50 protein-coding genes, 1 tRNA gene and 1 other RNA gene (1 of these 52 running past the window's edge) are annotated in these 54,899 nt (G+C 57.4%); 32 read left to right on the top strand and 20 right to left on the bottom strand.

Annotated elements, in window-relative coordinates; genetic code table 11:
- The first annotated feature begins 78 nt into the window (after positions 1–78).
- The 3 genes from C7H10_RS06120 to C7H10_RS06110 all read left to right on the top strand — a co-directional run bounded on the left by C7H10_RS06120 (position 79) and on the right by C7H10_RS06110 (position 2,822).
- Positions 79–1,344 carry a hypothetical protein gene (locus C7H10_RS06120; RefSeq protein WP_106694158.1) on the top strand — a complete coding sequence of 422 codons (1,266 nt, stop codon included), beginning with the start codon at positions 79–81 and terminating at the stop codon, positions 1,342–1,344.
- On the top strand, positions 1,341–2,345 hold the full coding sequence (locus C7H10_RS06115; protein ID WP_106694157.1) for a phage integrase: 1,005 nt from the start codon (positions 1,341–1,343) through the stop codon (positions 2,343–2,345). Before C7H10_RS06120 ends, C7H10_RS06115 begins: the two co-directional genes overlap by 4 nt.
- A gap of 108 nt (positions 2,346–2,453) precedes the next feature.
- The gene (locus C7H10_RS06110) at positions 2,454–2,822 is read left to right on the top strand and encodes a hypothetical protein (protein ID WP_106694156.1); all 369 of its coding nucleotides are present in this window, start codon (positions 2,454–2,456) and stop codon (positions 2,820–2,822) included.
- A 92-nt stretch (positions 2,823–2,914) separates the two neighbouring features.
- On the opposite strand, the gene ssrA is transcribed toward C7H10_RS06110, so the two are convergent.
- The 3 genes from ssrA to smpB form a co-directional block, all read right to left on the bottom strand.
- Positions 2,915–3,279: a transfer-messenger RNA gene (ssrA, locus tag C7H10_RS06105) on the bottom strand.
- 70 nt (positions 3,280–3,349) lie between these two features.
- Positions 3,350–4,768, bottom strand: coding sequence for a wax ester/triacylglycerol synthase family O-acyltransferase (locus C7H10_RS06100; RefSeq protein ID WP_106694155.1), 1,419 nt, complete (start codon positions 4,766–4,768; stop codon positions 3,350–3,352).
- Positions 4,769–4,906: 138 nt separating this feature from the next.
- On the bottom strand, positions 4,907–5,389 hold the full coding sequence (gene smpB, locus C7H10_RS06095; protein WP_058092531.1) for an SsrA-binding protein SmpB: 483 nt from the start codon (positions 5,387–5,389) through the stop codon (positions 4,907–4,909).
- 181 nt (positions 5,390–5,570) lie between these two features.
- On the opposite strand from smpB, the gene C7H10_RS06090 reads away from it, so the two are divergent.
- The 3 genes from C7H10_RS06090 to C7H10_RS06080 are packed head-to-tail and all read left to right on the top strand — an operon-like array spanning position 5,571 to position 7,949.
- A complete protein-coding gene (locus tag C7H10_RS06090) occupies positions 5,571–7,166 on the top strand; it encodes a sodium-dependent transporter (protein ID WP_106694154.1) in 1,596 nt (531 codons plus the stop codon).
- A 58-nt stretch (positions 7,167–7,224) separates the two neighbouring features.
- Positions 7,225–7,671, top strand: a complete 447-nt coding sequence (locus tag C7H10_RS06085; RefSeq protein ID WP_058092533.1) for a type II toxin-antitoxin system RatA family toxin — start codon at positions 7,225–7,227, stop codon at positions 7,669–7,671.
- On the top strand, positions 7,671–7,949 hold the full coding sequence (locus tag C7H10_RS06080; RefSeq protein WP_058092534.1) for an RnfH family protein: 279 nt from the start codon (positions 7,671–7,673) through the stop codon (positions 7,947–7,949). Before C7H10_RS06085 ends, C7H10_RS06080 begins: the two co-directional genes overlap by 1 nt.
- Before the next feature lie 4 nt (positions 7,950–7,953).
- Here the strand turns inward: C7H10_RS06080 and C7H10_RS06075 are convergent, their stop codons facing one another.
- Positions 7,954–8,286 (bottom strand): outer membrane protein assembly factor BamE, encoded by a 333-nt coding sequence (locus C7H10_RS06075; protein WP_058092535.1) that lies wholly within the window; start codon positions 8,284–8,286, stop codon positions 7,954–7,956.
- A 122-nt stretch (positions 8,287–8,408) separates the two neighbouring features.
- On the opposite strand from C7H10_RS06075, the gene fur reads away from it, so the two are divergent.
- Entirely contained in the window at positions 8,409–8,828 is a 420-nt protein-coding gene (gene fur / locus C7H10_RS06070; RefSeq protein WP_106694153.1) for a ferric iron uptake transcriptional regulator, read from the top strand.
- Positions 8,829–8,888: 60 nt separating this feature from the next.
- Here fur and recN read toward each other — a convergent pair whose 3' ends face one another.
- On the bottom strand, positions 8,889–10,568 hold the full coding sequence (recN, locus tag C7H10_RS06065) for a DNA repair protein RecN (RefSeq protein WP_106694152.1): 1,680 nt from the start codon (positions 10,566–10,568) through the stop codon (positions 8,889–8,891).
- A gap of 263 nt (positions 10,569–10,831) precedes the next feature.
- Here recN and grpE point away from each other — a divergent pair, with 263 nt between their 5' ends.
- The 7 genes from grpE to greA all read left to right on the top strand — a co-directional run bounded on the left by grpE (position 10,832) and on the right by greA (position 20,761).
- Positions 10,832–11,428 (top strand): nucleotide exchange factor GrpE, encoded by a 597-nt coding sequence (grpE, locus tag C7H10_RS06060; protein WP_061330645.1) that lies wholly within the window; start codon positions 10,832–10,834, stop codon positions 11,426–11,428.
- 92 nt (positions 11,429–11,520) lie between these two features.
- Entirely contained in the window at positions 11,521–13,446 is a 1,926-nt protein-coding gene (gene dnaK / locus C7H10_RS06055) for a molecular chaperone DnaK (protein ID WP_061330644.1), read from the top strand.
- Between the two features lie 78 nt (positions 13,447–13,524).
- Complete coding sequence (dnaJ, locus tag C7H10_RS06050; protein ID WP_058092540.1) at positions 13,525–14,649, top strand: molecular chaperone DnaJ; 1,125 nt, start codon at positions 13,525–13,527, stop codon at positions 14,647–14,649.
- Positions 14,650–14,660: 11 nt separating this feature from the next.
- On the top strand, positions 14,661–15,464 hold the full coding sequence (dapB, locus tag C7H10_RS06045) for a 4-hydroxy-tetrahydrodipicolinate reductase (RefSeq protein WP_106694151.1): 804 nt from the start codon (positions 14,661–14,663) through the stop codon (positions 15,462–15,464).
- A gap of 382 nt (positions 15,465–15,846) precedes the next feature.
- A complete protein-coding gene (gene carA, locus C7H10_RS06040) occupies positions 15,847–16,977 on the top strand; it encodes a glutamine-hydrolyzing carbamoyl-phosphate synthase small subunit (RefSeq protein WP_208622804.1) in 1,131 nt (376 codons plus the stop codon).
- A gap of 81 nt (positions 16,978–17,058) precedes the next feature.
- Entirely contained in the window at positions 17,059–20,277 is a 3,219-nt protein-coding gene (gene carB / locus C7H10_RS06035) for a carbamoyl-phosphate synthase large subunit (RefSeq protein ID WP_106694149.1), read from the top strand.
- A gap of 4 nt (positions 20,278–20,281) precedes the next feature.
- Positions 20,282–20,761 carry a transcription elongation factor GreA gene (gene greA, locus C7H10_RS06030; protein WP_082780474.1) on the top strand — a complete coding sequence of 160 codons (480 nt, stop codon included), beginning with the start codon at positions 20,282–20,284 and terminating at the stop codon, positions 20,759–20,761.
- A 114-nt stretch (positions 20,762–20,875) separates the two neighbouring features.
- On the opposite strand, the gene yhbY is transcribed toward greA, so the two are convergent.
- Positions 20,876–21,184, bottom strand: a complete 309-nt coding sequence (gene yhbY / locus C7H10_RS06025; RefSeq protein ID WP_106694148.1) for a ribosome assembly RNA-binding protein YhbY — start codon at positions 21,182–21,184, stop codon at positions 20,876–20,878.
- Between the two features lie 398 nt (positions 21,185–21,582).
- Here yhbY and ftsH point away from each other — a divergent pair, with 398 nt between their 5' ends.
- The 13 genes from ftsH to pnp all read left to right on the top strand — a co-directional run bounded on the left by ftsH (position 21,583) and on the right by pnp (position 36,197).
- Positions 21,583–23,520, top strand: coding sequence for an ATP-dependent zinc metalloprotease FtsH (ftsH, locus tag C7H10_RS06020; RefSeq protein ID WP_171039986.1), 1,938 nt, complete (start codon positions 21,583–21,585; stop codon positions 23,518–23,520).
- A 96-nt stretch (positions 23,521–23,616) separates the two neighbouring features.
- Complete coding sequence (folP, locus tag C7H10_RS06015; protein ID WP_106694147.1) at positions 23,617–24,447, top strand: dihydropteroate synthase; 831 nt, start codon at positions 23,617–23,619, stop codon at positions 24,445–24,447.
- On the top strand, positions 24,447–25,790 hold the full coding sequence (gene glmM / locus C7H10_RS06010; protein ID WP_106694146.1) for a phosphoglucosamine mutase: 1,344 nt from the start codon (positions 24,447–24,449) through the stop codon (positions 25,788–25,790). The genes folP and glmM overlap by 1 nt, the downstream gene beginning before the upstream one ends.
- Positions 25,791–25,874: 84 nt before the next feature.
- Complete coding sequence (gene tpiA, locus C7H10_RS06005) at positions 25,875–26,633, top strand: triose-phosphate isomerase (protein WP_106694145.1); 759 nt, start codon at positions 25,875–25,877, stop codon at positions 26,631–26,633.
- A gap of 24 nt (positions 26,634–26,657) precedes the next feature.
- A complete protein-coding gene (gene secG / locus C7H10_RS06000; protein WP_061330637.1) occupies positions 26,658–27,035 on the top strand; it encodes a preprotein translocase subunit SecG in 378 nt (125 codons plus the stop codon).
- A gap of 8 nt (positions 27,036–27,043) precedes the next feature.
- Positions 27,044–27,128 (top strand) — tRNA-Leu (locus C7H10_RS05995).
- Between the two features lie 315 nt (positions 27,129–27,443).
- Positions 27,444–27,905 carry a ribosome maturation factor RimP gene (rimP, locus tag C7H10_RS05990; RefSeq protein ID WP_058092549.1) on the top strand — a complete coding sequence of 154 codons (462 nt, stop codon included), beginning with the start codon at positions 27,444–27,446 and terminating at the stop codon, positions 27,903–27,905.
- A gap of 54 nt (positions 27,906–27,959) precedes the next feature.
- On the top strand, positions 27,960–29,453 hold the full coding sequence (nusA, locus tag C7H10_RS05985; RefSeq protein ID WP_106694144.1) for a transcription termination factor NusA: 1,494 nt from the start codon (positions 27,960–27,962) through the stop codon (positions 29,451–29,453).
- Positions 29,454–29,473: 20 nt separating this feature from the next.
- Positions 29,474–32,014 (top strand): translation initiation factor IF-2, encoded by a 2,541-nt coding sequence (gene infB, locus C7H10_RS05980; RefSeq protein ID WP_106694143.1) that lies wholly within the window; start codon positions 29,474–29,476, stop codon positions 32,012–32,014.
- Positions 32,014–32,445: a 30S ribosome-binding factor RbfA gene (gene rbfA / locus C7H10_RS05975; RefSeq protein ID WP_061330634.1), complete on the top strand. Its 432-nt coding sequence runs from the start codon at positions 32,014–32,016 to the stop codon at positions 32,443–32,445. The genes infB and rbfA overlap by 1 nt, the downstream gene beginning before the upstream one ends.
- Positions 32,442–33,365 carry a tRNA pseudouridine(55) synthase TruB gene (gene truB / locus C7H10_RS05970; RefSeq protein ID WP_106694142.1) on the top strand — a complete coding sequence of 308 codons (924 nt, stop codon included), beginning with the start codon at positions 32,442–32,444 and terminating at the stop codon, positions 33,363–33,365. Before rbfA ends, truB begins: the two co-directional genes overlap by 4 nt.
- Positions 33,366–33,443: 78 nt before the next feature.
- Positions 33,444–33,713, top strand: a complete 270-nt coding sequence (rpsO, locus tag C7H10_RS05965; protein ID WP_058092554.1) for a 30S ribosomal protein S15 — start codon at positions 33,444–33,446, stop codon at positions 33,711–33,713.
- A gap of 369 nt (positions 33,714–34,082) precedes the next feature.
- Positions 34,083–36,197 carry a polyribonucleotide nucleotidyltransferase gene (gene pnp, locus C7H10_RS05960; protein ID WP_227510053.1) on the top strand — a complete coding sequence of 705 codons (2,115 nt, stop codon included), beginning with the start codon at positions 34,083–34,085 and terminating at the stop codon, positions 36,195–36,197.
- Between the two features lie 254 nt (positions 36,198–36,451).
- Here the strand turns inward: pnp and C7H10_RS05950 are convergent, their stop codons facing one another.
- The 9 genes from C7H10_RS05950 to C7H10_RS05910 all read right to left on the bottom strand — a co-directional run bounded on the left by C7H10_RS05950 (position 36,452) and on the right by C7H10_RS05910 (position 45,907).
- Positions 36,452–37,342 carry an alpha/beta hydrolase gene (locus C7H10_RS05950; protein ID WP_106694141.1) on the bottom strand — a complete coding sequence of 297 codons (891 nt, stop codon included), beginning with the start codon at positions 37,340–37,342 and terminating at the stop codon, positions 36,452–36,454.
- A complete protein-coding gene (locus C7H10_RS05945) occupies positions 37,312–39,177 on the bottom strand; it encodes an Lnb N-terminal periplasmic domain-containing protein (RefSeq protein WP_106694140.1) in 1,866 nt (621 codons plus the stop codon). The genes C7H10_RS05950 and C7H10_RS05945 overlap by 31 nt, the downstream gene beginning before the upstream one ends.
- Before the next feature lie 82 nt (positions 39,178–39,259).
- Complete coding sequence (locus C7H10_RS05940; protein WP_061330628.1) at positions 39,260–39,724, bottom strand: DUF3015 domain-containing protein; 465 nt, start codon at positions 39,722–39,724, stop codon at positions 39,260–39,262.
- A 225-nt stretch (positions 39,725–39,949) separates the two neighbouring features.
- The gene (locus C7H10_RS05935; protein ID WP_106694139.1) at positions 39,950–40,651 is read right to left on the bottom strand and encodes an ABC transporter ATP-binding protein; all 702 of its coding nucleotides are present in this window, start codon (positions 40,649–40,651) and stop codon (positions 39,950–39,952) included.
- A 9-nt stretch (positions 40,652–40,660) separates the two neighbouring features.
- Positions 40,661–41,416 carry a high-affinity branched-chain amino acid ABC transporter ATP-binding protein LivG gene (livG, locus tag C7H10_RS05930; RefSeq protein ID WP_061330626.1) on the bottom strand — a complete coding sequence of 252 codons (756 nt, stop codon included), beginning with the start codon at positions 41,414–41,416 and terminating at the stop codon, positions 40,661–40,663.
- Between the two features lie 5 nt (positions 41,417–41,421).
- Entirely contained in the window at positions 41,422–42,693 is a 1,272-nt protein-coding gene (locus tag C7H10_RS05925) for a high-affinity branched-chain amino acid ABC transporter permease LivM (protein WP_058092563.1), read from the bottom strand.
- On the bottom strand, positions 42,693–43,616 hold the full coding sequence (livH, locus tag C7H10_RS05920; protein WP_106694138.1) for a high-affinity branched-chain amino acid ABC transporter permease LivH: 924 nt from the start codon (positions 43,614–43,616) through the stop codon (positions 42,693–42,695). The genes C7H10_RS05925 and livH overlap by 1 nt, the downstream gene beginning before the upstream one ends.
- Positions 43,617–43,775: 159 nt before the next feature.
- The gene (locus tag C7H10_RS05915; protein ID WP_106694137.1) at positions 43,776–44,888 is read right to left on the bottom strand and encodes a branched-chain amino acid ABC transporter substrate-binding protein; all 1,113 of its coding nucleotides are present in this window, start codon (positions 44,886–44,888) and stop codon (positions 43,776–43,778) included.
- Between the two features lie 161 nt (positions 44,889–45,049).
- Complete coding sequence (locus C7H10_RS05910) at positions 45,050–45,907, bottom strand: TPR end-of-group domain-containing protein (RefSeq protein WP_374786928.1); 858 nt, start codon at positions 45,905–45,907, stop codon at positions 45,050–45,052.
- A gap of 254 nt (positions 45,908–46,161) precedes the next feature.
- On the opposite strand from C7H10_RS05910, the gene C7H10_RS05905 reads away from it, so the two are divergent.
- Positions 46,162–46,656, top strand: coding sequence for a MarR family winged helix-turn-helix transcriptional regulator (locus C7H10_RS05905; RefSeq protein ID WP_106694135.1), 495 nt, complete (start codon positions 46,162–46,164; stop codon positions 46,654–46,656).
- A gap of 196 nt (positions 46,657–46,852) precedes the next feature.
- Here C7H10_RS05905 and lon read toward each other — a convergent pair whose 3' ends face one another.
- Entirely contained in the window at positions 46,853–49,303 is a 2,451-nt protein-coding gene (lon, locus tag C7H10_RS05900) for an endopeptidase La (RefSeq protein ID WP_061330621.1), read from the bottom strand.
- Positions 49,304–49,430: 127 nt separating this feature from the next.
- Between lon and C7H10_RS05895 the strand changes: the two genes are divergently transcribed.
- The 3 genes from C7H10_RS05895 (at position 49,431) to trxA (ending at position 50,865) form a co-directional block, all read left to right on the top strand.
- Positions 49,431–49,721: a BrnT family toxin gene (locus tag C7H10_RS05895; protein ID WP_106694134.1), complete on the top strand. Its 291-nt coding sequence runs from the start codon at positions 49,431–49,433 to the stop codon at positions 49,719–49,721.
- Positions 49,718–49,927, top strand: a complete 210-nt coding sequence (locus tag C7H10_RS05890) for a BrnA antitoxin family protein (RefSeq protein WP_061330619.1) — start codon at positions 49,718–49,720, stop codon at positions 49,925–49,927. Before C7H10_RS05895 ends, C7H10_RS05890 begins: the two co-directional genes overlap by 4 nt.
- 74 nt (positions 49,928–50,001) lie before the next feature.
- Positions 50,002–50,865 carry a thioredoxin gene (gene trxA, locus C7H10_RS05885; RefSeq protein ID WP_106694133.1) on the top strand — a complete coding sequence of 288 codons (864 nt, stop codon included), beginning with the start codon at positions 50,002–50,004 and terminating at the stop codon, positions 50,863–50,865.
- A 28-nt stretch (positions 50,866–50,893) separates the two neighbouring features.
- On the opposite strand, the gene modC is transcribed toward trxA, so the two are convergent.
- Genes modC through modA form a run of 3 tightly spaced genes read right to left on the bottom strand, consistent with a single transcriptional unit; the run spans position 50,894 to position 53,457 of the window.
- Positions 50,894–51,967 carry a molybdenum ABC transporter ATP-binding protein gene (gene modC, locus C7H10_RS05880; protein ID WP_106694132.1) on the bottom strand — a complete coding sequence of 358 codons (1,074 nt, stop codon included), beginning with the start codon at positions 51,965–51,967 and terminating at the stop codon, positions 50,894–50,896.
- On the bottom strand, positions 51,964–52,650 hold the full coding sequence (modB, locus tag C7H10_RS05875; RefSeq protein WP_106694131.1) for a molybdate ABC transporter permease subunit: 687 nt from the start codon (positions 52,648–52,650) through the stop codon (positions 51,964–51,966). The genes modC and modB overlap by 4 nt, the downstream gene beginning before the upstream one ends.
- Before the next feature lie 42 nt (positions 52,651–52,692).
- The gene (modA, locus tag C7H10_RS05870; protein ID WP_244178195.1) at positions 52,693–53,457 is read right to left on the bottom strand and encodes a molybdate ABC transporter substrate-binding protein; all 765 of its coding nucleotides are present in this window, start codon (positions 53,455–53,457) and stop codon (positions 52,693–52,695) included.
- A gap of 80 nt (positions 53,458–53,537) precedes the next feature.
- On the opposite strand from modA, the gene C7H10_RS05865 reads away from it, so the two are divergent.
- Positions 53,538–53,858 carry a hypothetical protein gene (locus C7H10_RS05865; RefSeq protein ID WP_106694129.1) on the top strand — a complete coding sequence of 107 codons (321 nt, stop codon included), beginning with the start codon at positions 53,538–53,540 and terminating at the stop codon, positions 53,856–53,858.
- 34 nt (positions 53,859–53,892) lie between these two features.
- Here the strand turns inward: C7H10_RS05865 and C7H10_RS05860 are convergent, their stop codons facing one another.
- Positions 53,893–54,899, bottom strand: the 3' portion of a protein-coding gene (locus C7H10_RS05860) for a KamA family radical SAM protein (protein WP_106694128.1). It continues 358 nt past the right edge of the window; 1,007 of the gene's 1,365 nt are visible here — the last part of the coding sequence; its start codon lies beyond the right edge, outside the window; its stop codon occupies positions 53,893–53,895.

Below are 54,899 nucleotides of genomic sequence, written 5' to 3'. Positions count from 1 at the left end.
AGAGACGTCCCTGTAACACGTCTCATAGAAAACGACGACAGTCGATTTAACACCACAGACATCCACAGAAGGCCACAGATGAAAATCAAAGACTTTGAAAGAATGGACATCCGAACCGGAGAAATCGGCAAAGGGGATCTGTTCATCGGCCCGGAAGGTCAGCAGGTCAACCTGCAGAACGTTAACGTACTCTGGACCGGCGTAGACACCGTCAGGCAACTGTTTGAGGGAAGACTCAAACCCGAACCCCTGGCCCAGATCGTCGAGGCCTACAACGAAAGCTACGACGCCACCATCACCGTCAAAGACATAGAGTTCAAAGTCCAGTCCGGCAGACGCGGTGGTTTCAAATACATCCTTCAAAACCGGGAATACGGCCTGACCATCCTTCTGCAGAACTTCTACGCCGAACCCGACAACCCCGGCACCCACGTTAAAATTGAAACCTCCCCCAGATGGCTCTATGAACGCTCCAGCCAGCAGATACACGACGAGTTGGCAGAGTGGGGCATGTTCTTCCTGACCGGCATCAAACCCGTTGGCATCGCCTTACATCTGGCTGTCGACTTCCAGGGCTGGGAGCCGCCCCAGGACTTTGCCAGCCACTTCGTTACCCGTGCCAAAACCATCAGCGTCCACAACGGCCTCAGTGACCTGGTGTTCAAAGGCCTGGACGGTGCCACCATCAACGGACGCGGTGAAACCTACACCTTTGGTAAAGCCAACAGCCTCCAGGTGTGCCTCTACGACAAGTCGAAAGAAATCGACGTCTCCGACAAACGCGCCTTCATGGAAAGCATCTGGGAATGCGCCGTGAACGAAGACACCTTCCCGGACACCTGTTACGACCCAGATAAACCCGTCTGGCGCCTGGAAATCCGCTTCCATCACCGGATCGTCAACGAGGTCTCTCAGGGCACACCGAACATGAAGCCCATCTACACCTACATGGACGCGGTTCCGCACCTGACGGGCCTTTGGCAATACGCCCTGAAAGCCAACCGCTATGAGGTCAAACGCGAATGGTGTCACCCCATCTGGACCAAACTGCGTGACGACATCGGCTTCGGCTACAGCGCCCCTGATCTGATGTACAAACGCGCAAAAAAGGAACCCGGTTGCGGCAACGAAAAGAACGTCTCCCTGGCCTTTGGCAATCTCCTGAGCATTTATGCGCGCAACCGATTTAACGCCAGACAGGCCTGGGATTGCCTCAAAAAGTCCGGACTCTGGGAGGACTTGTGTAATTACTACCGACGACGAGAAATCTACGAAAACGAACTCTTCCAGCTCGTCCAGGACGGACTCACGAAACGGCGACTACTGACTAAGGTGGCCGCATGATCAAAAAGCTACCATCGGGACGATGGCAAGTAGATATCCAACCAGGCGGAAGAGGCCAGAAGCGTGTCCGGAAATCCTTTGAGTCCAAAGCAGAAGCTCAAAGGTTTGAGCGTTGGGCATTAGGTCAATATGATGCAGGAACGTTAGTGCCCCACCTCAAGAAAGACCGCAGAACTCTGCTTGAGCTCATGAAAGCCTGGTATCTCGCCCACGGTAAATACCTCCGTGACGGTGAACGGCGTTATCGTCACTTGAAACGAATGACAGAAGCTTTCGGAAACCCTATCGCAGCAAAGCTCACAGCGAACGATTACCTGGTGTATCGAGCCCTTAGAATTGAGAAAGGAATATCCCCGAAAACCAGTAATAACGAACTTGGCTACCTCAATGCAGTCTTCAACGAACTGAACAGAACCGGTGAAATTAGCTATCAAAACCCGTTCCGTAACATCCGGCCGATCAGCATCCAAGAGCGTGAAATGGGGTACCTGGATCTCGATCAGATAAAAGCAATCTTTGCCGAACTCAGGGAGAAGACAACAAATCCCCATGCCCTGCTCGTCGCGCGTATATCTTTGGAAACTGGCGCCAGGTGGTCAGAAGCGGAAAGCCTCACCCTGGACAGAGTGAGACCTTATCGGGTCATCTACGATCAGACTAAATCCGGGAAAAAGCGCTCGATACCAATTTCTAAAGATCTCTACAAAACGACCAAGCGACACCTTGAAGAATGGGGTGCTTTCGGAACATCCACCATTTCAGCGTTCCGGCGTGCTGTCGATCGCTCTGGCGTTAAGCTGCCGCAGGGACAATGTGCCCATATTCTCCGGCATACGTTTGCTAGCCACTTCATGATGAATGGAGGTGACATCCTTACCCTGCAAAAGATTCTTGGTCATGCATCCATTTCTATGACAATGAAGTATGCGCACTTATCCCCCGCTCATCTTGAATGTGCCGTATCCCTGAATCCCGTAGCCGCCCATGATATTTTAATCTAAGTAATTGTAAAACTGAGTGAAATCGATGGGACATGTAGCCTGTATATCGATACTATTCGACCTGGTTGGTCCAGAAGGATCTGTCAATAAATCAATTTGGAAGCATGTATGTTTAAACCGATTCTTTTCGTTTTGGTTGTATCTCTTTTGGCCGGTTGCGCTTCAACCAGAAAGTGGGAAAGCTCTTACGAGGAATACAAAAACTCTGTTGAGATGCCTGAAATAGAGGTCCGCATGACGACAGATCATTTCCCGGGCATTGTTCGCACCACATGGCAGCATAATATTCAAGTTTTCGTTGACAATAGCTTGGCCCTTCAAACTCCTATTCATGAAGACTATTCCGGCTCGTTATTGTTTTTCTACGAGCAAGATCGGTTTGAGATGGAGTGCGTGAAGCCGAACTTTTACTCATTCTCAGAGTGCGAAGTTCAAGTAAACGGTCGACGTGCGGGCAAGGTTTCATTTGGCAATTAAAACGCGTTGACGCTTCGTTGACACATTGCGTCAAATACAGTGAGCTATAAACGAAAAAAGCCCCTAAAATCAGGGGCTTTTCTCTTGGAAGTTGGTGGAGACGGCGGGAATTGAACCCGCGTCCGCCAGCACTAGGCCTTGAGATCTACATGTTTAGTGTCCTTCTATTAATTTAACCTCTTGCGACCCGAAGGCCAGGGTGCGAGAGGCGAGCTCTTTAAATCTTAGCCTTTAGCCAGTGAGCTCTGGATAAAGGAGCATCCCGTAAGCGATGACGTCCTGAGATGTTGCTTCCGGGCTACGGGCGACCCGGTCAGGACGACTAGCAGCTTACGCTGCTAGTGCGTAGTTTTCGTCGTTTGCGACTATTGCGTTGCAGCTTTGGATTAACGAGATTGGCTGCCATCTCGACATGCACCCAAGGGTTCGCCACCAGCGTCGAAGCCATGTCGTCCCCTTATGATCAGTATATGTGTCCGGTTTGCCGGACTTCAAGGCTTGTTTGTCACTATTTGTACTTATCCTGTTCACGAGGCCTGTGCAATGTGCAGGCCATGGGCGTGAGACATGGCCGCGTCGTACAGGTGCTGGAAGCTGTCCCGGAAGTAATTCATCACTGCTTGCGGGTCGGCCTGGATGCCCTTGTCGACGGTGATGCCGAACTGCACGGTGTCGGCGTAACTGAATATGCTCATGCCAATGCCGATGTTGCCGCTCTGGGGCACCCAGAACATGGGTTGCACCAGTTTGCTGCCGGCCAGGTAAACCGGATGCCTCGGGCCGGGCACGTTGGTCAGTACTGCAGAGGCCTTATTGCTGAGTAGGTCCAGGGCCCGGCGCTCAAGAATATCCGGGCCCCGGCCAAACAGGTCCAACAGGCTGTAGGTTACCTGGGCCTGGTAGGACTGTTTGAGCCGGTTCATATTTTCCTGCACCTGGCGGAAACACATTAGTGGGTCATGCACTTCCACAGGCAGGCATACCAGAACCAGGCCAAACTGATTGCCCAATGATTCTATGGGTTGGTCCAGGGGCCGAAGGTTGAACGGCACCGCAACGCGAATACCGCAATCGGGTATGGTTTGCTTGTGTTCGGTAAAGTGCCGGCTCAGGGCGCCGGTGGCGGCGCACAGCAATACGTCGTTGACCGTTCCACCCAGGGTCCTGGCGCAGTGTTTTACGTCATCCAGGGCCAGGGGCTCCGCCCAGGCCACTTTCTTGCGGCCTACCAACTGGCTTTTCAGGCTGGTTTTCGGCTCAAACGGGGCCAGCCCGAGTTTCGCCAGGTCCATGGCGATGCCGCCGGCGGTCCGCGCCAGTTTCAGGGGGTAATTGGGCTCTTGCCGAACGGAATCCAGGAACAGTTGCGCCTGTTGCCAGCCAGCCTGGCTGCTGTCCACCAAGCGGTGCAAAAACCGGGTGGCAGCGTTGCCCTGGGGTTTGGGAATGGTGACTTTCTTGGCGATGCGCTCCAGTTTGGGTTCTGGTGTCCGGTCGGTGAGCGATAGCAGAACCCGAACCAGTGAAATGCCATCGGCAATGCAGTGGTGAATGCGGATCAGCAGGGCGCAGCCGCCGTTGAAGTTATCGATGTAGTGGATTTGCCAGAGTGGCCGGCGAAAGTCGAGCGCCGTGCTGTTGAAGTCGCTGGCCAGTTCCTGCAACTCTTTCTTGCTGGCTTGTCCTGGCAGTGCAATGCGGTGCAGGTGGTTGTCGAGATCAAAGTTGGGATCGTCTTCCCAGTAGCATTTGTCGCCCTTCTCAACCACCCGTTGGCGAAAGCGCCTGAATCTCAGAAATCGTTCTTCGAGTGTGCGTTTTAGCCGTTTGATCGGAATTGGTTGCTCGAACATCAGCACCGCGGAGATCATCATGGGGTTCTCCGGGGTGTCCATACGCAGCCAGGATCGGTCGACTGACGTCATTGCCGTCCGTTCAGATGACATAAGCCCTCCCTTTGCTGTTTGCCAACTAACAGGGGCTCCAGGTACTGCCTGTGGGGTCGGAGCGGGTGTGAACACCTGAGTATAGGAGGGATTCCGAGGCCGGGAAAGAGGCGGTAAAAGCGACAGTGCGAGCGAGGCTCAGGTGTTGGCCTCGCGCATGATTCTCTGTTTCTGGCGGTTCCAGTCACGCTCTTTTTCGGTGGCACGCTTGTCGAACAGCTTCTTGCCTTTCACCAGGGCAATTTCGCATTTCACTTTATTGCCTTTCCAGTACAGGGCGAGCGGTATGCAGGTATGCCCGGCCTGATTGACCTGGCCGATAATCTTGGCAATCTCCTTCGCGTGCAGCAGCAGTTTGCGGGTACGGGTGGGGTCGGCGATCACATGGGTGGAGGCGGTGTTGAGCGGCGTGATATGCGCGCCCAACAGCCAGGCTTCACCATTTTTCAGAAGTACGTAGGCGTCTACCAGCTGAGCCTTGCCGGCCCGCAGCGACTTCACTTCCCAGCCCAGCAGGGCAAGGCCGGCCTCAAAGCGTTCTTCAATATGATATTCGTGCTTTGCCTTCTTGTTCAGGGCAATGGTGTTGCTGGTTGGTCCGTTTGCTTTCTTCTTGCTCATGAATCCTGTCCGGGATCGGAAGAATGTGTGTGCCGGCCGGGTGACTGTTGGCCGGTAAATCGGGCATTGTAGCCCAGGACTGCCAGACGGGTCACGATTTCACCGCCGGGCTTGTAGATCCTGTCGTTCCGGGATGCCGCCTTCGGCTACAATGGGGCGCATTTGACTGTCAGGGATCGCCATGGCGAGCAAGTATCACACGTCCATCGGGTCATTTACCCGAAAATCCACGTTTTTCTGGGCCTCGGTGGGCGCAACCGTGGGCCTGGCCAATCTGTGGCAGTTTCCATACCTGGCCAGTATGCACGGTGGCGGGTTGTTCATTTTCCTGTATCTCGCCTGCCTGCTCCTGGTAACCCTGCCTCTGATGGTGACCGAGGCGGTTCTTGGGCGGCACTCACGCCATGGCATCGTGCTGGCGATGGACGGCATGGTGAAAGACGCAGGCTGTTCACCGCTGTGGCGCCTGGCGGGCCCGTTGAGTGTGCTTGCCGCGTTCCTGGTGTTGTCATTCACTGCGGTGTTCGGTGGCATCGTGCTGGCCTATGTCTTCTTTGGAGCGACAGACAGTTTCAGGGCAGCGACGCCCGAGGCGGCGACCGGTATCCTGACGGATCTGGTGTCCAGGCCGGGTGGGCATCGGGAGTTTATGGCCTGGCACGCGTTCTTCATGGTTCTCGTGGTGTGGGTATCTGCCCAGGGCGTTGTGAAGGGGTTGGAGCGATCGCTGCGATTTCTGGTGCCCGCAGCGTTGCTGCTGATGCTGGGGTTATTTGCCTTGTCGGCCAGTCATGGGCGGCTGGATTCGGGTATTGAACACATCCTGGCGCTGCGGCCAGACGACGTTGGTTTCAATAGCGTCAAGGCGGCCTTTTTTCACGCTTTCTATACCCTTGGCCTTGGGATGGGGGTGTGGGCGATCTTCGGCGCTTACAGCACGTCACATACCCGGTTGAAGCGGTCATTGCTGGCGGTGGTGTTGATGGACACTCTGGTGGCCATCCTGGCGGGGCTGATGATGTTCTCGGTGGCGCTGGATGGTGCCAGTCTTGATGGTGAGCGAGGCTTCGGGCTGTTGTTTGTCTCCCTGCCGGTCACGCTGGCCCAGTTGCCCCACAGTCAGTTGATCATTGCGGCGGTGTTCCTGCTGGTGCTCATGATCGTGTGGGCGACCGCCATATCGCTGTTGGAGCCTGTGGTGGGCTGGTTTCGTGAGTGGACTGGCGCACCCAGAGGGTGGTCTGCGGTTATTGCCGGTGTTGCCGTGTGGGCTGCCGGCCTGGGTTCGCTATTCTCCTTCAATCTCTGGGCGGACTACCGGTTTGCTGGTGCCACCCTGTTTCGATGGCTGGAGCTGACGACGGGCGGCATCCTGATTCCGCTGGTGGCCTTGCTGATTGCCACCTTTGCCGGTTGGTGCCTGACCCGGCGCTATGCCGCAAGGATTCTTGGTAACACCCCGGTGGCTATTCGCAAGATCTGGTATTGGGTCATGCGCCTTGTTCTGCCGGTTCTGGTGGCCTGGATTGGCATACAATACACAGTATTCTCGTTGTCAAACCTGTGTGATAACGGCAGCGCCGCCATTTGGTGCGCACAAGATGGCGCGCCGGAACAACCGATGCCTGCGACGGCAAACGATGACGGTGACGGTTTGCCTGCAAGCCCGCAAAGTGAGGGCCCGGGGCCAGAAGGTAACGCGTCTGGTCAGGGCGCAGAAAGCCAGCCGGCGGAAAACGCCCCCAACGGGGACGATATCCTTTATCATAGTGTGTAGTTGGCCTTCGCGGGCCAGTCGGCTCTTTTGTTGTAAAAACGCAGGAATCCCGGTTTTCATGGCGCATCAGATTGATAAGACGGCATTGGTCATGCACTCCGCAGAGCGCATGTTCCATCTGGTCAATGATATTGCACGGTATCCCGAGTTTCTGCCCTGGTGCGCCGGGGCAGAGGTGCACGAACAGACGGATGCAGAGATCATGGCGTCACTGGAGATTGCCAAGGGCGGTGTGCGCCATCGCCTGACCACGCGTAATCAGCTGTTGATGCCCGAGGCGATCGAGATGAGCCTGGTGGATGGACCGCTGAAAAATCTGCGGGGGCGGTGGCACTTCAAGGCGCTCAACGAGCAGGCCTGTAAGGTGATCCTGACCCTGGAGTTTGAGTTTTCGGGCTCACTGTCCCGAATGACTTTTGGTCCGGTGTTCAATCAGGCTGCCAATACCATGGTGGATGCGTTTTGCCGTCGGGCAGACCAGATTTATCAGGGAGGGACGGTTTGATGCAGGTAGAGGTAGCGTATGCCCGGCCAGACAAGCAGCAAATTGTGGCGATTGAAGTGCCTGAGGGAACCACGGCCATCGAGGCCGTGAAACTGTCTGGAATAACGGATATTTTCCCGGAAATCGATCCGGACGCAACGGATATGGGCGTGTTTGGCAAAGTCATTAAAGACCCCGCGGGCCATGAGCTGCGCGAGGGAGACCGGGTTGAACTATACCGACCGCTAAAGATAGATCCCAAGCAGGCCCGGCTGAACCGGGCCAAAAAGAAAGCCTGAACAATCAGTAAGCGGGCGTTTCTTCCAGCAGTCGTGCGTCGTAATGGCTGAACTCGTCGCCTTCGTAATAGACGATTATGCGCTGCTCCTGGATATCCCCACCCCGGCGCTGGAAGGTGTACACATAGTACTCGCGCGAGGGGTCCACCGGATTGAGCATCAGCGGCGACCCGAGAACCGCATGAACCTGACTGCGGGCCATGCCTTGCGAGAGGCTCTTGAGGTCGTCTTCGGTCACGATATTCCCCTGTTGCACGTTGATTTTGTAAACGCCAGGGAATGCGCAACCGGACAAGGATAAAATGCTAATAAGAACGATAGCGGTGAGCTTTTGCATCGCCGGGGGAAATCCTCTATCTTGAAATCGCCTGCATCAAGCAGGTGTGAAACGGGTAGTCCGTTGAACGGCGGCTTCATCATACCGGAAGCCGTAAGGCACACCAAAGAGTGAATAGTAACATGTCATCTGAAAACGCCGAATTACGAAAGGTCGGTTTGAAGGTTACTCTCCCGAGAGTCAAAATCTTCAATATTCTGGAGAACGCCGAAGAGCACCATCTGAGTGCTGAGGATGTTTACAAGAAGCTGCTGGATCAGGGAGATGACGTGGGGCTGGCAACCGTCTACCGGGTGCTGACTCAGTTCGAGGCCGCGGGCCTGGTGTTGCGCCATAACTTTGAGGGTGGCCACGCCGTCTTCGAAATGGCGGGCGATGATCACCATGACCACATGGTATGCACGCAAACCGGAGAAGTGATCGAGTTTGTGGATGAGATCATCGAAGAGCGCCAGCAGAAGATCGCCAGGGAGCACGGCTATGAGATTGTTGATCACAGCCTGATCCTCTACGTTAAGCCTTTGGGCTCTTCCAAGAAATAAGTCAAAAAAAAGGGGCCAGCAAGCGCCGGCCCCAACAGCTCTCCGAATCGAGAGGGGGATTCAGTGATGGGTCGCCTGACCCTTAACGAACATCTCCCTGGCGTGGGCAATGGTGTGCTCTGTCATGTCTACGCCGCCCAGCATTCTTGCCACTTCGCTGATTCTTCCCTGGTCATCCAGCGTTTCAATGCGTGAATACGTTGCGTCCTGTTCGGTGAATTTGCTGACGAACAGGTGCTGGTGGCACTGAGCTGCCACCTGGGGCAAATGAGTGACACACAGTACCTGACCGTTGCTGCCCAGAGACCGGAGCAAACGCCCAACTACCTCGGCTGTGCCGCCACCAATACCCACGTCCACTTCGTCAAACACGAGGGTGGGGGTAGTGGAGGTCTGGGCGACCACTACCTGAATGGCGAGGCTGATCCGAGACAGTTCGCCCCCGGAGGCAACCTTGGCCAGTGGGCGTGCGGGTTGTCCCGGGTTGGCGCTGACCAGGAACTCGACATCTTCCATACCGTGGGGGGCTGGTTCGTCATTGCTGTTGCGGCCCAGTTTGGTAACAAACTGGACGGCCGGCATGCTCAGCTGTGCAAGCTCCTGAGCAATTCGCTGATCCAGTTCCGCCGCTGCCTGCTCCCGCTTGGCCGTTAATTGCCCGGCCAGTTCATCAAACCGTTTGCGCAGGGATTGCTGCTCTGCCTCAAGCTGCTCGAGGCTGCCTTCGCCGCCATCCAGTTCTGCAAGTTCGTTCGACAGGCGTTGGTGCAGTTCCGGCAATTCCTCCGGTGTGATGCGGTGCTTTCGAGCCATCTGATAAATGGCGCTCAGGCGTTCCTCGACCTCGGCCAGCCGTGCGGGGTCTGCTTCGTAGTCTTCAACAAAGTGCCGCAGGTTGTCCCCGGCTTCTGAAATCTGGATCTGTGCTTCGGTCAGCATCTGTATGGTGTCAGCCAGTGCCGGCACATCCACTGGGAGTTGCTCCAGTTGCTGAAGTGCCTGACGCACCAGGTCGGCGGCACTGGTTTCGTCCTCAGTGCACAGCAGGGCAGCCTGATGGCTGCTATGCAGTACCGTGTCGGCCTGGCTCAGCTGCGCTTGTTCCTGTTCAAGCGCTTCCTGTTCGCCATCGCCCAGGGCGAGCCGGTCCAGCTCCTCCACCTGGTACCGGAGCAGTTGCAGTTTTGCCTCCGCCTCGTCGGCGTTCTGGCGCCGCTGTTCCAGTTTCTGGCTGGTTCTATGCCAGGCTTTCCAGGCATCCCGGGTTTGCTCTGCCAGGTCTTCGGCGCCGGAGAATTCGTCCAGCAGTTTCCGATGAGTGTCTTTTTGCAGCAGTGACTGATGTTGGTGCTGGCTGTGAATGTCCATCAGCAGGCCGCCAAGGTCCTTGAGCTGGGAGAGTGGGCAGGGCTGGCCATTAATAAACGCTTTTGAACGACCATCCTTGCTGATGGTCCGGCGTAGGATGCAGTCGTCTTTGTCATCCAGTTCGTGTTCTTCCAGCCATTGCCGGGCAATCGGAATACGTGAGATGTCGAAGCTGGCGGTGATATCCGCTCGTTTTGCGCCGTGGCGTACGGCACCGGCATCTGCTCGGCCGCCCATGGCCAGGCTGAGGGCATCCAGAACAATGGATTTGCCGGCGCCGGTTTCACCGGTCAGGGCCGTCATGCCTTTGCTGAAATGCAGGTCGACCCGTTCGGCGATGGCGTAGTTGGAGACCATAAGTTGTGTGAGCATGCCGATAACCTCCGCTCAGGATTGGAGACTCTCTGAAAATTGTCTGGATACTGTTGATCTATACAGTTGCTGTGAATATATACAGGCTTTTTCCTGTTTGCAAACAATCGAATCGTGAAAATCTGAAAGAATGCATCGTTTGAGGTTGAAACCTGAGGGGTGGGCCCCATATCCGTTCGCAAAGTCGTATTTTCCTGCCTGTGCAAGGCGGGGCTCATTTAGCCGCAGGCCCTCGGGCCCAGGGAAAGTCATCAGGAGTTGTCATGAGTGCTGACGATAAGCGCAACGAACAAGTAGACGAGCTGAACGAGGCAGTAAACGCCACAGAAGAGCAGGGCGAAGCAGAAACCGCCGGTGCTGAAGAAGGTTCCGAACTGGAATTGCTGAAGGCGCAGTTGCAGGAATACCAGGACCAGGCGCTGAGGGCCCAGGCTGAGATGCAGAATGTGCGTCGTCGAGCCGAAATTGATGTGGAAAAGGCCCACAAGTTCGCTCTGGAAAAGTTTGTGAAAGAGCTTCTTCCGGTGGCGGACAGCCTTGAAAAGGCAGTGGAAAGCACTGAAGGACATGAAAACGCCGGTGAGCTGGTTGGCTCCATTCGCGAAGGCGTGGAAATGACTTTGGGCCTGTTCATGAACGGCCTCAAGAAATTCAACGTTGAACAGGTGAACCCGGTGGGTGAACCGTTCGATCCGCAACAGCACGAGGCGATGTCTATGGTGCCCGCGCCAGATGCCGAGCCGAACAGCGTGGTTGCCGTGGTGCAGAAGGGCTACCTGCTGAACGGTCGCGTGGTTCGTCCCGCCATGGTGGTTGTGGCTAAGGCCGAAGATGCACCAAAAATCGACGAGCAGGCTTGAAAAGCCGATTAAAGCGCCAATATAGCGATTAAACAGCGACAGTCAGGGCAAACCTCCCTGGGACAGCATTCAGAAAGATTTGGAGTGATTCGATGAGCAAGATTATTGGTATCGACCTGGGAACCACCAACTCCTGTGTGGCCATCATGGATGGCGACAAGGTAAAGGTTATTGAAAACGCTGAGGGTGATCGTACTACTCCCTCCATTATCGCGTACACTGACGATAACGAGACCCTGGTTGGTCAGTCCGCCAAGCGCCAGGCGGTTACCAACCCCCATAACACCCTGTACGCCATCAAGCGTCTGATCGGTCGTCGTTTTGAGGACGACGTGGTTCAGAAAGACATCAAGATGGTGCCTTACAAGATCACCAAGGCCGATAACGGCGACGCCTGGGTTGAAGTGAAGGGCCAGAAGATGGCGCCACCCCAGATCTCTGCAGAAGTTCTGAAGAAAATGAAGAAGACTGCAGAAGACTACCTGGGCGAGAAGGTAACGGAAGCAGTGATTACCGTGCCGGCTTACTTCAATGACAGTCAGCGCCAGGCCACCAAAGACGCGGGCAAGATCGCCGGTCTGGAAGTGAAGCGGATCATCAACGAGCCGACCGCGGCTGCCCTGGCTTATGGCCTGGACAAGAAGAGCGGTGACCGCACAGTTGCTGTATACGATCTGGGTGGTGGTACTTTCGACCTCTCCATTATTGAAATTGCCGATGTCGACGGTGAGCATCAGTTCGAGGTTCTGGCCACCAACGGTGACACCTTCCTGGGTGGTGAAGACTTCGACCTGAAAGTCATTGAGTACCTGGCAGACCAGTTCAAGAAAGACAGTGGCATCGACCTGCGCGGCGATTCCCTGGCCATGCAGCGCCTGAAGGAAGCCGGTGAGAAAGCGAAGATCGAGCTGTCCAGCAGCCAGCAGACAGACGTGAACCTGCCGTACATCACTGCAGACGCGTCTGGGCCCAAGCACATGAACGTGAAGCTGACCCGCGCCAAGCTGGAAAGCCTGGTGGAAGATTTGGTTCAGCGCAGCCTGGAGCCCTGTAAAGTCGCCCTGCAGGACGCCGGCATGAAGGCGTCTGAAATCGACGAAGTTATCCTGGTGGGTGGTCAAACCCGTATGCCGCTGGTGCAGGAAAAGGTAAAAGAGTTCTTCGGCAAAGAAGCCCGTAAAGACGTGAACCCGGACGAAGCCGTTGCCATGGGTGCTGCCATCCAGGCGGCTGTTCTTTCCGGTGACGTAAAAGACGTGCTGCTGCTGGACGTAACCCCGCTGACTCTGGGCATTGAAACCATGGGTGGCGTGGCAACGCCGCTGATCGACAAGAACACCACCATCCCGACCAAGAAGTCGCAGACGTTCTCAACAGCGGATGACAACCAGACGGCCGTAACCATTCACGTGGTTCAAGGTGAGCGTAAGCAGGCTTCCCAGAACAAGTCGCTGGGCCGCTTTGACCTGGCGGATATTCCGCCGGCGCCGCGCGGTGTGCCGCAGATCGAAGTCACCTTCGATATCGATGCCAACGGTATCCTGAACGTGTCTGCCAAAGACAAGGCCACCGGTAAAGAACAGTCCATCGTTATCAAGGCCTCGTCTGGTCTGAACGACGACGAGATCGAGAAGATGGTTCGCGATGCCGAGGCCAACGCCGAGGAAGATCGCAAGTTCGAAGAGCTGGTTCAGGTCCGCAACCAGGGTGATGCCATGGTTCACGCCGTGCGCAAGACCCTGACCGAAGCCGGCGACAAGGTTTCTGACAGTGAAAAGGAGTCTATCGAGGCGGCCATCAAGGATCTGGAAGAAGCCTTGACCGGCTCTGACAAGGAAGCCATCGAAGCCAAGACTCAGAAACTGACCGAAGTGTCTTCCGAGCTGGCACAGAAGATGTACGCGGATCAGGCAGACCAGGCGCAGCAGGCTGGCGGGCAGGAAGGTGCCCAGTCTCAGGCGGCTGACGATGCGGTGGACGCCGAGTTCGAAGAAGTCAAAGACGACGACAAGAAGTAAATCCTAAGTACATCAGGTAGTTGGAAAACGCGGGGGTAACCCCCGCGTTTTCCGCGTTATAGCAACAGGGTTTTAAGCATGGCCAAGCGCGATTATTACGAAGTACTCGGGGTCTCCCGGGACGCGGACGAGAAGGACATAAAGCGGGCTTACCGAAAGCTTGCGATGAAATACCATCCGGACCGTAACCCGGACGACAAAGACGCCGAGAACAAGTTCAAGGAGGCCAGCGAAGCCTACGAAATTCTTGCCGATGGTAGCAAGCGTGCGGCCTACGACCAGTTTGGTCATGCCGGCGTGGATGGCCAGGCCGGCGGTGGCTTTGGCGGCGGTGGTGCCAGCTTCTCCGATATCTTTGGTGATGTATTCGGTGACATCTTCGGTGGCGGTGGCCGGGGCCGCAACACTCGCGGTTCCGACCTGCGCTACACCCTGGAAATCGATCTGGAAGAGGCCGTCAAAGGCAAAACCGTCAAGATCAACATTCCTGGCCACAAAGAGTGTGAAGCCTGCGATGGCAGTGGTGCTGAAAAAGGCTCCCGTCCTGAAACCTGTGGTACCTGCCAGGGTATGGGGCAGGTTCGCATGCAGCAGGGTTTCTTCACCGTGCAGCAGGCATGCCCGACCTGCCGGGGCTCCGGTCAGGTTATCAAGAATCCCTGTAAAGTGTGCCACGGCCAGGGCCGCGTGAGGCAGGAAAAAACCCTGTCTGTGAAAGTGCCACCCGGTGTGGATACCGGCGATCGCATTCGTCTCTCAGGTGAGGGCGAGATGGGCGTTGATGGCGGGCCGCCAGGCGACCTGTATGTGCAGATTGCCGTGCGCGAGCACTCCATCTTTACCCGTGATGGCCGTAATCTATACTGCGAAGTGCCTATCAGCATCGTGGACGCAGCCCTGGGTGGTGAACTGGAAGTGCCGACCCTGGATGGCCGGGTCAAACTCAAGATTCCACCAGAAACCCAGACCGGCAAACTCTTCCGCCTGCGCAACAAGGGAGTGAGTCCCGTTCGCGGTGGCCCTGCCGGCGATTTGCTGTGCCGCGTGATGGTGGAAACACCGGTCAACCTGACCAAGCGCCAGAAAGAGCTGCTGGAAGAGTTCCAGGAAACCCTGAGCGGCAACAACGGCACCCATCATGCTCCGAAGAAAACCTCCTGGTTTGAGGGTGTGAAAAGCTTCTTCGACGAAATGAAATTCTGAGGGCATAACAGATGCGGGTAGCAATCATCGGCGCCGCCGGGCGCATGGGCAAAGTACTGATCGAAGCCGTAGACGGCACCGAAGGCCTCGAACTCGGTGCTGCCATCGTCGAGCCAGGCAGCAGCCTGATTGGCGCCGACGCCGGCGAAATGACTGGCATCGGCAAAACCGGAATCAAAATGGCCGGCAGCCTCGACGACGTCAAAAACGACTTCGACGTACTGGTGGACTTCACCTTCCCGGACCTCACCCTGGAAAACGCAAAGTTCTGCAGCGCCAACGGCAAAATGATCGTCATCGGCACCACCGGCATGACCGCCGCCGAAAAAGAACAGTTGGCCCTGGCCGCCGAATCCACCCCAGTGGTCTTCGCACCCAACATGAGCGTTGGCGTCAACGTCGTCCTCAACCTCCTGCGCACCGCAGCGGCTACTTTGGGTGACGACTACGACGTAGAAATCATCGAGGCCCACCACCGCCACAAAAAAGACGCCCCCTCAGGCACCGCCCTGCGCATGGGCGAAGTCGTGGCTGACGCCCTCGGCCGCGACCTGAAAGAATGCGCTGTCTACGGCCGCGAAGGTTTCACCGGCGAGCGCACCCGCAAGGAAATCGGCTTCGAAACCATCCGCGCCGGCGACGTGGTGGGCGACCACACCGTTCTGTTCGCCACCGAAGGCGAGCGCATTGAAATCACCCACAAGGCGAGCAGCCGGATGACCTTCGCCAAAGGGGCGATGCGAGCTGCGCTCTGGCTGGAAGGGAAGGCCGCTGGACTGTATGACATGCAGGATGTCTTGAATCTGAAGGGCTGAATGTGCTCTCGAACAGTTGACCCCGAGCGAGAGAGTTCTGAGCGGCGGACTCTGAGGTAGGAGGGCTGGATCGCCTTCCCGAAAATCTCGGAGGCCATGGATGGCCGGAGCGAAGCGCACAGGGATGTGCTCGTAGCGTTTTTCGGGAAGGTGATCCAGCACTCCTGCCGGACAACCGCCTTACTCCCGGCAAGAATTCAACGTGGACAGAAAACGCCAAAACAGCTTACAATAAGGCGATTTGACTGCACCAAGCGTACCTTTGAAAAGTTTATAAGAAAGCGGGACCGGGTTTTTACCTTGTCTCGCTTTTTTGCAACCTGAATTTGCGCTTGCGTTCCTGTTCGTGACGAACTTACGCCACTCGATGAGGATACAAGCCTTGAGCACACCAGCAATCCTTGCACTCGCAGACGGAAGCCTCTTCTACGGCACCGCCATCGGCGCAGACGGAGAAACCAGCGGCGAGGTAGTGTTCAACACTGCCATGACCGGCTATCAGGAAATCCTGACCGACCCGTCCTACTCGCGCCAAATCGTCACCCTGACGTATCCCCACATTGGCAACACCGGTGTAAACGAAGAAGACGTAGAATCCGACCGCATCCACGCATCCGGCCTGATCATCCGCGATCTGCCCCTGGTCGCCAGCAGCTGGCGCAACCAGCAGAGCCTGGGCGAGTACCTGCGAAGCAACAACATTGTTGGCATTGCTGACATCGACACCCGCCGCCTGACCCGCATCCTGCGCGACAAAGGCTCCCAGAACGGTGCCATCATCGCTGGCGAGAACGCCACCGCCGAGCGCGCCCTGGAACTGGCGAAAGCCTTCCCAGGCCTCAAGGGCATGGATCTGGCTAAAGAAGTCACCAGCGAGAAATCCTATCAGTGGAGCCAGACCGAGTGGGATATCTCAGACGGATATGGTGACCAGGCCGCCGCCAAATTCAAGGTCGTTGCCTGGGACTACGGTGTGAAGTTCAACATCCTGCGCATGCTCGCCGCCCGTGGCTGCGACATCACCGTTGTGCCTGCGCAAACTCCGGCCTCGGAAGTGCTGGCCATGAATCCGGACGGCATCTTCCTGTCCAACGGCCCCGGCGACCCGGAGCCGTGCGACTACGCTATCAAAGCCATTCAGGACGTCCTGGAAACCGAAATTCCGGTGTTCGGTATCTGCCTGGGTCACCAGTTGCTGGCTCTGGCCAGTGGCGCCAAAACCATGAAAATGGGGCACGGCCACCACGGTGCTAACCATCCGGTGCAGGACATTGCCAAAGGCACCGTGATGATTACCAGCCAGAACCATGGGTTTGCGGTAGACGAAGCAACCCTGCCGGCTAATGTGGCGGTCACCCACAAGTCGCTGTTTGACGGCACTCTGCAGGGTATTCGCCGCACAGACAAGCCGGCCTACAGCTTCCAGGGTCACCCGGAAGCCAGCCCGGGCCCCCATGATGTGGCGCCCCTGTTCGACGAGTTTATCCAGCTGATGGAAGCGCGATCTGCCTGAGGGCAAGGCCATCACAGATAGCTCACTGGCGCATCGTACGCGCTGAAAGAATTCAAAAGTTGCTGACAGGTTTACCGAGACATGCCAAAACGTACAGACATCCAAAGCATCCTGATCCTGGGCGCAGGTCCCATTGTGATCGGGCAGGCGTGCGAATTCGATTACTCCGGGGCCCAGGCCTGCAAGGCGCTGCGCGAAGAGGGTTACCGGGTTATCCTGGTGAACTCTAACCCGGCCACCATCATGACCGACCCGGCCATGGCCGATGCCACCTACATCGAGCCCATCACCTGGAAGACGGTCGAAAAGATCATTGAGAAAGAAAAGCCGGACGCCCTGCTACCCACCATGGGTGGCCAGACCGCACTGAACTGTGCGTTGGATCTGGAAAAGCACGGCGTGCTGGAGAAGCACGGCGTCGAAATGATCGGTGCCAATGCCGACACCATCGACAAGGCCGAAGACCGTGACCGCTTCGATAAGGCCATGAGAAAGATCGGCCTGGAATGCCCGCGCGCGACCATCGTTCACTCCATGGCCGAAGCCTGGGCAGCGTCCGAAGACATTGGCTTTCCGTGTATCATCCGCCCGTCCTTCACCATGGGCGGCTCAGGCGGCGGTATTGCGTACAACAAGGATGAATTCGAGGAAATCTGTACTCGTGGTCTCGACTTGTCCCCGACCAACGAACTGTTGATCGACGAGTCTCTGATCGGCTGGAAAGAGTACGAGATGGAAGTTGTTCGCGACAGGAACGACAACTGCATCATCGTCTGCTCCATCGAAAACTTCGATGCCATGGGCGTGCATACCGGTGACTCCATCACCGTGGCACCGGCCCAGACCCTCACTGACAAGGAATACCAGATCATGCGGAACGCCTCGCTGGCGGTACTGCGTGAAATCGGTGTGGAAACCGGCGGTTCCAACGTGCAGTTCGGCATCAACCCGGACACCGGCCGCATGGTGGTGATCGAGATGAACCCGCGGGTGTCCCGTTCCTCGGCCCTGGCCTCCAAGGCCACCGGCTTCCCGATTGCCAAGGTAGCGGCCAAGCTGGCGATTGGTTATACCCTCGATGAGCTGCAGAATGAAATCACCGGTGGCGTGACTCCGGCCTCGTTCGAGCCGAGCATCGATTATGTGGTCACCAAGATTCCCCGGTTTACTTTCGAGAAATTCCCCCAGGCCGACGCTCGCCTGACCACCCAGATGAAGTCTGTGGGGGAAGTCATGGCTATTGGCCGCACCTTCCAGGAGTCCATGCAGAAAGCGCTACGCGGGCTGGAAGTAGGTTCTGAAGGTTTTGATGAGAAGCTGGACGACCTGGATTCCGAGAATTCCCGGGAAACCCTGACCCGCGAACTCAACGTGCCGGGCGCTGACCGCGTCTGGTACATCGGCGACGCATTCCGTGCCGGCATGACCGTGGAAGAAGTGTTCCAGCACACCAAGGTGGATCCCTGGTACCTGGTCCAGATTGAAGATCTGGTGCGCGAAGAGGCTGCATTGAAATCCGCGGGCAAAGCGGATATTGATCAGGCCACCCTGTTCCGTCTCAAGCGCAAGGGCTTCTCCGACGCTCGCCTGGCCAAACTGCTGGGCATTTCCGAGGTGAGCCTGCGCAAACTGCGTCACGACCTGGGCATCCGCCCGGTCTACAAGCGCGTCGACACCTGCGCCGCCGAGTTTGCCTCAGACACCGCCTACATGTACTCCACCTACGAGGAAGAGTGCGAGGCAGATGCCAGCGATCGCGAGAAAATCGTGGTGATCGGTGGTGGCCCGAACCGGATCGGCCAAGGCATTGAGTTCGACTACTGCTGTGTGCACGCGGCCCTGGCCATGCGTGAAGACGGCTACGAAACCATTATGATCAACTGTAACCCGGAGACCGTGTCCACCGATTACGACACCTCCGACCGGTTGTATTTTGAGCCGATCACCCTGGAAGACGTGCTGGAAATCATCCACGTTGAGAAGCCCAAGGGCGTGATCGTGCAATATGGCGGCCAGACTCCGCTGAAACTGGCTCGTGGTCTTGAGGCGGCCGGTGTGCCGATTATCGGCACCAGCCCGGATGCCATTGACCGTGCCGAAGACCGTGAACGTTTCCAGCAGATGATCCAGCGCCTGGGTCTGAAGCAGCCGGAAAACGCCACTGTGCGCAGTCACGAGGAAGGCATCCTGGCGGCCCGCGAAATCGGCTACCCGCTGGTGGTGCGCCCGTCCTACGTGCTGGGTGGTCGGGCGATGGAAATCGTCTATGACGAAACCGAGCTGGTGCGTTACATGCGTAACGCGGTGCTGGTGTCCAATGACAGCCCGGTGCTGCTGGACCACTTCCTGAATGCCGCCGTTGAGGTGGATATTGACGCCATCTGCGACGGCACCGATGTGGTCATTGGTGGCATCATGCAGCACATTGAGCAGGCCGGTGTTCACTCCGGTGACTCCGCCTGTTCGCTGCCGCCATACAGCCTGCCTAAAGAGGTGCAGGATGAAATGCGCGAAGCGGTCAGGAAGATGGCCATCGAGCTGGACGTTATCGGCCTGATGAACGTGCAGCTGGCGTGGCAGGATGGCGAAATCTACGTGATTGAGGTCAACCCTCGCGCCTCCCGTACCGTGCCGTTTGTCTCCAAGGCCATTGGTGTGTCCCTGGCGGCAGTGGCGGCCCGGGTAATGTCCGGCAAGACCCTGAAAGAACTGAACTTCACCCAGGAAATCGTGCCGACTTACTATGCGGTAAAAGAATCGGTATTCCCGTTCAACAAGTTCCCGGCGGTAGACCCGATCCTTGGGCCGGAAATGAAGTCCACCGGTGAGGTGATGGGGCTGGGCGACAGCTTCGACGAAGCTTTTGCCAAGGCGGCTCTGGCCATCGGTGAGCGCCTGCCTGCCCAGGGTACCGCGTTCATGTCTGTGCGGGATGTCGACAAGCCCGGTGCGGCGAAGGTGGCCCGTGACCTGGTTGAGGCCGGGTTCAAGGTGATTGCCACCACCGGCACCGCCAAGGCGCTGGAAGCCGAAGGTGTTGCCGTGGAGCGGGTAAACAAGGTTCGCGAGGGTCGCCCGCATATTGTTGACGCCATCAAGAATGGTCAGGTTCAGCTGATTATCAATACCACTGAAGGTCGCAAGGCGATTTCCGACTCGGCCCAGATTCGCCAGTCCGCCCTGCAGACCAAGGTAACCTACACAACCACACTGGCAGGCGGCGAAGCCTTCTGTCGGGCCATCAAATTTGGCCCGGAGCGCACAGTACGTCGCCTCCAGGATCTACACGCAGGAAAGTAAGACTATGGCTGACAGAGTACCCATGACCAAGGCGGGCGAAGCCCGCCTGCGCGAGGAGCTGAAAAAGCTGAAGTCCGAAGATCGTCCCCGGGTAATTCAGGCAATCGCCGATGCCCGGGAGCACGGTGATCTCAAGGAAAACGCCGAGTACCATGCCGCTCGTGAGCAGCAAAGCTTCATCGAAGGCCGGATTCAGGAAATCGAAGGCAAGCTGTCGGTAGCCCAGGTGATCGATGTGACCACCATGGAGAACACCGGCAAGGTGATCTTCGGCACCACGGTACACCTGGTGAACATGGATACCGACGAAGAGGTTAAATACCAGATCGTCGGTGAAGACGAGGCCGACATCAAGGCCGGCAAGCTTTCTGTATCCTCACCGATTGCCCGTGCGCTGATAGGCAAGAACGAAGGCGACGTAGTCGCCATCCGCATCCCCTCCGGCACCGTAGAATACGAAATCTCCGAAGTAGAGTACGTCTAGGGTCAAAGGGTCTGTCCAACGGGACTGACCCCCTTTTACCCCGCCGATCTCCCAAGCCAAACAAAAAAAGCCGCACTATCCAGCGCGGCTTTTTACATCAACCCTGGCGAAAAACTACTTATTCCGTAACAAATTCGACAACTTCGGATTAGGCTTCTTAGCCCGCCGCAGAATCACAGCAATCTTACCAATCGTCTGCACCAGCTCCGCCCCGGAGCTCTCGCACAACGCCTGAATCGCTTCATGGCGCGCTTCGCGATCAGTGCTGGCCACCTTGATCTTGATCAGCTCATGATCGTTCAGGGCGCGCTCAAGCTCATCCTGCAAGCCCTCCGACAGGCCTTTATCGCCAACAATAATGACGGGCTTCAGATTGTGGGCAATCGCCCGGTATTCCCGGCGCTGTTCCGGTGAAAGACTCATGATGTAATCTCTTTATCGGTGCAATTAACAAAAGGTCAGCGGCGAAACGGCTGACGACGTCGTATAATTTCGCAATTGTAACAGATAGATTCCCGCCACAAATGGTCGTAATCACCTACAGTCGCGCCCACTGGCGCGGTGTCGTGCGGGATGACGGGCCTTAGCGCCCTACCGGTTGTCGGCTGGAACCTTCCTGTACGGTCAGGGTCAAAGGTTTCACGAAATCTCAAGTGGTGCTGGTTACAGTCCTCAGGTTGTGTTTTTGCCGGGTCAGTCAGCGGGTCTGTGGTCGATACGGATGGGCCGTTTCTGGTGGACAGGCGTACAATTGGTGTAAGGTGTCGGAAAAGGGTTGATGGCCACATGGCTGCAGCCCCGCAATTCACAGGTGATGATCCTTGAACGATATGGCAAAAAATCTGGTTCTCTGGCTAATCATAGCCGCCGTGCTGTTGATGGTGTTTCAGAATTTCTCTCCCACCACCACCGGCCAACAAGTCAACTATTCCCAGTTTGTGGAGATGGTCCAGCAGGGCCAGGTCCGGCAAGTGACCATTGATGGTCTTCAGGTGCAGGGTGTCCGTGGTGACGGGTCCCAGTTCCAGACCATTCGCCCGCAGGTCTCTGACAACAAGCTGATGGATGATCTGCTCGCCAATAACGTCGAAGTGATCGGCAAGGAGCCTGAGCGCCAGAGCCTGTGGACGCAGTTGCTGGTGGCCGCGTTCCCGATTCTGATCATTATTGCGTTGTTTGTGTTCTTCATGCGCCAGATGCAGGGCGGTGGCGGCGGCAAAGGCCCCATGTCCTTTGGCAAGAGCAAGGCGCGCCTGCTCAGTGAAGACCAGATCAAAACCACCTTTGGCGACGTCGCCGGTGTTGATGAAGCGAAGGAAGACGTTAAAGAGCTGGTCGACTTCCTGCGTGACCCGAGCAAATTCCAGCGTCTGGGTGGCCGAATCCCGAAAGGCGTGTTGATGGTGGGGCCGCCGGGTACTGGTAAGACGCTGCTGGCAAAAGCCATTGCCGGTGAAGCGAAAGTGCCGTTTTTCTCCATCTCCGGTTCTGACTTCGTAGAGATGTTCGTGGGCGTGGGTGCTTCCCGTGTTCGTGACATGTTCGAGCAGGCCAAGAAGCAAAGCCCCTGTATCATTTTTATCGATGAGATTGATGCGGTCGGTCGCCATCGTGGCGCCGGCATGGGCGGTGGCCATGACGAGCGTGAACAGACCCTGAACCAGCTGTTGGTTGAGATGGACGGCTTTGAAGGCAACGAAGGCGTCATCGTGATCGCTGCTACCAACCGTCCGGACGTTCTGGACCCTGCGCTGCTGCGTCCGGGTCGCTTTGACCGCCAGGTGGTGGTGAGCCTGCCAGACATTCTTGGTCGAGAGCAGATTCTTAAGGTGCACATGAAGAAAGTGCCCCTGGCCGACGGTATTGATCCGGCGGTTATCGCTCGCGGTACGCCTGGCTTCTCCGGTGCTGACCTCGCTAACCTGGTAAACGAGGCTGCCCTGTTCGCGGCGCGTCGTAACCAGCGTCTGGTTTCCATGGAAGAGCTGGAACTGGCGAAAGATAAAATCATGATGGGCGCCGAGCGCAAATCCATGGTGATGAGCGAGAAAGAAAAGCGGAACACCGCGTACCATGAGTCTGGCCATGCCATTGTTGGTCGCCTCGTGCCTGAACATGATCCTGTCTACAAGGTCAGTATCATCCCCCGGGGGCGCGCCCTGGGTGTGACCATGTTCTTGCCGGAAGAGGACAAGTACAGTCACTCCAAGCGCTACCTGACCAGCTCAATCTGCAGTCTGTTCGGCGGTCGAATTGCCGAAGAGCTGACGCTTGGCTTTGACGGTGTGACGACCGGTGCCTCCAACGACATCGAACGTGCCACCAGCCTGGCCCGCAACATGGTCACCAAGTGGGGGTTGTCGGAAAAGTTGGGTCCCCTGCAGTACGATACCGACAGCGAAGAGCCGTTCCTGGGTCGTTCTGCCGGCCAGTCGCACTCCCATCACTCTCCGGAGACCGCCCAGCGGATTGATGAGGAAGTTCGAAATATCATTGATGAGTGTTATGCCACGGCCAAGCAGATCCTGATTGAGAACCGTGACAAACTGGACCTGATGGCTGAGGCCCTGATGAAGTACGAGACCATTGATCGCTACCAGATCGATGACATCATGGCAGGCAAAGAGCCGCGGCCCCCGAAAAACTGGGGCGATAGTGGTCCCACCGGCGGAGTGAAAGCTGAAGAGCCAGCTCCGGAGCCCCGGTCATCGGATGACGGGCGTCAGCCCGGAGTAGGCAGGCCTGCCGGCGAGCACTGATCGCCCGCACAAGGCCTAGTCAAATACAGCGCCGCCCGGCCTCCGGGCGGCGTTTGTTTTTGTTACCCCTGAACAGAAAATTTCGGAATACCTGCTATGAAAATGAATTTTGCTGGCCGTTTGGTGGATCTGTCCCGGTGCCAGGTAATGGGGATTCTCAACGTTACGCCCGATTCCTTTTCAGATGGCGGTCGGTTCACGACCGCCGATGCAGCGCTTGTTCGTGCCCGGACCATGGTGGAAGACGGCGCATCCTTTATCGATGTTGGTGGTGAATCGACCCGGCCGGGAGCGGAGCCGGTATCGACCCAGGAAGAGCTGGACCGGGTTTGCCCCGTGGTGGAGGCCATTGCCCGTGAGCTGGATACCGTGATTTCAGTGGATACCAGCAACCCCGCCGTGATGGAGGAGGTGGTCAGGCTCGGCGCCGGTTTGATCAACGATGTGCGGGCGCTCCAGCGAGAGGGTGCACCGGAAGTGGCGGCCAAAGCCGGCGTGCCCGTCTGCATCATGCACATCCAGGGTGAGCCGGACACCATGCAGAATAACCCCCGATACCATAACGTTCGGCGCGACGTGAGTTCGTTTCTGACCGAACGGATGCGAGTGGTCGAAAAGGCCGGTGTGCGGCCGGAAAACATCATCCTGGACCCGGGATTTGGCTTCGGGAAAACTGTGGGTCACAACATCCAGTTGTTGGCGACTCTGGAACAGTTGCATTTGCTGGGGCATCCGTTGTTGATCGGGGTGTCCCGGAAATCCATGCTTGGAGCAATTACTGGCCGAGACGTCAACGAAAGGTTGCCGGCAAGCCTCGCTGCCGCGACAATATCCGCCATGAAAGGCGCAAGCATCCTCAGGGTGCATGATGTGCGGGAGACGGTGGACGCCGTCAAGGTCGTGACGGCAGTTAAGGAGGCAATCTGATGTCCCAGCGCAAGTATTTTGGAACCGACGGAATCCGGGGGAGAGTGGGTGAAAGTCCGATTACCCCGGAGTTTATGTTGCACCTTGGGTGGGCAGCAGGTCAGGCATTCAAGAGGCAGGGCCAGCGAAACAGCGTGCTGATTGGAAAGGATACCCGCTTGTCAGGTTACATGTTTGAATCCGCACTTGAGGCGGGTTTGTCCGCTGCGGGGGTGGATGTGAAGTTGCTTGGCCCAATGCCGACGCCCGCCATTGCCTACCTGACCCGAACGTTTCGGGCATCCGCAGGTATTGTGATCAGTGCCTCTCATAACCCGCACCAGGACAACGGCATCAAGTTCTTCTCGGCTAACGGTACCAAGCTCGATGACGCCCTGGAGGCTGAGATCGAGCGCTGGCTCGAGCAGCCGATTCAGGTGTGCGAACCCAATGAGCTGGGCAAGGCGAGCCGTGTCGACGATGCTCCGGGCCGGTACGTGGAGTTCTGCAAGAGTACTGTGCCCAATGAGTTTACCCTCGATGGACTGCATATCGTACTCGACTGTGCCCATGGCGCCACCTACCACGTTGCCCCCAAGGTGTTCAAAGAGCTCGGAGCCAGGGTTTCGGTGATTGGCGCAGAACCGGACGGGCTGAATATCAATCTCAACGTGGGGTCCACCCACCTGGATGCCCTGAAACAGGCAGTCTCTGAGAAGCGGGCTGACCTGGGTATTGCTTTCGATGGCGATGGCGACCGTGTGCTGATGGTGGACCGCGACGGCTCCGAGGTGGATGGTGATGAATTGCTGTTTATACTGGCCTCCCAGCGTCATGCCGAAGGTCGGTTGAACGGTGGCGTGGTTGGAACCCTGATGACCAATCTGGGGGTTGAACTGGCGCTGCGTGAGATTGGCATCGAATTCGAGCGTGCCAATGTGGGTGACCGTTATGTGATGGAGCGGCTGCTGGCCAATAACTGGATCATTGGCGGAGAAGGCTCCGGCCATATGGTGATTCGTGACTGTACCAGTACCGGCGACGGTATTGTCTCTGCGTTGCAGGTGCTGTTGGCGGTTCGCCGGTCCGGCAAGACTATGGGCGAGCTGCGTCAGGGTATGGCCAAGTTGCCCCAGACGATGGTGAATGTGCGGGTGGCCCAGCGATTTGATCCGCTCAGCCGGTCAGACATCGTTGAGGCGATGCGCAGGGCAGAGGCTGACCTGGGTGAGGCCGGCAGAATCCTGTTGCGGGCGTCGGGAACGGAGCCCCTGATTCGGGTGATGGCAGAAGGTCAGAATGCCGATGACATTACCCGGGTTGCCGAGCAGCTGGCCCTTGTCGTGGAGCGTTCAACACCCTGATTTTGTGGAATAGGGCGGGTTGTGCGAGACAAATGTCTGCTGTATAGTTCGCCCTCCCTCAGGTCGGGACGATTGAGATTTGGTATGCGTCGCAAGATCGTAGCTGGAAACTGGAAGATGAACGGGTCGAAAGACCTTGTGCAGCAGCTGGTCGGTCAGGTCCGCGAGCAGGTTGCCAGTCTTGATGCCAGGGCAGAGGTGGTTATCATACCTCCTGCCCTTTATGTTGACTCTGTGGTTGCGCTTTGTGGCTCTGAATTGGTTGCTGGCGTGCAGAACGTCAGCCAGTGGCAGTCAGGTGCCTACACTGGTGAAGTCTCCTCTGATATGGCGAAAGATCTGGGGTGTCAGTACGCCCTCGTTGGTCATTCCGAGCGTCGCCAGTTGTTTGGTGAGTCCGACGAAGTGGTTGCCAGGAAGATCGAGCAGGTTCTGGCATCCGGGCTGACGGCAGTACTCTGCGTCGGTGAGACTCTGGAAGAACGCGAAGCCGGTTCGGCTGAGCGGGTAGTGGCCAGCCAGGTTCAGCAAGGCCTGGCGTCGGTGGCTGGTGAGCAGTGGTCGAAAATTGTGGTTGCCTACGAGCCGGTATGGGCGATAGGTACCGGAAAGACAGCGACTGCAGAAGATGCCCAGGCCATGCACGCGGACATTCGCCGGGTGCTTGCAGAGATGGGTGCGCCGTCTGAGACGATTTCAGTACTTTACGGCGGCAGTGTAAAAGCGGATAATGCGGCCGCTCTGTTTGCAGAGCCCGATATTGATGGCGGTCTTATAGGTGGTGCTTCCCTTAAGGCTGAAGATTTTGTAAGTATCTGCCGTGCGTTTCCGGTGGGTGCGTAAGCCAAAACGTTTACGAGAGTCTGTATGGATTGGATGGAAACACTGGTAGTCGTTGTTCACGTCGTGATCGCCGTGGCTCTGGTGGGTCTGGTCCTTATCCAGCAGGGTAAGGGTGCAGATGCCGGTGCTGCTTTCGGTGGCGGTGCCTCCCAGACCGTGTTCGGTAGTCAGGGTAGTGGCAGCTTTCTGACCCGTCTGACCACGTTTATGGCGGTTGTGTTTTTTGTGACAAGTTTTTCGCTGGCAATCTTCGCCAAGCAGCGTGCTGAAGTGGCTGGTGAGGCCGGTATTCCGACAGTTCAGGAATCCCGTCAGGCGCCAGCTGAAGCTGCGCCGGGTATCGAAGAATCTGCAGGTAGCGAAAGCGAGGGTGGGGAGTCTCAGCTCCCTGACCTCGAGTAAAGAATGTTGCCCGGGTGGTGAAACTGGTAGACACGCCATCTTGAGGGGGTGGTAGCGAAAGCTGTGCCGGTTCGAGTCCGGCCCCGGGCACCATATTTGAGTAAGACGGCTTGGAAGTTCCAGGCCGTTTTTTTTGGTCAGTCCTTGACCAGTCTGCGCGGCGTCTCTATACTCCGGCGGATATTGGACCTTGCAACGGCGTTGTAGTGTCCAGGCAGGCCAGGTGTCTGTCGGCAGAGGGCAGAGTTGGGTTAGCTTTCTGCGAATTCTTGCAACAAAAGGCCCCATTCATAGGGGCTTTTTGATTAAGGGGCCTGGCGCAAAGGGCCCTGGTGCATAAAAAGGGCTGATCAACAGCCCTTTTTTTGTTTTTGTAGTCCGAAAATCTGAATACGGAGGCGGCGACACTTGTCAGCCAAGCTTAAACAACTGGAAGACATTCTGCGCCCGGTAGTGGAAGGGCTCGGGTATGAATTCTGGGGTATCGAATACCGTTCCCGGGGCTATCAGTCCATGCTTCGGGTGTTTATTGATGATGCGGAAAATGGCATCAGCATTGAAGACTGCGAGAAAGTCAGCCGTCAGATAAGCGGCGTGATGGATGTGGAAGACCCCATCCAGAGTGAATACACCCTGGAGGTGTCGTCGCCGGGTATGGACCGGCCGCTGTTTCGTCTCGAGCAGTATCAGGAATTTGTTGGCCATCAGGTTCAGATCAAGCTGCGCATGGCGTTTGAAGGCCGGCGCAAATTTACAGGCTTGATCAAAGGTATAGAAGGCGATGAAGTCATCGTGGTTGTTGATGACCACGAATACCTGTTGCCTTTTGACAGTATTGAAAAAGCCAACATCGTACCGGTTTTTGAATGACCCATTCGAACAAGACTGTGGATGCATCGATTATATTGAGGGCAGGGCAATCCAATGAGTAAAGAGATCTTGCTGGTAGTAGAATCCGTCTCGAACGAGAAAGGTGTCGAGAAAGACGTGATTTTCGAGGCGATCGAGCTGGCGCTCGCGACCGCTGCCAAGAAGCGTTATGAAGATGAAGAAGCGGACATCCGGGTTGCGATTGACCGCCGCACCGGAGAGTACGAGACCTTCCGCCGCTGGTTGGTGGTGGACAACGACGCCGTTCCAGCGCTGGGTACAGAGCTTACCTTCCAGGAAGCCGAAGAGATCAGTCCAGACCTGAAGCCGGGTGACATCCACGAAGAGAAAGTAGAATCAGTCGCCTTTGGACGTATCGGTGCCCAGGCTGCCAAGCAGATTATTTTCCAGAAGGTTCGCGAAGCTGAGCGCATGAAGATCGTCGACAGCTACCGCGACCGCGTTGGCGAGCTGGTTTCCGGAACGGTCAAGAAGGTGACACGGGACAACGTTATTGTGGATCTGGGTGGCAATGCCGAAGCACTTCTGCCCCGCGAGCATCTGATTCCCCGGGAAACCTTCCGCATGGGCGACCGCGTGCGTTCCCTGTTGCTGGAGATTCGCACCGATCATCGGGGCCCGCAGCTGATCCTGAGCCGTACCGACGCGCAGATGCTGATTGAGCTGTTCCGCATTGAAGTGCCGGAGATTGCTGAGGACCTGATTGAGATCCGTGGTGCAGCCCGTGATCCCGGCTCCCGTGCCAAGATTGCCGTGAAGACCAACGATCGCCGTATTGATCCCGTGGGTGCCTGCGTGGGTATGCGGGGCTCTCGGGTCCAGGCCGTGTCCAACGAACTGGGCGGCGAGCGTGTTGATATTGTGCTGTGGGACGACAACCCGGCCCAGTTGGTCATCAACGCCATGGCGCCGGCCGAGGTTGCCTCCATCGTGATGGATGAAGATCGCCACACCATGGATGTTGCCGTCGCCGAAGACAATCTGGCCCAGGCCATCGGCCGTAACGGCCAGAACGTTCGTCTGGCCACCGAGCTGACCGGCTGGACCCTGAACGTGATGACCGAGGAAGAAGCCGGCGAGCGCCAGGAGCAGGAATACACTCGCTTGGTTGAGCACTTTACCGCGCACCTGGACGTTGACGAGGAATTTGCCGGTGTCCTGATCGACGAAGGCTTTACCTCGATTGAGGAAGTGGCGTACGTGCCGATGGAAGAAATGCTGGCCATCGATGGCTTTGACGAGGAAACCGTCACTGAGCTGCGCCGTCGTGCCAAAGACGTCCTGTTGAACCAGGCGCTGGCGAGTGAAGAAGCCCTGGAGGGCGCAGAGCCCGCCGAAGATCTTCTCAACATGGAAGGCATGGACCGTTCACTGGCGTTCAAACTCGCTGGTATGGGCGTGCGTACGATGGAAGATCTGGCTGAGCAGTCAATTGACGAACTGCTCGAAATTGAAGGTATGGATGAAGAGCGTGCTGGTCAGCTGATCATGACCGCGCGTGCCCCCTGGTTTGAAGACCAGGCCTGATTCGGGAGAGGAGGACCAGTATGGCTGATGTAACGGTAAAACAACTGGCCGCAGATGTAGGCGCTCCCGTGGATCGTTTGCTGAAGCAGATCGTGGAAGCGGGCCTGAAAGCCCGTAGTGAGAACGACGCTGTCACCAGTGATGAGAAGCAGCAGTTGCTGACCTATCTGAGAAAGACCCACGGTGAAGCTCAGGCAGAGCCGAACAAGATCACCCTGAAGCGTAAAACCACCACCACGCTGAAGGCCGGTAAGGCAAAAACCGTGAACGTGGAAGTGCGCAAGCGCCGCACCTATATCAAGCGTGCGGAACTGCAGCCGGAACCAGAGGTTGAAGCACCGAAGCCGGAAGAGGTAGCGGAACAGCCTGTGGCTGAATCCCCGGTGGTCGATGAAGCACCGAAAGTGGCTGCAGAGCAGCCGCAAGAACAGCCGGCAGAAACCGCCGCTCCATCAGAGCCGGCAGCGGCTGAGCCTGTTCAGGAAGAAAAGTCCGAACCCGAACTGGAAACAGCGCCGGAGGACATTCCCATGCCTCCGCCTGAAGACGAAGGTCGGGATCGCAAGCCAAAGAAAAAGAAAGAAAAGGTACGCGAGCGCGGCGACGATATCGAAGAAGGCAAGCCGAAGAAGAAGCAGGCTGGCCATCGCGGCCCTCGCAGCCGTCCGGTTGAAGAACCGCTGGTTATTTCCGAAGACGAGGAGGAAAGCCTTCCTCGCAAGCAGCTGCGGGCTAAAAAGAAACCGAAAGAAAAGCGTCATGCTTTCGAGAGGCCCACAAAGCCAATGGTTAGAGAAGTACAGATTCCGGAAACCATCACCGTCGGTGATCTTGCCCAGCGCATGGCTGTCAAAGCCGCTGATGTCATCAAAACCCTGATGGGAATGGGCGTTATGGCCACCATCAACCAGGCACTGGATCAGGAAACCGCCGTTCTGGTAACCGAAGAGCTGGGCCACAAGCCCAAAGCGGTCAGTGAAGATGCGTTTGAAGAAGAAGTGCTGAGCGAGATTACCGAGCTGCACGAAGGCAAAGAAAAGATCAAGCGTGCCCCGGTTGTGAGCGTGATGGGTCACGTTGACCACGGTAAGACATCCCTTCTGGATTATATTCGTCGCACCAAGGTGGCCGCGGGTGAATCCGGTGGTATTACCCAGCACATCGGCGCCTACCACGTAGAAACCGATCACGGCATGGTGTCGTTCCTGGATACCCCGGGCCACGCGGCGTTTACCGCCATGCGTGCGCGCGGTGCCCAGTGCACCGATATTGTTATCCTCGTTGTGGCTGCGGATGACGGTGTTATGCCGCAAACCAAGGAAGCGGTTCAGCATGCACGTTCTGCCGGTGTGCCGCTGGTGGTCGCCATCAATAAGATGGACAAGGAAGAGGCGGATCCGGACCGCATCAAGAACGAGCTGTCTGCCCTGGATGTGATTCCGGAAGACTGGGGCGGCGATGTACAGTTTGTGCCTGTGTCGGCTCATACAGGTCTTGGCATTGATGATCTGCTGGAAGCCGTCCTGCTGCAGGCCGAGATTCTGGAACTTGAAGCATCACCGGATGCCTCCGCCCGCGGTGTGGTTGTTGAGTCCAGCCTGGAGCGTGGTCGTGGTTCTGTTGCGACCGTTCTGGTTCAGAACGGCACCCTGCGCCAGGGCGACATGGTCGTGGCCGGCTCATTCTACGGCAAGGTTCGGGCGATGACCGACGAAGCCGGCAAGCAGGTCAAGGAAGCTGGCCCGTCCATTCCGGTCGAAATTCTTGGCCTGAATGGCACACCGGATGCTGGCGATGAGTTCTTCGCCGTGGCTGATGAGAAGAAAGCCAAAGAACTGGCCGAATTCCGCCAGACCCGCGAGCGCGAGCAGCGTCTGCAGCGCCAGCAGGCCGCCAAGCTGGAGAATATGTTTGAGAACATGGGTAAAGACGAAGTCAAAACCCTTAACGTTGTTCTCAAGACCGACGTTCGTGGTTCCCTGGAGGCCATCACCAAGGCCCTGCAGGACCTGGGTAACGAGGAAGTTCAGGTCAAGATTGTTTCGTCTGGTGTTGGCGGTATTGCCGAGACAGACGTGAGCCTGGCCATGGCCACCAACGCGGTTATCTTCGGTTTCAACGTGCGTGCGGATACCGCTTCCAAGCGCCTGGTGGAGCAGGAAGGTCTGGATCTGCGTTACTACAGCATCATCTATAACCTGATTGATGATGTTAAGTCCGCCCTGACTGGTATGCTCAAGCCTGAATTTCGGGAAGACATCGTGGGTATCGCCGATGTACGGGACGTGTTCCGTTCACCGAAGTTTGGCCAGGTGGCCGGCTGTATGGTGACCGAGGGTACCGTATACCGTAACAAGCCGATCCGCGTACTGCGTGACAACGTGGTTATCTTCGAGGGCGAGCTGGAATCCCTGCGTCGCTTCAAGGATGACGTACCGGAAGTCCGCAACGGTATGGAGTGTGGTATCGGTGTTAAAGGCTACGACGTGAAAGTGGGCGATCAGATCGAGGTGTTCGATCGCGTTCGCGTTGAGCGTCAGCTCGAATCAACGGGGGCCTGATGGCGCGGGAATACAGTCGCATAGATCGTATCGGCGATCAGATGCAACGTGAACTGGCCCAACTCATCCAGCGCGAGGTCAAAGACCCTCGCGTTGGCATGGTCACGGTGAATGCCGTCAAGGTCAGCCGTGATCTGGGCTATGCCGATATTTACGTTTCCCTGTTGTCGACCGAAGAGCTTACCGAGCAATCTCCGGAAGTTCAGGATTCCCTGGCGGTGCTCAACAAGGCCTCGGGATTCCTGCGAGGTCAGGTCGGGCGGGCGATGAAGCTGCGGGTGGTACCCCACCTGCGTTTCCACTTCGACAGCCTGCTTAACCAGAGTCGCAAGATGGACCGTCTGATTCGGGAAGCCGTGGGGGATCAGCCAGCTGTTCCTCGCGATGATAACGACGATCCGGTTTCTGATAATCCGGAGCGTGATGCTTGAGCCGAAGACGTAAAGGCCGTGACGTAAATGGCATCCTGGTGATCGACAAGCCCCAGGGTGTCACCTCCAACGGGATTCTGCAGCAGATCAAGCGCCTGTATGGGGCGGCCAAGGCCGGCCATACCGGTGCCCTTGATCCACTTGCTACTGGTGTTTTGCCGCTGTGTTTTGGCGAAGCCACCAAGTTTTCCCAGACCATGCTCGACAGTGACAAGGCGTATATCACTACCGCGCGGTTGGGCATACGGACAGAAACCGGTGATAGCGAAGGCGCAGTGGTTGAAGAAAAACCGGTGCCAGCGTTGACCGAAGCCCAGGTGGAAGCGGTGTTAGAGCGGTTTCGGGGCGATATCCAGCAGGTACCGTCGATGTATTCTGCGCTGAAGCACAAAGGCCGGCCTCTGTACGAGTATGCCCGCGAAGGCATTGAGATCGAGCGCCCGGCGCGTCCTGTCACCATCTACGAGTTGACCCTGTTGGCGGTTCGCGAGCAGGAGCTTGACTTGGCGGTGACCTGTACCAAGGGTACGTATATACGCTCACTGGTTGAAGATATTGGTGCGGTACTGGGGTGCGGTGCCCATGTCAGTGCACTTCGGCGTACCCTGGCCTCTGGCTACACGCTGGAAAATGCTCACGATGTCAAAGACCTGGAAGCCATGCGTGAGCGCGGTGAGAGCCTGGACGGCTTGCTGCTGCCGCCGGAAAGCGCGCTGACGATGTTTCCCGAGCACCGGCTGTCAGGCTCGGCACTGGTATCGATATTGAACGGACAACCGGTTAGAATATCGGGTCAGTCCCTTGAAGGCTTCGTGCGTGTCTACGGCGATCGTACCTTCGTGGGATTGGCAGAAGCTATGCCGGAGGGCGATGACACCAAACTGGTGCCGCGCCGTCTGGTAAAGAACAGCGGCGGGTAACACCGCCGCTGATTAGCCGGGCTGTAGAGATGCGCGGTTCGGCCGGATTTATCAGCATCGCAAACCATGAGGTGTAATATGGCACTGTCTGCCAATGAGAAAGCTCAGATCGTTAAGGATTTTCAGCAAGTTGAAGGCGATACCGGTTCTCCTGAAGTACAGGTTGCACTGCTGAGCGCCAACATCAACAAGCTGCAGGATCACTTCAAGGCCAACAAGCAGGATCACCATTCCCGCCGCGGCCTGATCCGGATGGTAAACCAGCGTCGTAAGCTGCTGGACTACCTCAAGCGTAAAAACGCTGACCGTTACCTGGAACTCATCCAGCGCTTGGGTCTGCGTCGCTAATCCGGTTTAGCGACCTGAAGGCTGGCCCGGGGTTGCCCGGGTTCAGCCGCGCTTCTCTCCCACTGTCTGTGTGTACCCGCTCAGGGGATGCCAGACGGTGTTTATGCTGCAGTTGATTTGTCAGTGAAACCGAAGGATTTTCTCTGTCTAATGGAAAGCCGATATTGATAGCAGGTTGTTGAAAAGCCCGGGAGCCGCACACCGCTGGCAGCTCGCCATACCGGGGTTTTGCAACAGCCTGTTAGCTTTCAGACGGGTTGCCTTTCGGTTCACAGATCAGACTGCTGCGGTGGTAAAGAAAACCTGGCGAGGGTGAGTGTCACCCGGTCAGGTATTAACCGTTGAAAAGAGCAGGAGTTTATTGTGGATCTGCAACCACGTAAGAAAACGTTTGAAATGGGTGGCGAAACCTTCACCCTGGAAACGGGTCGTGTTGCCCGTCAGGCAACCGGTTCCGTTCTCGTGTCTACCGGCGATACCGCTGTGCTGGGTACCGTTGTCGGCGCCAAAGAAGCCAAGCCTGGTCAGCCTTTCTTCCCGCTGACCGTTAACTACTTCGAGAAGACTTACGCGGCCGGCAAAATCCCCGGTGGTTTCTTCAAGCGCGAAGGCCGTCCGTCCGAGAAAGAGACGCTGACTTCCCGCCTGATCGACCGTCCGATCCGCCCGCTGTTCCCTAATGGCTACATGAACGAAGTACAGGTTATCTGTACCGTCATGTCTGCCAGCAAGAACCACGATCCTGACATCGCGGCGATGCTGGCGGCCTCTGCTGCGCTGGCGATCTCCGGTATCCCGTTCGATGGTCCTATCGGTGCTGCCCGTGTTGGTTTCACCAACGATAAAGGCTACTTCCTGAACCCCACCTTTGAAGAGCTGGCCAGCTCTGATCTGGACATGGTGGTTGCCGGTACCGAAGACGCCGTACTGATGGTTGAGTCCGAGGCCAAAGGCCTGACCGAAGACCAGATGCTGGGTGGCGTACTGTTCGGCCATCAGGAAATGCAGGCGGCCATTACCGCCATCAAGGAATTTGCCGCTGAACACGGCAAGCCGCGCTGGGAGTGGCAGCCTGAAGCCGAAAACACCGAGCTTCTGAATGCCATCAAATCCGAATTCGGTGGTGCCATCGAAGAAGCTTACGCCGTGCGGGACAAGATGGCTCGCTACGAGCGTCTGGGCGAGATCAAGGCTGCCGCCGTTGAAAAACTGGCCGGTGAAGAAGAAGGTCAGCCTTCTGAAGAACTGGTGAAGAAGTATTTCGGCAAGGTTGAGAAGTCTGTGGTTCGCCAGCAGGTTATCGATGGCAAGCCGCGTATCGACGGCCGTGACAACAAGACTGTACGCCCGATCGAAGTGGAAGTTGGCATTCTGCCGTCTGTTCACGGTTCTGCCCTGTTCACCCGTGGTGAAACTCAGGCCATCGTAACCGCCACTCTGGGTACCACCCGTGATGTGCAGATCATTGATGCACTGGAAGGCGAGCGCAAAGATCCGTTCCTGTTCCACTATAACTTCCCTCCGTATTCCGTAGGTGAAGCCGGCCGCGTTGGTACTCCGGGCCGTCGTGAAGTGGGTCATGGTCGTCTGGCCAAGCGCGGTGTTCTGGCGGTTATGCCGACCATTGAAGAGTTCCCGTATGCCATTCGTGCGGTTTCCGAGATCACCGAATCCAACGGTTCCAGCTCCATGGCTTCCGTGTGTGGTTCTTCTCTGGCACTGATGGACGCGGGTGTTCCGATCAAGGCACCGGTGGCTGGTATCGCCATGGGTCTGGTCAAGGAAGGTGACAAGTTCGCCGTTCTGACTGACATCCTGGGTGACGAAGACCACCTGGGCGATATGGACTTCAAGGTTGCCGGTACCAAAGAGGGCGTTACCGCCCTGCAGATGGATATCAAGATCCAGGGCATCACCGACGAGATCATGGAAATCGCCCTTGAGCAGGCCCACGCTGCGCGTCTGCACATCCTGGACGAGATGAACAAGGTGATCTCCACGCCGCGTGCCGAGCTGTCTGAGCGTGCACCGAGCATCACCACCATCAAGATCCATCCGGACAAGATCCGTGACGTTATCGGTAAGGGCGGTTCTGTGATCCGTTCTATCTGTGACGAGACCGGTGCGTCTATTGACCTGGACGACGATGGCAATGTGAAGATCTACGCCGATAACGCAGCAGCCGCACAAGCCGCCGTGAATCGGGTGAAGGAAATCACTGCCGAGATCGAAGTGGGCGCTATCTACAAGGGCCGCGTTGAGCGCATTGTGGACTTCGGTGCCTTCGTTAACATCCTGCCTGGCAAGGATGGTCTGGTGCACATTTCCCAGATCTCTGAGCGCCGTATCGAGAACGTGACTGACGAGCTGAGCGAAGGTCAGGAAGTTCTGGTGAAGGTGCTGGATGTGGACAACCGTGGTCGCGTTAAGCTGTCCATGAAGGAAGTTAAGGAAGGCGAGCAGCCGACTGACTTCGCTGACTGATTTTCAGTTAGTCAGTAGTGAGAAAACCCGCCTTATGGCGGGTTTTCTCGTTTCTGGGCGCTTTGGTTTGGGTGCCGTGCAGAGGTTGGGGGAAGTCCTTTCCAAAAGACGCTACGAGCACATCCATGTGCGCTTCGTTCGGGCCATCCTTGGCCCTCAAGACTTTTGGAAAGGACTTCCCCCAACCTCCGCGCCAAGCATTCTGCAGCATTCCTAGTGTGCTTTCTATTGGCGTTCACCCCCGGATAGAGTGGCTAAAACGTCCCTTCCATGAACTCCAGTACCGCCTCCCGATATGCCGGAAGAACAAACGTCGCGCCATGGGGTGTGTCGGTCCTCAGGAAGTCTTTGGGCTGTTCTGCGGCTTCATACAGTCGCATGCCGTGGTGGAACGGGATAATGCCGTCACGGGCGCTGTGGATGATTTTGACGGGGACCGGGGCGATGTTGGCGATTCGGTCCACGCCTTCGTAGTCGTCGGTGATGCTCCAGCTCAGGGGGATCTGGAACGGCCAGGTTAGCCAGAATTCTCCGAGTTTTTCACGGGCGATCAGGCGGAAGCCGGAGAAGGTGCCGTCGAGGATCACGCCGCTGAGCTGGGGGTGTTCGCCTCGTTGCACCCATTCACTGGCGAGGGCGATGCCGAGGCCGCCGCCGAGGCTTTGGCCGAGTAGGAACAGGGGATGGTCGTTTTCGGGGTGGCGTTCTGCGAGCCAGCGCAGGCCGGTTTCGGTGTCGTGCAGGGCGCCCTCTATGTCTGGGGCGCCGGTGGATTGGCCGTAGCCCCGGTAGTCTATGGCAAATACGTTGTAGCCTTGCTCCGGCAGCCAGGCGACGTTGAGGATGTGGGCGCTGACGTTCTGGGCGTTGCCGTGCAGGTAATAGACCGTGCCTTTGGCGGGTTCTTCTGTGAGGGCGGGCAGCCACCAGCCGTGGAGGGTTTCGCCATCGGCGGTGTCCAGGTAGATGTCTTCATACTCCAGGTTCAGGCGGTCCGGGGTGATGTAGGTTACCTTGTCCGGGTAGAAGAACACGCTGCTGCAGCCGGTTTGCAGCAGAGCGAGCAAGACCAGCAGGGTGGGTGTTGCCGGCCGCTTGCCCAGCCTGGAGAGCGTCAGAAATACGCGTGAATGCCAGCCTGCCATATGCTTTGGTACCTGTTGAAGTGGTCTTCCCGGTTGAATTCAGCAAACAGGCTGAATTCCCGGCCTATGTGCAGATTGCCTTTAACGTACAGCTGGTCCTGCCGGTGTTGGCTGCTGATGATCCAGGCCTTGGTTTTGGCGCCGGCCAGAAGGCTGAACCGGTTGTTCTGGTGCAGCAGGCCCAGGTCAGCGCCCGGGGCGAAGTCGTAGCCGCGGCGGATGTCATCGTCGATTTCCAGATCGGCGGTGGCGACGGCGAAGGCCTGGGTGTTGTAGTTCAGGCTCCAGCTTCCACCGGCACCGCCCTCCAGGTAGGGCGTGAGCACTCGCTGTGTGCCGGTGTCTGTGCGCCGCCCGCCGAAGCCTACCTGCCAGGAAATGGGAGAGAAGAACTGGTTGCGAGGGCTCAGGGATCGGATCTCCACACCCACAATCTGTTCCACCTGCAGTTCGTCATTGTCGTGGTAGAGCCGGGCGTCCAGCCGCAGGAACTGTAACTGGGCGCCGGAGCGGTAACCCTCCGGCGGGTCCAGTACGTCATGGTAGGCGGGGCGCAGGGTGAGCTGGGTGAATTCGGCGTGGTCCAGTTGGCCACTGCCGAGGCTTACCCGAAAAGTGTCGTGGCCCTGGTCGTCGCGAACCACGGGCTCCGGGACAGGAGGTATCTCCTGCGCGTCGTCTATCTGGCTGCGTGAAATCAGTAGCTGATGCGACAGGGGGGCGGAAAATTCCCTTGGCCAGCCACGGGCTTCGCTTTGATAGCGCACGTAATCGTAGGTGGCGTCCAGTACCCAGGCTCTTTCCTGTGTCGAGAGCTGTTGCATCTCAGGGCCATTCACCTGCACGTAACCATTGGCGATGGCTGCGGCCAGGGTTTGATGGTCACGGGGCAGGGTATCGAGGCTGTGGCTAACAGCTGTGGCGGCCGAAGGCCGGTAATGAATGCTCTCGACAAGGTCTGCATCCCGAACCCAGCGTACCGTGTCGGAGGGGATTGCGTGAGTGCTTACTTCACCCAGCAGGTTGGTGCCTGGGCGCGCGGCATCAATCAGTGCCAGCAAGCGATAGGCGCAGTTCTCGTCAAAGAAGTAGTAATCGAAGTTTTTGTCCTGAATCTCCCAGGTGTGGGCCAGCATGGTGTCGACTTCTGGTTGGGTCAGGTTCAGGGTGTATTCCCATAAGTCCCGGTGTTCGATGTCGTTATACAGCCGGATCATCTCGTAATAGGGCCGGATGGAGGTAATCCCGGGATAACCGCCGAAAATACCCCGGTAGGCAAACAGCAGCTCGCTGTCGTGCTCGGCGGCGTCCGCTGCGTAAGAAATGGTATTGGCCAGCAGCAGGTCGGCTTCTTCATCCTCCTGGGGTGGGTCCAGTCGAAGGAAGGTGTGGCCGAACATGGACGATGGGCTGTTCAGATACGAGGCGGCGAATACCAATGTGACCTTCTCGGTGTTCAGTTCGGCCGCCCACTCGTCATAAGCGGGGCAAACTACAGGATCAGCGGGCAGGTCGAGCTGTTCCCGAAGCCAGGCATCCCGGGCAGGAAAACGGCATCGGGCGTGATCGTTGCCTTCGCCTGGCTCCTGAATAGCGGCAAGCGTTGCTTCCAGTTCTTCCCTGGGTGAGGTTTTGCCGTTCTCGCTCAGAAAAAACGCAGAGTCGTCCGCCTGACTGGTGTAGCCGGCGCCAAATCGGTCAGGCTGGTAGTGACCAAGGGTCAGCCATACCGGGTGCTGGTGAAGTTCATCGGGTGCAACGGCAAGGGCGGCCTGGGCCGAGAGTGAGCATGCAAGCCATAGAGCGGCCTGCCGGGGGCGCAAGATGTTACCCATAGGGGAGATCAGAGTCCGGATTGCGATTGGGTGCAGGAGGGCGCCATCCGTGGCGCCGCGTCAATCCTTTGGGAATGCGTTATTACGCAGCCACGTACTTGCTCAGAGACTCGTTCTGCTCAAGCAGGGAAACGATAGCATCTACCGCTTCACCAGAGGTGGTGTCAGAGTTCGGGAAAATGCTGGCGAAGTTGTCTTGCAGCACTTTGCGGAAGGCCTCACGGTCAGCCGCGTCTACACCCAGCAGTACCGCCAGGGTTTCCAGGTTTTCACCGGAGCCACGGGACATGTCACGGGCAACCTTGTCGATGTTGCTGTCCATGTACATGGCCATGGACTGAACAGACTGGTTAGTCTGGCAGCCGAGGGTACCGGTAGTCATACCGAAAGTCTGGTTACCGAAGGTTCCGTTGGTGGTGGCGGCCAGTACGTGCGGCGCAACGCCGGACTGTCCTTTCCAGATCATGGCACCTACGCCACAGCCAGGCTGAGCGAATGCCATGGAGGAAGCACCAAGAAGAATTGCACCTGCGATCAGTTTTTTCATTATCCACTCCTTTATGTGGTTTTTTGCTTTCGTCGCATACCCTGCAACCTGTAAGTCCTGAATCGGCTGCAAGCTAACGGCCCCGATATGGTTACCGGTGATTGGTGTGACCGTTGGGTTCAGTATAGATGAAAACCCGTGTTTGGGAAGAATACAAACTGACGGATCAAAGGGTTATTGATATCTGTCACTTCGAATTCTGTCGTTGTCGGCGGCGGGTAACGATCACCCGCCCAGATAAGCCTCCCGCACCTCCGGATTGGCCAACAGGTTTTTACCTGTATCGTGCAGCCTAATGCGCCCGGTTTCCAGCACATAACCCCGGTCGGCCAGGTTCAGGGCCTGGTGGGCGTTCTGCTCTACCAGGAACACGGTGATGCCTTCCTCCCGAAGGTGGCCGATGATCTCGAAGATCTGTTTGATGATAATCGGCGCCAGACCCAGTGACGGCTCGTCCAGGATGATCATCCGGGGTTTGCTCATCAGTGCCCGGCCGATGGCGAGCATTTGTTGCTCGCCGCCAGACATAGTGCCGGCCCGCTGGTGTTCCCGCTCCTTCAGGCGGGGGAACAGCTCGTACACGTGATCCTGGCTTTTACGGATCTCGGCCTTGGTGTTGAAGAACCCACCCATGGCCAGGTTCTCTTCCACGGTCAGCCCGGAAAAGACCCTCCGGCCCTCAGGCACAATGGCGATACCGGATCGCATGATGTTAGAGGTGGCCTCATTGGTAATATCCCGGCCTTCCAGGATAACCCGCCCGGCGCTGGCCTGGGGGTTACCGCAAACGGTCATCAACAGGGTGGTTTTGCCCGCGCCGTTGGCGCCGATCAGCGAGACGATCTCGCCTTTGTTCACTTCAACCGATACCCCGTGCAAGGCCTCGATCTTGCCGTAGTGGGTATGCACATCTTCCAGTACTAGCATGGTGTTTCCTCAGGCCTCGCCCAGATAAGCTTTGATAACGTCGTCGTTCTGGCGCACTTCGTCCGGTGTGCCTGCAGCCAGGGGGCGGCCCTGGTTGATCACGGTAATCCGGTCGGAGATGTCCATCACCAGGCTCATGTCGTGCTCGATCAACAGTACCGAGACGTTGTAGTCCTCTTTGAGGCTGACAATCAGTTGATTGAGGTCTTTGGTTTCTGCCGGGTTCAGGCCGGCGGCCGGTTCATCCAGCATCAGCAGTTTGGGCTCGGTCACCATGCAGCGGGCAATCTCCAGGCGCCGTTGCTGGCCGTAGGCCAGATTGCCGGCATCCCGGTTGGCAAGATCAAGCAGACCCACCCGCTCCAGCCAGTAGGCCGCCCGGTCCAGGGATTTCTGCTCCCGTGAACGGTAGTTGGGGGTTTTAATCAGTCCGGACAGCAGGTTGGTGTTCAGATGCCGATGCTGGGCCACCAGCAGGTTTTCCACCACGGTCATTTTGTTGAACAAGCGAACGTGCTGAAAGGTCCGCACCATGCCCAGCCGCGAGATTTTATAGTCGGGCTTGCCTTGCACCTCTTTGCCTTCGAACAGGATCTTGCCACCACTGGGCTTGTAGAACCCGCTGATGCAGTTAAATACCGTGGTTTTGCCGGCACCGTTTGGCCCGATGATAGAAACGATTTCGTGTTCCTGCACATCCAGGCTCACCTGATCGACGGCCAGCAGGCCGCCGAAGCGCATGGACAGATTTTTTACATCCAGCATGCCTGTCACTCCTGCCGTTTCAGTTCAATGTGAATCCGCCGCATGGGCATCAGGCCCTGTGGTCGCCACACCATCATCAACACCATGGCTGCACCGAACACCAGCATGCGGTAGTCGGCAAACTCACGGGCGAGCTCCGGCAGTATGGTGACCGCAATGGCGGCGAGTATGACGCCGATTTGCGAGCCCATGCCGCCGAGCACAACAATGGCCAGAATGATGGCGGATTCAAGGAACACGAACGACTCCGGGCTGATAAAGCCCTGCTTGGAGGCAAACACGGTGCCGGCAAAGCCGGCAAAGAACGCGCCGATGGTGAACGCTGAAAGCTTCACCGCGGTGCGGCTCAGGCCCAGTGAGCGGGCGGCAATTTCATCTTCCCGCAGGGCTTCCCAGGCCCGGCCCACTGGCATGCGCATCAGTCGGCGAATCACCAGAGCGGTGATCACCGCCAGTACCAGGGCTATCAGGTACAGGAAAATCACTTTGTGCTCGCCGCTGTAGGCAATGCCAAAGGTTTCGTGGAACGAGGTATTACCTTCTTCCTTAACGCGCCGGCCGAATTCCATACCGAACAGAGTGGGCTCGGGAATGCCCCCGATACCATTTGGTCCGCCGGTGATGGAGGTCCAGTTATTCAGCAGAATCCGGATAATCTCCCCGAAACCAAGGGTCACGATGGCCAGGTAATCGCCCCGCAATCGCAGTACGGGAAAACCCAGTACCAGACCGAACAGGGCGGCGAGCAGGGCACCGATGGGCAGGGCCATCCAGAACGAAATGCCCATGTACTGGGACAGCAGGGCAAAGGTATAGGCGCCCACGGCATAGAAGGCGACGTAGCCAAGATCGAGCAGGCCGGCAAGACCAACCACCACGTTCAAGCCCAGCGCCAGCATGACGTAGATCAGCACCAGAGTCGCCAGATCCACCGAGCCCCTGGACACGAAAAACGGCCAGAACAGGGCCAGCACAATGATGCCGGTCAGTGCCCAGGACTCCAGTTTTACCCGCTTGGCCTGGGGCATGGGTTCACGGCCTGCCAGTGGGTTCAGCGCTGGCAGTTTGCCGAGATTTCCCATGATGGTGTCGCGATACAGCTGGAAGAAAAACACTATGGCGGCGGCTACGAACACCGAGATAATGGTGCTGGCATCGGCGCCTTCCAGGCCGACCCGGGTGCCCCGGGCAACCAGGTTAAGGCCCAGGATGGGGAAGGCGATGACCATGGTGACCACCGCGCAGAACAAGGCATGTTTGAAGTTGTGTGCTGCCATCAGATCTTCTCAACCTCCGGTTTGCCCAGCAGTCCGGTGGGTTTGAACAGCAGAATCAGAATCAGAAGGCTGAACGACACCACGTCTTTGTACTCTCCGCTCAGATAGCCGGAGGTCATGCTTTCGGCAACGCCCAGAATCAGCCCGCCCAGCATGGCGCCGGGGATGCTGCCGATGCCGCCGAGCACCGCCGCAGTAAAGGCTTTCAGGCCGGCGATAAAACCGAACAAGGGGTCCACCGAGCCGTAGTACATGCCCAACAGCAGGCCGGCCACCGCAGCCAGCGCGGCGCCAATCACGAAGGTGGCGGAGATGATGCGGTTGGTATCAATACCCAGCAGGTTGGCCATGCCCAGATCCTGGGACACGGCCCGGCAGGCGCGGCCGATGCGCGAACGGGAAATAAACAGCGAAAGGATGGTCATGCAGACCAGGGTGGTGATGAAGATGGTGATCTGCATGTAGGAAATCGACAGCTGGAAACCTTCGCCTGTACCAAAGCGGAAGCTGCCATCAATCAGCGCCGGGAAGCCAACGTTGCGTGAGCCCTGCGCCAGGTGCACGTAGTTTTGCAGGAAGATAGACATACCGATGGCGGATATCAGCGGAATCAGCCGGTGCCGGCCGCGCACTGGTCGGTAGGCTACCCTTTCCACTGCCCAGCCCATGGAGCTGGATACGATCATGGCGCAGATCAGCGCAACGATCAGCACCAGCGGTAACCAGGCAATGCCCAGGGTGGCGAGGCCGGTGATTGCGATCAGCGCGGTGTAGGCACCGATCATGTAGATCTCACCATGGGCGAAGTTGATCATGCCGATGATGCCGTAAACCATCGTATAGCCGATGGCGATCAGGGCATAGGTGCTGCCGATCGTCAGCCCGTTGATGAGCTGCTGCGAGAAATAAAGGAGGTCTTGCATCTGTGTGGAACTCCGAATGCCTGCTGCCCGCACTCCTTGTCCCTGTGACGGGGTGTCCGTCAGGTAGCCAAGCGGGTCAGCAGAAGCCCAGAAAAACACCTTCCCCCGGGTTACGGCGAGAAGGTGTTCTCATAATGACCGTCTGTAAACGATGTTGGCTCAGTTGACCGGAGTCTTGCTGCCGTCGGAGTGCCATTCGTAGACGACAAACTCGAAGGACTCCATATCGCCCGCCTGGTTGTACTGAACGGTACCGATGGGCGTTTCGAAAGTGCCGGAGCGCAGGGCCTTGGCCACTTCAAACGGATCTTTGGTGCCGGCCTGTTCGATGCCGTCGGCAACCAGTTGAACAGCGGTATAGGAGGTGAGAACAAATGGGCCGGATGGGTCTTCACCCTTGTCAGCGAAGGCGGCTACCAGATCCTGGTTCTCTTCTTTCTCGTCAAAGCTTGGTGGCAGGGTAACCAGCAGGCCTTCGGCGGCTTCGCCGGCAATAGTGTTGATGTCTTTGTTGCCAACGCCTTCAGGCCCCATGAACTTCGCGTTCACGTCTGCCTGGCGAGCCTGGCGAAGGATCAAACCAAGCTCCGGATGGTAACCGCCGTAGTAAACGAAATCCACGTTGGCCTGTTTGATCTTGGTAACCAGTGACGAGAAGTCTTTGTCACCGGCGGTGATGCCTTCAAACATGGCCACTTCCACGCCGGCATTGCGCAAGGTGTCACGCACTGCCGTGGCAATGCCTTCACCATACTGCTGTTTGTCGTGGATGACAGCGACCTTATTCGGGTTCTGGCTGACGATGTACTCACCGGCGACCGGGCCCTGCATGCTGTCCAGGCCGATGGTGCGGAATACCAGCTCATAACCACGCTGGGTAATTTCCGGGCTGGTTGATGCCGGGGTAATCATCAGGATGCCTTCGTCTTCATAAATATCAGACGCCGGCTGGGTGGAGCTGGAACACAGGTGACCCACCACGTATTGAACACCCTGGTTGACCAGGCGGTTGGCAACGGTGACGGCCTGCTTGGGGTCGCACACGTCATCTACCTCCACGCCCACCAGTTGTTCGCCCATAACGCCGCCGGCAGCATTGATGCGTTCAATGGCCATGCGGGCGCCAGAAAACTGCATATCACCATACTGGGCAACGGGGCCGGTCATCGGGCCGGCAATACCAATTCGGATTTCAGCGGCGGCCTGGCCGGCGGCCATCAGGGCAACAGAAGCGCCTACAGCGGTAGCGAGTTTCTTAACGGACATTTTCATCGTGATGTTCCTGTTTGTTCAGGGTTATTGTTATGTTCTCAGAGACTTAAACAAACACCACAGCCAGCTGCTTGTCAAGCAGATCGGGCCAGGGTTTGCTCTGGAACACAGCGTCGCTTTCCAGGGTGGAATTAGCAAGCTCTGTGCCGTTCTCTGCGATGTTATGCGTCCGTGCTGTCGTCCTGATCGGTGAAGACCAGCGTCCTGTAACTTTCGTGATCGTGCAGTGGCTCGAAACTGGGGTCGACGGAGGCATCGTCGCGGTAGGCTTCGGAGATGTCGATGGCTTTTTCCAGAGTGCTGACGGCGTCTTCCCAGCGGCCAATCTCCGCGTAGGCGCAGGCCAGCTGGTAATGGGCGTGGCCGTTATCCGGGGCCAGCTTCAGTGCCCGTTGGCACAAGCTGATGGCCCACAGGGGTTCGCGCATTTCCAGAACGGCATCGGCTTTGTAGCTCAGGGCTTCCACATCATCAGGGCGCAGGTCCAGAATCTGGTCGTAGGCGGAGATCTTGTTTTGCTGGGAGGTCTCCTGGCTTGCCTTCAACCAGAGCGCGTGCACCTCGTTAGTGCGTTCAATCTCTGCCTGATTCTGGTGAATGATCTCGGATTTCTGCTGCAGCTGCTCTTCGATGGATTTCAGGCGCTTCTCGTACTCCACCACCAGTTCATTCACCCGTTTCTCGGCCAGGCTGGTGAGCTGGTTGCGCATGTCGCGGATCGAGTTCCAGCCAATCACCACCAGAATGGAGGTGGCGCCGGCAATCAGGTAAAAGAAGTAGGTGACGGTATCGGTGGCGTAGGACATGGTTTTGTCGGCAACCGACAATTCCTTGTCGACCACTTTTTCAATTAACTCGGCCCGGGTGTTCTGCATCTCCTGCCGCAATGCTTTCACCTCATCCAGCAGGTAGCGCTCCACGAATGGATTGTACAGGGGGCTTTCCAATTCACCGATTCGCTCTTCAACGTCTTCGTCCGTCACTTGCTGGGCCGACTCAGCCGGTTGCTGTTGGGCCATGGAGGCGCTGGCGAAAGTGATGGCAAAAACGAGTGCGAGGAAAAACCTGATCATCAACCGTTATCCGTTTTTGGGTGAGTGGCAAGCTGATGACCATAGCATAATGGCCACCAGAAAAAATGCCGCATACCTGGTGCGCGGCATGCTGAGCAATATAGGACGCAAGCTAGGTGATAATGCCCACTTGCAATTACCAGTGCAAAGACCTCTAATTATTAGAGGTATAAACAACGCGTTGATTCTGGAGCAGTGGTGTGAACAATTACGAGCAGGTGTTGGTGGCGCTTCGGCGGGTTATCCGGGCGACCGATCTTCATTCCAAGCGGTTGAGCAAGCACGCCGGGCTGACAGGGCCACAGCTGTTGATCATGCGCACTATCCGGGACCTCGGAGAGGTGACGATTGGCACCATCGCCGAAAATGTCAGTCTTAGTCAGGCCACCGTAACCACCATCCTGGATCGCCTGGAGCTGCGCAAACTGGTGTACCGGGTGCGCAGCACCCAGGACAAACGCAAAGTACACGCGCACCTGACCGAAGAAGGCGCCGAGATACTCGCCCGCGCCCCCAACCCGCTGCAGGAAGACTTTATTGCCAAGTTCCAGAGCCTGGCCGAATGGGAGCAGACCATGATCCTGGCCTCATTGCAGCGAGTAGCGAACATGATGGATGCCGACGACATTGATGCGTCGCCGGTGCTGACCGTTGGCTCTGTGCTCAAGGATGATGGCTGGAAGGAAAAAGCCTGACTGGGGCTTGTCCTAAGGGTCTGTCCCCGAATGGGGACTGACCCATTTTGGACCCATGGGTTTGAGTTTGGCTAGGGGTCTGTCCCCGAATGGGGACTGACCCATCTTGGAACCAATGGGTTCTAGTTTGGCGGCATGGACGGGCAAAAGTGGGTCAGTCCCCTTTGGGGACAGACCCCTGAGACAGCCCAAAAACCTAATGCACACTAGACCCCTGCCTGGGCTTATTCCCAAAACACACCTGAAACACATCGTTGTAGTGCTTGGCGAAATTCACCGATATCCCTTCCTTCAGATACTCCGGCAATTCCTCATAATCCCCGCGGTTTGCCTCCGGCAGTATCAGGTTATTGATCTTCTGCCGCCGCGCCGCAATCACCTTCTCCCGAATGCCACCCACCGGCAACACCTGCCCGGTTAGTGTCAGCTCTCCGGTCATGGCGATGTTCTGCTGCGGGGCTTCTTTGCGGGCGATGGAGAGCAGGGCGGTGGCCATGGTGACGCCGGCGCTCGGGCCGTCTTTCGGGGTGGCGCCCTCCGGTACGTGCAGGTGCACGAAGGATTTATCGAAGAAGGTCGGGTCTCCCTTGAAACGCTTCAGGTTGGAAGACACAAAGCTGTAAGCAATCTCTGCCGATTCCTTCATCACATCCCCCAATTGCCCGGTGAGCTTGAAGCCCCGTTGGCTGGTGTGAATGCGGGAGGCTTCGATACTCAGTGTGGCGCCGCCCATGGCGGTCCAGGCCAGGCCGGTGACCACGCCGGTGCCTTTCAGAGATTTCTCTTTCTTGAACGCCGGTTGTCCCAGGTAACTCACCAGATCAGACACCCCTACTTTCACTGGCTCATCCGGGTTTTCCAGCAGCCTCACAATGCCCTTGCGGATAATCTTGTGCAGCAGTTTTTCCAGGTTCCGCACACCGGCTTCCCGGGCGTAACCTTCAATCACCTGGCGGATCGCCGCATCGGTAATGTTCAGCTGTTTTTTCAGCAGCCCGGCCCGTTTCAGCAGGCGTGGCAGCAAGTGGTGCTTGGCGATGGCCAGCTTCTCTTCACCGATGTAGCCAGACAGGCGAATCACATCCATCCGGTCCAGCAGGGGCCGGGGAATGGTGTCCAACTGGTTGGCGGTACACACGAACAGCACCTTGGACAGGTCCATGCGCACGTCCAGGTAATGGTCCAGGAATTCCCTGTTCTGTTCCGGGTCCAGTGTTTCCAGCAGGGCAGAGGCCGGGTCGCCTTGATAGGAACTGCCGATCTTGTCGATCTCATCCAGCATGATGACCGGGTTGGCCACCTTGCTGTCTTTCAGGGCCTGAACGAACTTGCCGGGCATGGCGCCGATGTAGGTGCGGCGGTGGCCTTTGATTTCAGCTTCATCGCGCATGCCGCCGACACTGAACCGATAAAACTCCCTGCCCAGGGCATCTGCCACCGAATGGCCAATGGAGGTTTTGCCTACGCCCGGCGGGCCTACCAACAACAGTATGGAACCACTCACTTCACCCTTGAAGGTGCCTTCGGCCAGGAACTCAATGATGCGATCCTTCACATCGTCCAGGCCATCGTGGTCTCGGTCCAAAATGCGGCGGGCTTCGGCCAGGTCAAAATGGTCTTCGGAATGCACACCCCAGGGCACCTGGGTAATCCAGTCTAGATAATTGCGGGTAACGCCGTATTCCGGGGAGCCCTGTTCCAGTACCTGCAGTTTCTGGATTTCATCCTTGAACCGCTCTTGCACTGCCTCCGGTGGATTCAGCTTGGCCATGCGCTCTTCAAAACGCTCCACATCGGCGGTCTTGTCGTCCTTGGCGATGCCCAGCTCCCGCTGGATGACTTTCAGCTGCTCCCGCAGGAAGAATTCCCGCTGGTGCTTCTGCACCTTCTCGTTCACTTCCTCGTTAATCTCGGATTGCAGGCGGGCTACTTCCTGCTCCTTGCGCATCAGTAAAAGAACTTTCTCCATGCGCCGGAGCAGGGGCACGGTATCCAGCACATCCTGCAATTCGCGACCCGGGGCGCTGGTCATGGAGGCGCCGAAATCCGCCAGGGGTGAACTGTCTTCCGGGCCAAAGCGGGACAGGTACTGCTTCACTTCCTCACCATACAGAGGGTTGGTGCGCAGCAATTCCTTGATGGCAGCGATGATGGCCAGAGTGTAGGCCTTGAGCTCATCCGCCGGCTCCTCTGGCTCTTCCGGGTATTCCACTTCCACCAGGTAGGGTGGGCGGCGGCGCAGCCACTGAACAATCCTGAACCGCTGCATGCCCTGGGCAATAAACTGCACCTTGCCACCTTCGCTCTGGGCGTGGTGAACCTTCACCGCACACCCCATGGTCTCGAGGTCATCGCTGGCGGGAATGCCGGTGTCGGACTCCGGATCTTCCACAAAGCAGATGCCCAGAACCTTGTGGTCGGTTTCACCCACCCGCTTCAGGGTTTCCTGCCAGGGGTCCTGGTTCACCACCACGGGCTGTACCTGGGCTGGAAAGAACGGCCGGTTCGACACCGGCAACACATACATACGCCGCGGCCTGGCCTGTTGAGGCAAGACCAGGCTTTTGCTGTTCTCGTCTTTGCCGATGTACTCGGTCACATCTTCTTCAAATTCTTCCAGGGAGTCTGTGCGGTTCTCGTCATTCATACCGTGCTGCTCTCAAGGCTGAGTGGTTAAAGACCTATGTGACGACGAAAGCCAGGTTTTCAAGCTTTCAGGCGTTGCTAGAAAGCTTGGAATGTAATTACAATGTAGTTATCCATGGAGGGTGAATATGAATTTTGAATGGGACGAAAGGAAGGCGCTGATCAACCAGGATAAGCATGGCGTCAGTTTTCAGGAGGCGCGTACTGTTTTCTATGATGCGTATGGCTTGATTATTCCTGATCCTGACCACTCTGAGTTGGAGGATCGGTTTCTGATTCTGGGGCGCAGTGAGTCGCTCCGGTTGCTTGTGGTTTGTCATTGTTATCGACAGGATGATCAAACCATCAGGTTGATTTCTGCACGCAAAGCGACGAAGCATGAGTCTGGCTATTACAGGGCCGGGAGGCGAGGACTATGAGAGACGAATACGACTTTTCAGAGGCGAAAAGAAACCCCTACGCCAAGGCGTTGAAAAAGCAGATCACAATTCGGGTGGACGAAGATGCGTTGGGATACTTCAAGGCATTGGCCGAAGAATTGGGCGTGCCTTATCAGAGCCTGATCAATCTTTATCTGCGGGACTGCGCGCAGGCTCGAAGGAAGCCGGATCTGCACTGGAAATGAAGCTGGTGACTTGATTTTGTGCTCCTAGCCCCAATACCGGACGTATCAAATTCATTTCAGCTTCGGGTAACTGTATGACCGCTTCGCCGTACATCTTCGACGCCACCGCCGACAACTTTCAGCAGAAAGTGATGGAGGCCTCCGCCACCACCCCAATCCTGGTGGACGTATGGGCCGAGTGGTGTGCGCCTTGCAAACAGCTGATGCCGATTCTGCAGAAGCTGGCGGAGGAGTATCAGGGGAATTTCCAGCTGGCCAAGGTGAATGCAGACGAACAGCAGGAGCTGACGGCTTCCCTCGGTGTGCGCAGCCTGCCCACGGTGATTCTGGTGAAGAATGGCCAGGCGGTGGATGGTTTTAACGGTGCCCTGCCGGAAAGCGAGATCCGCAAGGTACTGGAAAAGCACATCGACGTGCCGTCTGAAGACCCTTACGAGAAAGCCCACGCCCTGTGGGAAGCCGGTGATGTAGACGGTGCCCTGGCCATCCTCACCGAGATGAACCAGAAAGACCCGGAAAACCTGGATGTGCTGATCGACCTGGCCCAGCTGAAAGCCGAGCAGGGCGATCTCGGCACCGCCGAGCAGGTGCTCAACAGCCTGCCGCCGGAAGAGAAACTGCAGCACAAGGCCAAACAGCTGGCGGCCAGGGTGAAGTTTTTGAAGCAGTCCGGTGAACTGCCGGCGCAGTCGGAACTGGAGGCAAAGCTGGAAGCCAATCCGAAAGACCCGGAAGCCCTGCACCAATTGTCCCTGCACAAGGTACTGCAGGACAAAAACGCCGAAGCCATGGATCTGCTGATTCGCCTGATGCAGGCCGACAGCACCTACAAAGACGGTATCGCCAAGACTACGCTGGTGGAACTGTTCGAGAAGCTGGGTAACAACAATCCGGATGTGCGTACCTACCGCCGTAAACTCTACACCCTGATGCACTGACAACGGATGGCTGGCCTGGCTGTCAAGGTCAGGCCAGCAACGCCACCGATTTGATCAGCGCGTACACCTGCTTGCCCGTTGCCAGCCCCAGTTGCTGGACCGCCCGGGCGGTGATTTCTGCCAACAGCAGTTGACCGTCCGCCGTTCGGCAGGCCACCACGCAACGGTTGTCCCTGGGCGGGTCTATGCGTTCGATGGTCACCGGCAGGTGGTTCTGAATGCTGATGTGTTGAGGGTCTACCAGAGACAAACTGACGTCCCGGGCAAGAATGCTAATCCGGGTTCTGTCCATCCCGGCTGCCGGCGCAGAACTTGTTAACCACAGCCGAGCCTCCGGCGGGCCAAAAGGCCGGGCGTTGTCTTCCCCCGCCTCACCTAGAGTTCCCTCCAGCACTGAAGCCGCACCCGCATCATCGAACAACGGGGAGTCTGGCCGGGCCAGGGCCTCCCGCAAGGTTTCCACGTTTTGAATCTGGCCGTTCTGCATGAACACCACCCGGTCTGCCAGCCGGGTGACCTCATCCGGGGAATGGCTGACCATGATAATCGGCACCCCGGATTCCGCCGCCATGCGTGACAGAAACGGCATGATTTCCCGTTTGGTCTGGGTATCCAGCGCCGCCATGGGTTCGTCCAGTAGCAGCAACTGGGGGCTGATCAACAACGCACGGCCAAGGGAAAATCGCTGGCGCTGGCCCCCGGAGAGTTGATCAATTCGCCGGTCCAGCAGGTGCTCAATACCCAGCATGGCGGTCACTTCGTCCGGGTGAAGCCGACGTTGTTCCGCCGGTGTGCGCTGGTAGCCATACAGCAGATTCTCACGGGCAGACAGGTGAGGGAGCAGGCTGTGCTCCTGAAACACCAGGCCAATCCTACGCTTGTGCAGGGGCAGAAACTGCCGGCCCCGTTGCCAGTGCTGCCCGCCAAAGCGCACCACCGCACCCCGTGGCCGTTCCAGGCCGGCGATAATGCGCAGCAGGGTGGTTTTGCCACAACCGGAGCGGCCAAACAGCGCGGTGACACCCTCCAGCGGTAGCTCATGGTTAACCTTGAGCTCAAAGTCCTTGCCGTGGCGAAGGTGTGCCTGCAGGTACAGGGTCATAGCTTGGCGACCTCGAACCGGCGGTTAATGCTGTACACCACAAACAAAGTGGCAAAGGCGAAGATTAATAACATCAGCGACAGGCTGTGGGCGGCATCGTAGTTCATGGCCTCGGCGTGATCGTAGATCAAAACCGACAGCACCTTGGTTTCACCCGGAATGCTGCCGCCGAGCATCAAAATAACGCCGAACTCTCCCAGGGTGTGGGCGAAGGTCAGGGTGGCTGCCACCACAAAACCGCCCCGACTGAGGGGGAAGATCACCGTTCGGAACCGGTCCCAGGCGCCGGCGCCCAGGCTGCTGGCCACCTCGACCGGGCGCCGGCCCAGGTTGCGAAAGGCTTCGGTCAGCGGTTGCACGGCAAAGGGCATGGAATAGATAACCGAGGCGATCAGAATCCCCTCAAACGAAAACGCCAGGTGCTGAAAACCCAAGTCCTGAAGGGTTTGACCCACCACGCCCCGGGGCCCAAGAGTGATCAGCAGATAGAACCCCAGCACGGTGGGCGGCAGCACCAATGGCAGCGCCACAATGGCCTGCACCACAGTACGGAACTGGGTGCGCCCCTGCGCCAGCCACCAGGACACAGGTGTAGCTAGCAATAACAGAATGATGGTGGTGTAAAGGCAGAGCTTGAAGGTGACTTCAATGGCCTGCCACTCTGCGGGGCCGAGTTGAAACATTAGGGTCCTTTCAGGTGAAGATGCCGGTTGGCCGTGCGCCGGTCAGGGCATCACAAATCCGTATTGCTCCATTATAGAGTGTGCCTGCTCTGTGGTCATGAAATCGGCAAAGTGCATGGCCTCTGGCTTGTTGCCGCCACGCCGGGTAACCACATAGCCCTGGGTCAGTGGGTTGTGCAGGTTGTCGTCGATCAGGTAGTGGTTGTGAGCAGCCAGTTCCGGAAACTTCGCCAGAGACAGTGCAATCACACCCACCTGAGCGGCACCGGACGCGGCCATCTGCGCCGCGTGGGCAATGTTCTCACCAAACACCAGCTTGGGTTGCACTGCCTCCCATACGCCGGCCGCCTGCATGGCTTCCCTGGCGCGCAGCCCGTAAGGTGCGTGGGCCGGCTGGGCGATGGCGATGCGGGTAATGGAATCCGAAGTCAGGTCATTGAGGGTCAGGCTGCCGGCGTCCAGGGTGTTGCTCCAGAGCACAATCCGGCCAATGGCGTAGACCGCTGGCTGGGTAGCCGTCAGCCCCTCTTGCTCAAGCCGCTTGGGAAACGCAATGTCGGCCGAAAAGAAAATGTCGTAGGGCGCACCGTTAATGATCTGCGTGGTCATCTTGCCGGAGGAACCATACACCACCTGCACATTGGCGGCCGGGTTGGCTTCGCGATACAGCTCAATGATGTCGTCCAGGGCATAGCGCAAATCCGAAGCCGCCGCGATACGCACCAGTTCGCCCGCCTGGAGACTGGACGTAAACAGCAAAGCGGCCAGCAGGGCCAGCATTCGCCACGGCTTGAACCATTGATACATCCCGAATCCCCCAAACAACGTATTCTGGTTTACATAAGCACAAGGCAGCGTAACCGTTTTACCGCAGCGAACCGAGTAACATGCTAAAACTCCCGCCCCAGCCTGACAACTGTGAACTCTGCGAACGCGCCGTGCCCAAGCTCACCCGCCACCACCTTATACCCAAACACCTGCACCGCAAAAAGCGGTTTCAGAAGCTGTTCAGCAAAGAGGAGCTGATCACCCGCACCTTGTGGGTGTGCCGGCCATGCCATAACGCGATTCATCGGGCGCGCTCGGAGCATGAGTTGGGGTTGTACTTCAATACGCGGGAACAGCTGCTGAAACTGGAGGAGGTGAAGGCGTTTGTGGAGTGGATTCGGGATAAGCCGGCGGGGTTTGTGCCGAAGAAGGGGAGATGAACAGGCCCGCCGCAGCGGGCCTGTTGCCAGGGGGCTACGCCTTACCCTGCTTCATCGCTTCAAACTCATCCTCAAAGAAGAACTTCTCCTCCCCGAAGGCGGGCTCCAGCTCATGCAGCCAGGTGGCGGTTTCGCTGTACTTGGCAAAGAAAGGACGCTGTACCCAGTCCGGGTTGCGGCCCTGCAGGAAGCGCAGTACGAACACCTTTTCGCCTTTGATTTCGGTAATGCCCTGAACTTCCACCTTGCCGGGGCCGGCGCTCATGCTGGGGCCGCGGGCGGTGCGGGCCAGGCCGCTGACCTGCTTCATGGCTTCGCGGTAGATGTGGTAGGCCTCGGCCAGGGGCACTTCGAAGTAGTTCTTGGCGCCGGTGTCCCGCTCTACAAACATGTAGTAGGGGATGATGCCCAGCTTCACTTCTTTCTTCCAAAGCTTGGCCCAGTCATCGGCGTTGTCATTCACGTGTTTGATCAGCGGGCCTTGGGCGCGGATCTCGGCACCGGTGGCGCGGATGCGGCGGATGGCTTCTTCCGCGATGTCGGTGGTGATTTCCTGCCAGTGGTTGTAGTGGGCCATGATGGCCACGTGCTTGCCGCCATCAACCAGTTTGGCGAACAGTTCGATCAGCTCGTCGGCATCCTTGTCGGTCACGAAACGGTACGGCCAGAAGGTGAGGGCCTTGGTGCCAATGCGGATGGTCTGGATGTGGTCAAACTCGGGCTGCAGCAGCGGTTCCAGGTACTGCACCAGGTTCTTGGTCTTCATGACCATGGGGTCGCCACCGGTGACCAGCAGGTCGGTCACTTCGGTGTGCTCCTGCAGGTAGCCGTGCAGCTTCTCGGCATCAGTGCTGGCCATTTTCAGGTCTTTGTCGCCCACAAACTGCGCCCAGCGGAAGCAGAAGGTGCAGTAGCTGTGGCAGGTTTGGCCCTGGGAAGGGAAGAACAGCACGGTTTCACGGTACTTGTGCTGCACGCCGTCCAGCACTTCGCCGTCCAGTTCTGGCATGTTCATTTCCATCTGGCCGGCCGGGTGCGGGT

This window comes from Marinobacter shengliensis (genome assembly GCF_003007715.1).
Lineage (GTDB): Bacteria > Pseudomonadota > Gammaproteobacteria > Pseudomonadales > Oleiphilaceae > Marinobacter > Marinobacter shengliensis.
This window is presented reverse-complemented; position numbering and strand designations above follow the sequence as displayed.

What these genes read in the sequence shown, in the direction of transcription:
- rbfA (WP_061330634.1), top strand. Translation starts at nt 32,014, where the DNA reads ATGGCGCGGGAATACAGTCGCATAGATCGTATCGGCGATCAGATGCAA.
- C7H10_RS06100 (WP_106694155.1), bottom strand. Translation starts at nt 4,768, where the DNA reads ATGTCATCTGAACGGACGGCAATGACGTCAGTCGACCGATCCTGGCTG.
- C7H10_RS05895 (WP_106694134.1), top strand. Translation starts at nt 49,431, where the DNA reads ATGAATTTTGAATGGGACGAAAGGAAGGCGCTGATCAACCAGGATAAG.
- C7H10_RS05940 (WP_061330628.1), bottom strand. Translation starts at nt 39,724, where the DNA reads ATGAAAAAACTGATCGCAGGTGCAATTCTTCTTGGTGCTTCCTCCATG.
- nusA (WP_106694144.1), top strand. Translation starts at nt 27,960, where the DNA reads ATGAGTAAAGAGATCTTGCTGGTAGTAGAATCCGTCTCGAACGAGAAA.
- C7H10_RS05915 (WP_106694137.1), bottom strand. Translation starts at nt 44,888, where the DNA reads ATGAAAATGTCCGTTAAGAAACTCGCTACCGCTGTAGGCGCTTCTGTT.
- dapB (WP_106694151.1), top strand. Translation starts at nt 14,661, where the DNA reads ATGCGGGTAGCAATCATCGGCGCCGCCGGGCGCATGGGCAAAGTACTG.
- greA (WP_082780474.1), top strand. Translation starts at nt 20,282, where the DNA reads ATGGCTGACAGAGTACCCATGACCAAGGCGGGCGAAGCCCGCCTGCGC.
- modB (WP_106694131.1), bottom strand. Translation starts at nt 52,650, where the DNA reads ATGTTTCAACTCGGCCCCGCAGAGTGGCAGGCCATTGAAGTCACCTTC.
- carB (WP_106694149.1), top strand. Translation starts at nt 17,059, where the DNA reads ATGCCAAAACGTACAGACATCCAAAGCATCCTGATCCTGGGCGCAGGT.
- C7H10_RS05945 (WP_106694140.1), bottom strand. Translation starts at nt 39,177, where the DNA reads ATGGGTAACATCTTGCGCCCCCGGCAGGCCGCTCTATGGCTTGCATGC.
- smpB (WP_058092531.1), bottom strand. Translation starts at nt 5,389, where the DNA reads ATGAGCAAGAAGAAAGCAAACGGACCAACCAGCAACACCATTGCCCTG.
- modA (WP_244178195.1), bottom strand. Translation starts at nt 53,457, where the DNA reads ATGTATCAATGGTTCAAGCCGTGGCGAATGCTGGCCCTGCTGGCCGCT.
- lon (WP_061330621.1), bottom strand. Translation starts at nt 49,303, where the DNA reads ATGAATGACGAGAACCGCACAGACTCCCTGGAAGAATTTGAAGAAGAT.
- C7H10_RS05865 (WP_106694129.1), top strand. Translation starts at nt 53,538, where the DNA reads ATGCTAAAACTCCCGCCCCAGCCTGACAACTGTGAACTCTGCGAACGC.
- C7H10_RS06110 (WP_106694156.1), top strand. Translation starts at nt 2,454, where the DNA reads ATGTTTAAACCGATTCTTTTCGTTTTGGTTGTATCTCTTTTGGCCGGT.
- infB (WP_106694143.1), top strand. Translation starts at nt 29,474, where the DNA reads ATGGCTGATGTAACGGTAAAACAACTGGCCGCAGATGTAGGCGCTCCC.
- C7H10_RS05925 (WP_058092563.1), bottom strand. Translation starts at nt 42,693, where the DNA reads ATGGCAGCACACAACTTCAAACATGCCTTGTTCTGCGCGGTGGTCACC.
- dnaJ (WP_058092540.1), top strand. Translation starts at nt 13,525, where the DNA reads ATGGCCAAGCGCGATTATTACGAAGTACTCGGGGTCTCCCGGGACGCG.
- rpsO (WP_058092554.1), top strand. Translation starts at nt 33,444, where the DNA reads ATGGCACTGTCTGCCAATGAGAAAGCTCAGATCGTTAAGGATTTTCAG.
- livG (WP_061330626.1), bottom strand. Translation starts at nt 41,416, where the DNA reads ATGCTGGATGTAAAAAATCTGTCCATGCGCTTCGGCGGCCTGCTGGCC.
- C7H10_RS06085 (WP_058092533.1), top strand. Translation starts at nt 7,225, where the DNA reads ATGGCGCATCAGATTGATAAGACGGCATTGGTCATGCACTCCGCAGAG.
- trxA (WP_106694133.1), top strand. Translation starts at nt 50,002, where the DNA reads ATGACCGCTTCGCCGTACATCTTCGACGCCACCGCCGACAACTTTCAG.
- fur (WP_106694153.1), top strand. Translation starts at nt 8,409, where the DNA reads ATGTCATCTGAAAACGCCGAATTACGAAAGGTCGGTTTGAAGGTTACT.
- yhbY (WP_106694148.1), bottom strand. Translation starts at nt 21,184, where the DNA reads ATGAGTCTTTCACCGGAACAGCGCCGGGAATACCGGGCGATTGCCCAC.
- C7H10_RS06120 (WP_106694158.1), top strand. Translation starts at nt 79, where the DNA reads ATGAAAATCAAAGACTTTGAAAGAATGGACATCCGAACCGGAGAAATC.
- C7H10_RS05890 (WP_061330619.1), top strand. Translation starts at nt 49,718, where the DNA reads ATGAGAGACGAATACGACTTTTCAGAGGCGAAAAGAAACCCCTACGCC.
- dnaK (WP_061330644.1), top strand. Translation starts at nt 11,521, where the DNA reads ATGAGCAAGATTATTGGTATCGACCTGGGAACCACCAACTCCTGTGTG.
- folP (WP_106694147.1), top strand. Translation starts at nt 23,617, where the DNA reads ATGAAAATGAATTTTGCTGGCCGTTTGGTGGATCTGTCCCGGTGCCAG.
- C7H10_RS06075 (WP_058092535.1), bottom strand. Translation starts at nt 8,286, where the DNA reads ATGCAAAAGCTCACCGCTATCGTTCTTATTAGCATTTTATCCTTGTCC.
- recN (WP_106694152.1), bottom strand. Translation starts at nt 10,568, where the DNA reads ATGCTCACACAACTTATGGTCTCCAACTACGCCATCGCCGAACGGGTC.
- C7H10_RS06115 (WP_106694157.1), top strand. Translation starts at nt 1,341, where the DNA reads ATGATCAAAAAGCTACCATCGGGACGATGGCAAGTAGATATCCAACCA.
- modC (WP_106694132.1), bottom strand. Translation starts at nt 51,967, where the DNA reads ATGACCCTGTACCTGCAGGCACACCTTCGCCACGGCAAGGACTTTGAG.
- livH (WP_106694138.1), bottom strand. Translation starts at nt 43,616, where the DNA reads ATGCAAGACCTCCTTTATTTCTCGCAGCAGCTCATCAACGGGCTGACG.
- C7H10_RS05910 (WP_374786928.1), bottom strand. Translation starts at nt 45,907, where the DNA reads ATGGCCCAACAGCAACCGGCTGAGTCGGCCCAGCAAGTGACGGACGAA.
- tpiA (WP_106694145.1), top strand. Translation starts at nt 25,875, where the DNA reads ATGCGTCGCAAGATCGTAGCTGGAAACTGGAAGATGAACGGGTCGAAA.
- C7H10_RS05935 (WP_106694139.1), bottom strand. Translation starts at nt 40,651, where the DNA reads ATGCTAGTACTGGAAGATGTGCATACCCACTACGGCAAGATCGAGGCC.
- glmM (WP_106694146.1), top strand. Translation starts at nt 24,447, where the DNA reads ATGTCCCAGCGCAAGTATTTTGGAACCGACGGAATCCGGGGGAGAGTG.
- C7H10_RS06090 (WP_106694154.1), top strand. Translation starts at nt 5,571, where the DNA reads ATGGCGAGCAAGTATCACACGTCCATCGGGTCATTTACCCGAAAATCC.
- C7H10_RS06080 (WP_058092534.1), top strand. Translation starts at nt 7,671, where the DNA reads ATGCAGGTAGAGGTAGCGTATGCCCGGCCAGACAAGCAGCAAATTGTG.
- grpE (WP_061330645.1), top strand. Translation starts at nt 10,832, where the DNA reads ATGAGTGCTGACGATAAGCGCAACGAACAAGTAGACGAGCTGAACGAG.
- C7H10_RS05950 (WP_106694141.1), bottom strand. Translation starts at nt 37,342, where the DNA reads ATGGCAGGCTGGCATTCACGCGTATTTCTGACGCTCTCCAGGCTGGGC.
- secG (WP_061330637.1), top strand. Translation starts at nt 26,658, where the DNA reads ATGGATTGGATGGAAACACTGGTAGTCGTTGTTCACGTCGTGATCGCC.